General features: G+C 73.0%; 52 protein-coding genes and 3 tRNA genes (1 of these 55 running past the window's edge). 40 read left to right on the top strand and 15 right to left on the bottom strand.

Translation table 11 applies throughout. The features are described from left to right. Window positions 1-97 precede the first annotated feature (97 nt). Window positions 98-475 carry a DUF1844 domain-containing protein gene (locus tag AB0D94_RS26310; RefSeq protein ID WP_031143757.1) on the bottom strand — a complete coding sequence of 126 codons (378 nt, stop codon included), beginning with the start codon at window positions 473-475 and terminating at the stop codon, window positions 98-100. A gap of 323 nt (window positions 476-798) precedes the next feature. Here AB0D94_RS26310 and infC point away from each other — a divergent pair, with 323 nt between their 5' ends. The 10 genes from infC (at window position 799) to AB0D94_RS26360 (ending at window position 12,086) form a co-directional block, all read left to right on the top strand. Further along, window positions 799-1,521 (top strand): translation initiation factor IF-3, encoded by a 723-nt coding sequence (infC, locus tag AB0D94_RS26315; RefSeq protein ID WP_362056229.1) that lies wholly within the window; start codon window positions 799-801, stop codon window positions 1,519-1,521. A gap of 104 nt (window positions 1,522-1,625) precedes the next feature. Continuing rightward, the gene (gene rpmI / locus AB0D94_RS26320; protein WP_030387121.1) at window positions 1,626-1,820 is read left to right on the top strand and encodes a 50S ribosomal protein L35; all 195 of its coding nucleotides are present in this window, start codon (window positions 1,626-1,628) and stop codon (window positions 1,818-1,820) included. Between the two features lie 101 nt (window positions 1,821-1,921). Beyond that, window positions 1,922-2,308 (top strand): 50S ribosomal protein L20, encoded by a 387-nt coding sequence (gene rplT, locus AB0D94_RS26325; RefSeq protein WP_007263143.1) that lies wholly within the window; start codon window positions 1,922-1,924, stop codon window positions 2,306-2,308. 201 nt (window positions 2,309-2,509) lie between these two features. After that, window positions 2,510-3,370 carry an RNA methyltransferase gene (locus AB0D94_RS26330; protein ID WP_362056334.1) on the top strand — a complete coding sequence of 287 codons (861 nt, stop codon included), beginning with the start codon at window positions 2,510-2,512 and terminating at the stop codon, window positions 3,368-3,370. 55 nt (window positions 3,371-3,425) lie between these two features. Next, entirely contained in the window at window positions 3,426-4,640 is a 1,215-nt protein-coding gene (locus AB0D94_RS26335) for an ATP-binding protein (RefSeq protein ID WP_362056232.1), read from the top strand. A gap of 151 nt (window positions 4,641-4,791) precedes the next feature. Continuing rightward, complete coding sequence (gene pheS, locus AB0D94_RS26340) at window positions 4,792-5,919, top strand: phenylalanine--tRNA ligase subunit alpha (RefSeq protein ID WP_362056234.1); 1,128 nt, start codon at window positions 4,792-4,794, stop codon at window positions 5,917-5,919. Further along, the gene (gene pheT / locus AB0D94_RS26345) at window positions 5,919-8,447 is read left to right on the top strand and encodes a phenylalanine--tRNA ligase subunit beta (RefSeq protein ID WP_362056236.1); all 2,529 of its coding nucleotides are present in this window, start codon (window positions 5,919-5,921) and stop codon (window positions 8,445-8,447) included. Before pheS ends, pheT begins: the two co-directional genes overlap by 1 nt. 182 nt (window positions 8,448-8,629) lie before the next feature. Continuing rightward, the gene (locus AB0D94_RS26350) at window positions 8,630-9,805 is read left to right on the top strand and encodes a PP2C family protein-serine/threonine phosphatase (RefSeq protein WP_362056238.1); all 1,176 of its coding nucleotides are present in this window, start codon (window positions 8,630-8,632) and stop codon (window positions 9,803-9,805) included. Window positions 9,806-10,161: 356 nt separating this feature from the next. Next, on the top strand, window positions 10,162-11,502 hold the full coding sequence (locus AB0D94_RS26355) for a transcriptional regulator (RefSeq protein WP_362056240.1): 1,341 nt from the start codon (window positions 10,162-10,164) through the stop codon (window positions 11,500-11,502). Window positions 11,503-11,555: 53 nt separating this feature from the next. Beyond that, complete coding sequence (locus AB0D94_RS26360) at window positions 11,556-12,086, top strand: NUDIX hydrolase (protein WP_362056242.1); 531 nt, start codon at window positions 11,556-11,558, stop codon at window positions 12,084-12,086. Window positions 12,087-12,096: 10 nt separating this feature from the next. Here the strand turns inward: AB0D94_RS26360 and AB0D94_RS26365 are convergent, their stop codons facing one another. After that, the gene (locus tag AB0D94_RS26365; RefSeq protein ID WP_051859833.1) at window positions 12,097-12,999 is read right to left on the bottom strand and encodes a 3-hydroxybutyryl-CoA dehydrogenase; all 903 of its coding nucleotides are present in this window, start codon (window positions 12,997-12,999) and stop codon (window positions 12,097-12,099) included. A gap of 153 nt (window positions 13,000-13,152) precedes the next feature. Between AB0D94_RS26365 and AB0D94_RS26370 the strand changes: the two genes are divergently transcribed. Continuing rightward, window positions 13,153-14,454, top strand: a complete 1,302-nt coding sequence (locus tag AB0D94_RS26370; protein WP_362056244.1) for a family 10 glycosylhydrolase — start codon at window positions 13,153-13,155, stop codon at window positions 14,452-14,454. Between the two features lies 1 nt (window position 14,455). Here AB0D94_RS26370 and AB0D94_RS26375 read toward each other — a convergent pair whose 3' ends face one another. Next, window positions 14,456-14,653, bottom strand: a complete 198-nt coding sequence (locus tag AB0D94_RS26375; protein WP_362056246.1) for a DUF1918 domain-containing protein — start codon at window positions 14,651-14,653, stop codon at window positions 14,456-14,458. 57 nt (window positions 14,654-14,710) lie between these two features. Continuing rightward, the gene (locus AB0D94_RS26380) at window positions 14,711-15,640 is read right to left on the bottom strand and encodes a DMT family transporter (protein WP_362056248.1); all 930 of its coding nucleotides are present in this window, start codon (window positions 15,638-15,640) and stop codon (window positions 14,711-14,713) included. On the opposite strand from AB0D94_RS26380, the gene AB0D94_RS26385 reads away from it, so the two are divergent. The 8 genes from AB0D94_RS26385 to AB0D94_RS26420 are packed head-to-tail and all read left to right on the top strand — an operon-like array spanning window position 15,639 to window position 23,362. After that, entirely contained in the window at window positions 15,639-17,084 is a 1,446-nt protein-coding gene (locus AB0D94_RS26385; RefSeq protein WP_362056250.1) for a PLP-dependent aminotransferase family protein, read from the top strand. The two genes, AB0D94_RS26380 and AB0D94_RS26385, sit on opposite strands and share 2 nt — an antisense overlap. A 31-nt stretch (window positions 17,085-17,115) precedes the next feature. Further along, window positions 17,116-17,697 carry a histidine phosphatase family protein gene (locus tag AB0D94_RS26390; protein WP_362056252.1) on the top strand — a complete coding sequence of 194 codons (582 nt, stop codon included), beginning with the start codon at window positions 17,116-17,118 and terminating at the stop codon, window positions 17,695-17,697. A gap of 32 nt (window positions 17,698-17,729) precedes the next feature. Next, window positions 17,730-18,479: an N-acetyltransferase gene (locus AB0D94_RS26395; protein WP_362056254.1), complete on the top strand. Its 750-nt coding sequence runs from the start codon at window positions 17,730-17,732 to the stop codon at window positions 18,477-18,479. A 58-nt stretch (window positions 18,480-18,537) separates the two neighbouring features. Beyond that, the gene (gene argC, locus AB0D94_RS26400; RefSeq protein WP_362056256.1) at window positions 18,538-19,566 is read left to right on the top strand and encodes an N-acetyl-gamma-glutamyl-phosphate reductase; all 1,029 of its coding nucleotides are present in this window, start codon (window positions 18,538-18,540) and stop codon (window positions 19,564-19,566) included. Beyond that, window positions 19,563-20,720 (top strand): bifunctional glutamate N-acetyltransferase/amino-acid acetyltransferase ArgJ, encoded by a 1,158-nt coding sequence (gene argJ, locus AB0D94_RS26405; RefSeq protein ID WP_362056258.1) that lies wholly within the window; start codon window positions 19,563-19,565, stop codon window positions 20,718-20,720. The genes argC and argJ overlap by 4 nt, the downstream gene beginning before the upstream one ends. Continuing rightward, window positions 20,717-21,625, top strand: coding sequence for an acetylglutamate kinase (gene argB / locus AB0D94_RS26410; protein WP_362056260.1), 909 nt, complete (start codon window positions 20,717-20,719; stop codon window positions 21,623-21,625). The genes argJ and argB overlap by 4 nt, the downstream gene beginning before the upstream one ends. Next, window positions 21,622-22,818: an acetylornithine transaminase gene (locus tag AB0D94_RS26415; RefSeq protein WP_362056262.1), complete on the top strand. Its 1,197-nt coding sequence runs from the start codon at window positions 21,622-21,624 to the stop codon at window positions 22,816-22,818. Before argB ends, AB0D94_RS26415 begins: the two co-directional genes overlap by 4 nt. 7 nt (window positions 22,819-22,825) lie before the next feature. After that, window positions 22,826-23,362, top strand: coding sequence for an arginine repressor (locus tag AB0D94_RS26420; protein ID WP_266937803.1), 537 nt, complete (start codon window positions 22,826-22,828; stop codon window positions 23,360-23,362). A 34-nt stretch (window positions 23,363-23,396) separates the two neighbouring features. Here the strand turns inward: AB0D94_RS26420 and AB0D94_RS26425 are convergent, their stop codons facing one another. The 3 genes from AB0D94_RS26425 to AB0D94_RS26435 are packed head-to-tail and all read right to left on the bottom strand — an operon-like array spanning window position 23,397 to window position 27,642. After that, window positions 23,397-24,065 carry a L,D-transpeptidase family protein gene (locus AB0D94_RS26425; RefSeq protein WP_362056336.1) on the bottom strand — a complete coding sequence of 223 codons (669 nt, stop codon included), beginning with the start codon at window positions 24,063-24,065 and terminating at the stop codon, window positions 23,397-23,399. A 33-nt stretch (window positions 24,066-24,098) separates the two neighbouring features. Beyond that, window positions 24,099-24,680 (bottom strand): pyridoxamine 5'-phosphate oxidase family protein, encoded by a 582-nt coding sequence (locus AB0D94_RS26430; RefSeq protein ID WP_362056265.1) that lies wholly within the window; start codon window positions 24,678-24,680, stop codon window positions 24,099-24,101. 40 nt (window positions 24,681-24,720) lie between these two features. Continuing rightward, entirely contained in the window at window positions 24,721-27,642 is a 2,922-nt protein-coding gene (locus AB0D94_RS26435) for a hypothetical protein (RefSeq protein WP_362056267.1), read from the bottom strand. Between the two features lie 117 nt (window positions 27,643-27,759). On the opposite strand from AB0D94_RS26435, the gene AB0D94_RS26440 reads away from it, so the two are divergent. The 3 genes from AB0D94_RS26440 (at window position 27,760) to bla (ending at window position 31,485) form a co-directional block, all read left to right on the top strand. After that, window positions 27,760-28,953 (top strand): argininosuccinate synthase, encoded by a 1,194-nt coding sequence (locus AB0D94_RS26440; RefSeq protein WP_362056269.1) that lies wholly within the window; start codon window positions 27,760-27,762, stop codon window positions 28,951-28,953. Window positions 28,954-29,040: 87 nt separating this feature from the next. Next, a complete protein-coding gene (argH, locus tag AB0D94_RS26445; protein WP_362056271.1) occupies window positions 29,041-30,468 on the top strand; it encodes an argininosuccinate lyase in 1,428 nt (475 codons plus the stop codon). 87 nt (window positions 30,469-30,555) lie between these two features. Further along, the gene (gene bla, locus AB0D94_RS26450) at window positions 30,556-31,485 is read left to right on the top strand and encodes a class A beta-lactamase (RefSeq protein ID WP_362056338.1); all 930 of its coding nucleotides are present in this window, start codon (window positions 30,556-30,558) and stop codon (window positions 31,483-31,485) included. Window positions 31,486-31,533: 48 nt separating this feature from the next. On the opposite strand, the gene AB0D94_RS26455 is transcribed toward bla, so the two are convergent. Further along, a complete protein-coding gene (locus AB0D94_RS26455; RefSeq protein WP_362056340.1) occupies window positions 31,534-32,043 on the bottom strand; it encodes an HAD domain-containing protein in 510 nt (169 codons plus the stop codon). 110 nt (window positions 32,044-32,153) lie between these two features. Here AB0D94_RS26455 and AB0D94_RS26460 point away from each other — a divergent pair, with 110 nt between their 5' ends. The 3 genes from AB0D94_RS26460 (at window position 32,154) to AB0D94_RS26470 (ending at window position 35,788) form a co-directional block, all read left to right on the top strand. Next, window positions 32,154-32,702, top strand: a complete 549-nt coding sequence (locus tag AB0D94_RS26460; RefSeq protein WP_362056273.1) for a helix-turn-helix domain-containing protein — start codon at window positions 32,154-32,156, stop codon at window positions 32,700-32,702. Next, the gene (locus AB0D94_RS26465; RefSeq protein WP_362056275.1) at window positions 32,702-34,246 is read left to right on the top strand and encodes an MFS transporter; all 1,545 of its coding nucleotides are present in this window, start codon (window positions 32,702-32,704) and stop codon (window positions 34,244-34,246) included. Before AB0D94_RS26460 ends, AB0D94_RS26465 begins: the two co-directional genes overlap by 1 nt. A gap of 69 nt (window positions 34,247-34,315) precedes the next feature. Further along, window positions 34,316-35,788: a membrane-associated oxidoreductase gene (locus AB0D94_RS26470; RefSeq protein ID WP_362056342.1), complete on the top strand. Its 1,473-nt coding sequence runs from the start codon at window positions 34,316-34,318 to the stop codon at window positions 35,786-35,788. Window positions 35,789-35,792: 4 nt separating this feature from the next. Here the strand turns inward: AB0D94_RS26470 and AB0D94_RS26475 are convergent, their stop codons facing one another. Continuing rightward, complete coding sequence (locus AB0D94_RS26475) at window positions 35,793-36,422, bottom strand: lysophospholipid acyltransferase family protein (protein WP_362056277.1); 630 nt, start codon at window positions 36,420-36,422, stop codon at window positions 35,793-35,795. A gap of 307 nt (window positions 36,423-36,729) precedes the next feature. On the opposite strand from AB0D94_RS26475, the gene AB0D94_RS26480 reads away from it, so the two are divergent. From AB0D94_RS26480 to AB0D94_RS26490, 3 genes are all read left to right on the top strand, one after another. Next, on the top strand, window positions 36,730-37,905 hold the full coding sequence (locus tag AB0D94_RS26480) for a glycerophosphodiester phosphodiesterase (protein ID WP_362056279.1): 1,176 nt from the start codon (window positions 36,730-36,732) through the stop codon (window positions 37,903-37,905). A gap of 104 nt (window positions 37,906-38,009) precedes the next feature. Continuing rightward, complete coding sequence (locus AB0D94_RS26485) at window positions 38,010-38,582, top strand: sigma-70 family RNA polymerase sigma factor (RefSeq protein WP_362056281.1); 573 nt, start codon at window positions 38,010-38,012, stop codon at window positions 38,580-38,582. 37 nt (window positions 38,583-38,619) lie between these two features. Further along, window positions 38,620-39,126: a GNAT family N-acetyltransferase gene (locus tag AB0D94_RS26490; protein ID WP_362056283.1), complete on the top strand. Its 507-nt coding sequence runs from the start codon at window positions 38,620-38,622 to the stop codon at window positions 39,124-39,126. 72 nt (window positions 39,127-39,198) lie between these two features. Here the strand turns inward: AB0D94_RS26490 and AB0D94_RS26495 are convergent, their stop codons facing one another. Continuing rightward, a complete protein-coding gene (locus AB0D94_RS26495) occupies window positions 39,199-39,615 on the bottom strand; it encodes a hypothetical protein (RefSeq protein WP_362056285.1) in 417 nt (138 codons plus the stop codon). After that, window positions 39,608-39,976, bottom strand: coding sequence for a hypothetical protein (locus AB0D94_RS26500; protein WP_266937825.1), 369 nt, complete (start codon window positions 39,974-39,976; stop codon window positions 39,608-39,610). Before AB0D94_RS26500 ends, AB0D94_RS26495 begins: the two co-directional genes overlap by 8 nt. A gap of 68 nt (window positions 39,977-40,044) precedes the next feature. Between AB0D94_RS26500 and AB0D94_RS26505 the strand changes: the two genes are divergently transcribed. From AB0D94_RS26505 to AB0D94_RS26545, 9 genes are all read left to right on the top strand, one after another. Next, window positions 40,045-40,692, top strand: coding sequence for an HAD-IA family hydrolase (locus tag AB0D94_RS26505; protein ID WP_362056287.1), 648 nt, complete (start codon window positions 40,045-40,047; stop codon window positions 40,690-40,692). Between the two features lie 404 nt (window positions 40,693-41,096). Then, entirely contained in the window at window positions 41,097-42,179 is a 1,083-nt protein-coding gene (locus AB0D94_RS26510) for an ATP-binding cassette domain-containing protein (RefSeq protein ID WP_362056289.1), read from the top strand. Continuing rightward, on the top strand, window positions 42,176-42,844 hold the full coding sequence (locus AB0D94_RS26515) for a methionine ABC transporter permease (RefSeq protein WP_362056291.1): 669 nt from the start codon (window positions 42,176-42,178) through the stop codon (window positions 42,842-42,844). The genes AB0D94_RS26510 and AB0D94_RS26515 overlap by 4 nt, the downstream gene beginning before the upstream one ends. A 112-nt stretch (window positions 42,845-42,956) precedes the next feature. After that, the gene (locus AB0D94_RS26520) at window positions 42,957-43,820 is read left to right on the top strand and encodes a MetQ/NlpA family ABC transporter substrate-binding protein (protein ID WP_362056293.1); all 864 of its coding nucleotides are present in this window, start codon (window positions 42,957-42,959) and stop codon (window positions 43,818-43,820) included. 241 nt (window positions 43,821-44,061) lie between these two features. After that, window positions 44,062-44,742, top strand: coding sequence for a GNAT family N-acetyltransferase (locus AB0D94_RS26525; RefSeq protein ID WP_362056295.1), 681 nt, complete (start codon window positions 44,062-44,064; stop codon window positions 44,740-44,742). 79 nt (window positions 44,743-44,821) lie between these two features. After that, window positions 44,822-46,027 (top strand): precorrin-6y C5,15-methyltransferase (decarboxylating) subunit CbiE, encoded by a 1,206-nt coding sequence (cbiE, locus tag AB0D94_RS26530; RefSeq protein WP_362056297.1) that lies wholly within the window; start codon window positions 44,822-44,824, stop codon window positions 46,025-46,027. Between the two features lie 274 nt (window positions 46,028-46,301). Next, window positions 46,302-49,451: a nicotinate-nucleotide--dimethylbenzimidazole phosphoribosyltransferase gene (gene cobT / locus AB0D94_RS26535; RefSeq protein ID WP_362056299.1), complete on the top strand. Its 3,150-nt coding sequence runs from the start codon at window positions 46,302-46,304 to the stop codon at window positions 49,449-49,451. A gap of 323 nt (window positions 49,452-49,774) precedes the next feature. After that, window positions 49,775-51,007 carry a uroporphyrinogen-III C-methyltransferase gene (gene cobA, locus AB0D94_RS26540; protein WP_362056301.1) on the top strand — a complete coding sequence of 411 codons (1,233 nt, stop codon included), beginning with the start codon at window positions 49,775-49,777 and terminating at the stop codon, window positions 51,005-51,007. A gap of 42 nt (window positions 51,008-51,049) precedes the next feature. Further along, window positions 51,050-51,868 carry an RNA methyltransferase gene (locus AB0D94_RS26545; protein WP_362056303.1) on the top strand — a complete coding sequence of 273 codons (819 nt, stop codon included), beginning with the start codon at window positions 51,050-51,052 and terminating at the stop codon, window positions 51,866-51,868. Between the two features lie 37 nt (window positions 51,869-51,905). Here the strand turns inward: AB0D94_RS26545 and AB0D94_RS26550 are convergent, their stop codons facing one another. Continuing rightward, entirely contained in the window at window positions 51,906-53,096 is a 1,191-nt protein-coding gene (locus tag AB0D94_RS26550) for a serine/threonine-protein kinase (protein ID WP_362056305.1), read from the bottom strand. A gap of 552 nt (window positions 53,097-53,648) precedes the next feature. On the opposite strand from AB0D94_RS26550, the gene AB0D94_RS26555 reads away from it, so the two are divergent. From AB0D94_RS26555 to AB0D94_RS26565, 3 genes are all read left to right on the top strand, one after another. Continuing rightward, window positions 53,649-53,834, top strand: a complete 186-nt coding sequence (locus AB0D94_RS26555; RefSeq protein WP_266937839.1) for a hypothetical protein — start codon at window positions 53,649-53,651, stop codon at window positions 53,832-53,834. A 213-nt stretch (window positions 53,835-54,047) separates the two neighbouring features. After that, a complete protein-coding gene (locus AB0D94_RS26560; RefSeq protein WP_362056307.1) occupies window positions 54,048-55,109 on the top strand; it encodes a phosphotransferase in 1,062 nt (353 codons plus the stop codon). A 65-nt stretch (window positions 55,110-55,174) separates the two neighbouring features. Further along, a complete protein-coding gene (locus tag AB0D94_RS26565; protein ID WP_272256337.1) occupies window positions 55,175-55,477 on the top strand; it encodes a zf-TFIIB domain-containing protein in 303 nt (100 codons plus the stop codon). A gap of 77 nt (window positions 55,478-55,554) precedes the next feature. On the opposite strand, the gene AB0D94_RS26570 is transcribed toward AB0D94_RS26565, so the two are convergent. From AB0D94_RS26570 to AB0D94_RS26580, 3 genes are all read right to left on the bottom strand, one after another. Continuing rightward, a tRNA-Val gene (locus tag AB0D94_RS26570) sits at window positions 55,555-55,629 on the bottom strand. 52 nt (window positions 55,630-55,681) lie between these two features. Then, a tRNA-Val gene (locus AB0D94_RS26575) sits at window positions 55,682-55,753 on the bottom strand. 19 nt (window positions 55,754-55,772) lie between these two features. Beyond that, window positions 55,773-55,790, bottom strand: a tRNA-Val gene (locus AB0D94_RS26580) (it continues 54 nt past the right edge of the window).

The following is a 55,790-nucleotide window of genomic DNA, read 5'->3' on the forward strand; positions in this document are numbered from 1 at the left end:
TTTTTTCGGTGGTGTTCACCCCCTCCGGCTATCGGGTCGGGCCCCGCCCCCGGGGGATCGCTCCCGGGCGGCAGGCCCCTTCTCCGTTCGCGTGCGATCAGCCGAAGACCGGGCCGGTGAACTTCTCGCCCGGGCCCTGGCCCGGCTCGTCCGGGACGATCGAGGCCTCGCGGAAGGCCAGCTGGAGCGACTTCAGGCCGTCCCGCAGCGGGGCGGCGTGGAAGGAGCTGATCTCGGTGGCGCTCGCCGTGACCAGGCCGGCCAGGGCCGTGATCAGCTTGCGGGCCTCGTCGAGGTCCTTGTGCTCGGAGTCCGGCTTGTCCAGGCCCAGGTTGACCGCCGCGGCGCTCAGCAGGTGCACGGCCACCGTGGTGATCACCTCGACGGCGGGGACGTCCGCGATGTCGCGGGTCATGGCGTCGTAGTCGGGTGCGGCGTCGGCAGCGGGGTCGGCGGAAGGGGTCGCGTCAGTCATGAGCCCCACGATATGCCGTGCGGCGGGCTTGCAACGCGGGTGCTAGTATGTACTTCGACCGGCCGGACACCTGTGTGCCCGGCCCACAAGTGGAGGCTCCGATCTCCCACCCGACCACCCTCCGGGGCGGCGGGTCACCGGTCAGGCGGCATCCATCGTTCCGTACGGACGATGGAAAGCTGCCCGAGTTGCGCCCCGCGATCGCATGCGGCGGTGCTCCGGTCCCTTTGGAGCCCCTGCCTGTGCCCGGCGGGGCTTTTTTCATTCTCCCGCCGCGGTAGGTCTGACGGAAATACACGTCAGCGGCTGTCTGCCAGGCAGCCGTGTGGTGCTACCGAGGAGGATCCATCAGCACCGAGCCCCGCATCAACGACCGGATTCGCGTTCCCGAGGTACGGCTTGTCGGTCCCAGCGGCGAGCAGGTCGGCATCGTGCCGCTTGCCAAGGCGCTTGAGCTCGCGCAGGAGTACGACCTCGACCTGGTCGAGGTCGCGGCGTCCGCACGCCCGCCGGTCTGCAAGCTCATGGACTACGGCAAGTTCAAGTACGAGTCGGCCATGAAGGCCCGTGAGGCGCGCAAGAACCAGGCGCACACGGTCATCAAGGAAATGAAGCTCCGGCCGAAGATCGACCCGCACGACTATGACACCAAGAAGGGTCACGTCGTTCGGTTCCTCAAGCAGGGCGACAAGGTCAAGATCACGATCATGTTCCGTGGTCGCGAGCAGTCCCGGCCGGAACTCGGCTACCGACTGCTGCAGCGTCTGGCTTCGGACGTCGAGGACCTCGGGTTCATCGAGTCGAACCCGAAGCAGGACGGCCGAAACATGATCATGGTCCTCGGTCCGCACAAGAAGAAGACCGAGGCGATGGCCGAAGCCCGCGAGGCGCAGGCCGCCCGCAAGGCCGAGCGCCAGGGTGTTGCCGTCACCGAGGGCGAGGCTCCGCAGGACGCCGACGCCGAGGTGGAGGCACCCGCCGCGGTCGAGGCCACCGAGGCTGCCGCCGACGAGGCGTCCGCCGAGGAGCCGAACACCGAGGCCTGATTCCGAGGCAGCCCGTCTCGGATCACCGACACAACATGACGCTCCCCGGAGCCGGTCCGGTATCGGACCGGTGGGGGCGCCACCGACGAGGAGATAACGGCGCTATGCCGAAGAACAAGACGCACAGCGGTTCCAAGAAGCGCTTCAAGATCACCGGCTCCGGCAAGGTGCTCCGTGAGCGCGCCGGCAAGCGCCACCTGCTCGAGCACAAGTCGTCCCGTGTCACCCGCCGCCTGACCGGCACCGCGGAGATGGCCCCCGGCGACGCCGCGAAGATCAAGAAGCTTCTCGGCAAGTGACGTCCTCCGCTCCCCTGCCGGGAGCGGGACGTCAAGACCGGGACCCCATCGAATTCGGGCCGTGTGAAGACAACCACGGCCCCGCTACAAGGAGTTAAAAAGTGGCACGCGTCAAGCGGGCAGTAAACGCCCACAAGAAGCGCCGGGCGATCCTCGAGGCGGCCTCCGGCTACCGCGGTCAGCGTTCGCGCCTGTACCGCAAGGCCAAGGAGCAGGTCACCCACTCGCTGGTCTACAACTTCAACGACCGCAAGAAGCGCAAGGGCGACTTCCGTCAGCTGTGGATCCAGCGCATCAACGCCGCTGCCCGCCAGAACGGCATGACGTACAACCGCCTCATCCAGGGTCTGAAGGCCGCCAACATCGAGGTGGACCGCAAGATCCTCGCGGAGCTGGCCGTCAACGACGCCAACGCGTTCGCCGCGCTCGTCGAGGTCGCGCAGAAGGCGCTTCCGGCCGACGTCAACGCCCCCAAGGCCGCTGCGTAAGGCCTGGCCGGCCGCGTAAGCAGTCGGCACCCTCGGACCCGCAGGCTCCTCGCCTGCGGGTCCGAGTGCTTTCCCCGCACCGCGGGTGCGCGCCGTCCATGCCGCCCGCCCGCCCGCGCCCTGCGCGCCCGCGCGCTCCGTACCGCCGCGCCCGAGGCGCCCCCGCACCCCTGAGAGAGAACCGCAGAGACCATGGCTGACCTGGGTCACCCCGCCGAGCTGATCTCCCCCCGATCCCCGCGGGTGGCCGCCGCCAGGCGCCTGGCGCGGCGCAACTTCCGCACCAAGGAGCGCCGGTTCATCGCCGAGGGCCCGCAGGCGGTCCGCGAGGCGGTCGAGCACCGCGGGGCCGGCGGCGCCCCGACCCTGATCGAGCTGTTCGCGACCGTCGAGGCCGCCGAGCGCTACGCCGACATCATCGACGCCGCGCTGGCCTCCGGCGCCCGGGTGCACTACGCGGGCGACGAGGTGCTCGCCGAGGTCTCGCAGACCGTCACCCCGCAGGGCCTCGTCGGCGTCTGCCACTTCCTGGACTCGCCCTTCGAGGACATCCTCACGGCGCGGCCCAAGCTCGTCGCCGTTCTCGCCCACGTCCGCGACCCCGGCAACGCCGGTACGGTGCTGCGCTGCGCGGACGCCGCCGGCGCGGACGCGGTGGTGCTCACCGACGCCTCCGTGGACCTCTACAACCCCAAGTCGGTACGGGCCTCCGTGGGCTCCCTCTTCCACCTGCCGGTCGCGGTCGGCGTCCCGGTGGAGCAGGCCGTCGAGGGGCTGCGGGCCGCCGGCGTACGGATCCTCGCCGCCGACGGGGCGGGCGAGGACGACCTGGACGCCGAGCTGGACGCGGGCACCATGGGCGGTCCCACCGCATGGGTCTTCGGCAACGAGGCGTGGGGCCTGCCGGAGGAGACCCGGGCGCTGGCGGACGCCGTCGTACGGGTCCCGATCCACGGCAAGGCGGAGAGCCTGAACCTCGCCACGGCCGCCGCGGTCTGCCTCTACGCCTCGGCTCGTGCACAGCGGGCGTCCGGAGGGTGCCGCTCCGTGACCCCCAGCTAGTAATGTGGCGGCCCGGGGGCCCACTGCGCTACTCGGAGATGTGGGGTACGGGGAGATGACCGTCGGTACGAACAGCTCACCGGGGACCGCGGGAGCCGCGGACGCGGCCGAGCGGCGGTTCCAGGACGCCCCCGGCCCCCCCGCGCCCTCCGGCGCGCCGCGCACCGTACCCCCGCAGGGGACCGGGCCGCGCGACGGCGCCGCCGTGCAGCCCCCCGGCCAGGGGGCCGGCTTCGGGATCGACCCCGACGACCTGCCCGACGGGCTCGTCGTCGCCGACGGCAGCGGGCACGTCATCTGCTTCAACCGGGCCGCCGCCCGGATGACCGCTACCGAACCCGGCCAGGCCCTCGGCACGCGCATCGACCGGGCCCTGCCGCTGGAGGACCTGGACGGCCGCCGCTGGTGGGCGCTGACCGACCCCTACGGGGGCCTCGCCACCCGGCGCGGACAGCCCGAGCGGAACCTGCTGCTCCCCGGCGGCCGCGAGGTGCTGGTCTCCGCCCAGTACGTCCGCACGCACCCCACCGGCCCGCTGAGCCGCCTCGTCGTCACCCTGCGCGGCACCGAGGCCCGCCGCCGCACCGAGCGCAGCCACGCCGAGCTCATCGCCACGGTCGCGCACGAGCTGCGCTCCCCGCTGACCTCCGTCAAGGGGTTCACCGCGACCCTGCTCGCCAAGTGGGAGCGGTTCACCGACGACCAGAAGAGGCTGATGCTGGAGACCGTCGACGCCGACGCCAACCGCGTCACCCGGCTGATCGCCGAACTCCTCGACATCTCCCGCATCGACTCCGGGCGCCTGGAGGTGCGGCGCCAGCCGGTGGACATCGCCACCGCCGTCGGCCGCCACGTCCAGGCCCTCACCGCGAACGGCCAGGCCCCCGAACGGTTCCTCGTCAGTGTCAGCCGCCCGCTGCCCGACCTGTGGGCCGATCCGGACAAGATCGACCAGATCCTCGGCAACCTCCTCGAAAATGCGGTGCGCCACGGTGAAGGAACGGTCACCATCGACGTATCGCCGCATGAGAAGGGAACAGCCGTCACCGTGACCGACGAGGGCCCCGGGATCCCCGAGGAGTCGATGGGCCGCGTCTTCACCCGCTTCTGGCGGGGGAGCAAGCGCGGCGGCACCGGCCTGGGCCTGTACATCGTCAAAGGCATCGTGGAGGCCCACGGCGGCACCATCACGGTCGGCCGCGGCCCCGGCGGCGGCGCCGAGTTCCGATTTATCCTGCCCGTGAGCGCGCCGGCGTACCTCACGCAGTAACCCTGCGGAACGTCTCGCCAGACGGCCCACGGGCTCCTTCACCCCCAGCGACCTTTAGACTCGTCCTTTGGCACCTTTGTGTCTCTGGGTCGATCGGTCTGATCGCGCTGTACGGGGACCCACCAGCCAGCCATCGGAAGTACGGGAAGAGATGTCGGCACCGAACAAGTCGTACGACCCTGTCGAGGTCGAGGCACTGAAACCGGAAGAGATCGAGCGCATGCGGGACGAGGCGCTCGCCGCCTTCGCGTCCGCCGGCGACCTCGACGCGCTCCGTGAGGCGAAGACCGCGCACATGGGCGACCGCTCGCCCCTGGCGCTCGCCAACCGGGAGATCGGCGCCCTGCCGCCCCAGGCCAAGGCCGAGGCGGGCAAGCGCGTGGGCCAGGCCCGCGGAGCCGTGAACAAGGCCTTCGGGGCCCGCACGGTCGAGCTCGAGGCCGAGCGCGACGAGCGGGTGCTGGTCGAGGAGGCCGTGGACGTCACGCTGCCCTACGACCGCGTCACCGCCGGCGCCCGGCACCCCCTGACCACGCTGATGGACCGCATCGCGGACATCTTCGTGGCCATGGGGTACGAGGTCGCCGAGGGCCCCGAGGTCGAGGCGGAGTGGTTCAACTTCGACGCCCTCAACTTCACGCCCGACCACCCGGCGCGCCAGATGCAGGACACCTTCTTCGTCCAGGGGCCCAAGGGCACCGAGGGCGACGAGTCCGGTGTCGTGCTGCGCACCCACACCTCCCCGGTGCAGGCGCGCTCGCTGCTGGAGCGCAAGCCCCCCGTCTACATCGTCTGCCCGGGCCGCGTGTACCGCACCGACGAGCTCGACGCGACGCACACCCCGGTCTTCCACCAGGTCGAGCTGCTCGCCGTGGACGAGGGCCTGACCATGGCGGACCTCAAGGGCACCATGGACCACATGGTCCAGGAGCTGTTCGGCGAGGGCACCACCACGCGCCTGCGCCCGCACTTCTTCCCCTTCACCGAGCCGTCCGCCGAGATGGACATGCAGTGCTACGTGTGCCGCGGCGAATCGGTGGGCAACCCCGACCGCCCGTGCCGTACCTGCTCCAGCGAGGGCTGGATCGAGCTGGGCGGCTGCGGAATGGTTAACCCCAAGGTGCTGACCGCCTGCGGTGTGGACCCCGAGAAGTACAGCGGGTTCGCCTTCGGGTTCGGCATCGATCGGATGCTGATGTTCCGTCACAACGTAGAAGACATGCGAGACATGGTCGAGGGTGACGTGCGCTTCACCCGGCCGTTCGGGAGTGAGATCTGATGCGCGTCCCGCTTTCCTGGCTGCGGGAGTACGTCGACCTCCCCGCGGGTGAGACCGGCCGTGACGTGGCCGCCAAGCTGGTCGACGCCGGCCTCGAGGTCGAGACCGTCGAGCAGCTCGGCGGCGGGCTCAAGGGCCCGCTCGTCGTCGGCCAGGTGCTGACCATCGAGGAGCTCGAGGGCTTCCGCAAGCCGATCCGCTTCTGCACGGTCGACGTCGGCTCCGCCAACGGCACCGGCGAACCGCAGGAGATCGTCTGCGGCGCCCGGAACTTCGCCGTAGGCGACAAGGTCGTCGTGGTCCTGCCCGGCGCCGTGCTCCCCGGCGACTTCGCCATCGCCGCGCGCAAGACCTACGGCCGCACCTCGCACGGCATGATCTGCTCCGGCGACGAGCTGGGCATGGGCGACGACGGCACGCACGGCATCATCGTGCTGCCGCCCGAGTACGAGGTCGGCACCGACGCGATCGAGCTGCTCCAGCTCATCGACGAGGTCCTCGACATCGACATCACCCCGGACCGCGGCTACTGCATGTCGATGCGCGGTGTCGCCCGCGAGGCGGCGACCGCGTACGGCCTGCCGCTGCGCGACCCGGCGCTGCTCGACGTCCCCGCGCCGAACTCGTACGGCTACCCGGTCAAGGTCGACGACCCGGCCGGCTGCGACCGCTTCACCGCCCGCACGGTGACCGGCCTCGACCCCGACGCGCGCTCCCCGATCTGGCTCACCCGCCGCCTCCAGAAGGCCGGCATGCGCCCGATCTCGCTCGCCGTCGACATCACCAACTACGTGATGCTCGAGCTCGGCCAGCCGCTGCACGCCTACGACCGCTCCAGCATCGACGGCGCCATCGGTGTCCGCCGGGCCGAGCAGGGCGAGAAGTTCACCACCCTCGACGGGGTCAAGCGCACGCTCGACGCCGAGGACCTGGTGATCACCGACAACAGCGGGCCGATCGGCCTCGCCGGTGTCATGGGCGGCGCCGACACCGAGATCGCCGACCCGGTCACGGACCCCGAGACCGGCCAGGTCACGGGGACCAAGGACGTCGTCATCGAGGCCGCGCACTTCGACTCCGTGTCGATCTCGCGCACCGCCCGCCGCCTGAAGCTCTCCTCCGAGGCCTCCAAGCGCTTCGAGCGGGGCGTCGACCCGATGGCCGCCGCCGCGGCCGCGCAGCGGACCGTCGACCTGCTCGTGCTGCTCGCGGGCGGCACCGCCGAGGCCGGAGTCACCGAGTTCCTCGCCCCGGGCGCCCCGCGCACGGTCGCGATGAGCGCGGACCACCCCGACCGGGTCGCGGGCATGGACTACGGCCGCGAGACCGTCGTACGCCGCCTCCAGGAGATCGGCTGCGACGTCTACGGTCAGGACGAGCTCGTCGTCACCGTCCCCTCGTGGCGGCCCGACCTCGCCGAGCCCAACGACCTCGCCGAAGAGGTCATCCGGCTGGAGGGCTACGGGAACCTCCCGTCGACCCTTCCCCAGGTGCCCTCCGGCCGCGGCCTGACCGCGCGCCAGCAGCTGCACCGCCGGGTCGGCCGCGCGCTGGCCGGCGCGGGCTACGTCGAGGCGCTCAGCTACCCGTTCATCGGTGAGGGCGTCTTCGACCAGCTCCAGCTCCCGGCGCACGACGCCACCCGCCAGGTCGTCAAGCTGGTCAACCCGCTCTCCGACGAGGAGCCGGCGCTGCGCACCACGCTGCTGCCGGGTCTGCTGGGCGCGCTGCGCCGCAACGACAGCCGCGGCAGCCACGACCTCGCGCTCTTCGAGACCGGTTCGGTCTTCCTGGCCGGCCCGCAGCCGGGCGTCGCCGTACGGCTGCCCGTCGACCGGCGTCCCACGGACGAGGAGATCGCCACCCTGGACGCGGCCCTGCCCGCGCAGCCGCGGTACGCCGCGGTCGTGCTGGCCGGTGCCCGCGAGCAGGCCGGCTGGTGGGGCAAGGGCCGCCCGGCCGACTGGGCGGACGCCGTCCAGGCCGCGCGCTCGCTGGCCGTCGAGGCCGGCGCGGAGCTCGTCGTCCGCCAGGGCCAGTACGGCCCCTGGCACCCGGGCCGCTGCGCCGAGCTGGTCGTCACCCTCGACGGGGTGGAGCAGGTCATCGGCCACGCCGGTGAGCTGCACCCGCGGGTGGTCAAGGCGATGGGCCTGCCGGCCCGCACCAGCGCGATGGAGATCGACCTCGACCGCCTCGCGGCGGCCGGCGGCGAGGCGCTCCAGGCGCCCCGGATCTCCTCCTTCCCGGTGGCGACCCAGGACGTGGCGCTGATCGTGGACGCGTCGGTCCCGGCCTCGGATGTGGAGGCCGCGCTGCGCCAGGGCGCGGGCGAACTCCTCGAATCGCTGCGGCTGTTCGACGTGTTCACCGGTGAGCAGGTCGGCGAGGGCAAGAAGTCCCTGGCGTACGCGCTGCGCTTCCGCGCGGCCGACCGCACGCTGACCGCCGAGGAGTCCACGGCCGCGCGCGACGCGGCGGTGGCCCTCGCTGGCGAGCGGACCGGGGCGGTGCTGCGCGGCGCGTAGCCGCACGGAGCAAGGCCTGTTCCAGGGCCGCTGAGGGGGCGTATCCGGACCACCGGGTGCGCCCCCTGCGCCTTGGCGGGCGTGGGGAACCCCCACCTCACTCGTTCGGGTGAGAACGCCGATGACCCGTGCCCTGCGCACCGGGTGGTCGGCACAATCATTGCGGCCGAGGGGAGGCCGCGATGATCGGGGAGATGCCCCAGGTGCGCCGGGTGTGCGTTGCCGCCTGGGGAGGCGCCGCGGTGTCCTGGGAGCTGTCCACCCCGGGGCGGCTGGCGCCCAGCCTCGCCACCTGCGCGGCCTTCCTGATCCTGGCCACCGGCTGCGCCCTGCACATCCGGCACCTGCTGCTGGCCGAGCTGCGGCGCTCCCAGGAGATCGCGGGCGCGGCACAACGAGCCCTGCTGCGGCCGCTGCCGGGGCGGATCGAGGGCCTGACGCTGGCCGCGGCCCAGCTCTCGGCGAGCCGGGGCGCCGCGGTGGGCGGCGACCTGTACGAGGCCGTGCCGACGGGGTACGGGGTGCGGGTGGTCATCGGCGACGTACGGGGCCACGGCCTGCCGGCGCTCGGCGCGGCCACGGCGGTCCTCGGGGCGTTCCGCGAGGCCGCGTACGACGAGCCCTCGCTGGGCGGTGTGCTGCTGCGGATGGAGCGGGCCCTGGGCCGCCACGTACGCGACCGGGCCCGGGCGGAGCATCCTGCCGCTTGTTCCGGCGAGCCGCAGTCCCCGTCGGCGGAGGAGTTCGTGACGGTGCTGCTCCTCCAGATCGCCCCGGACGGCACCCTGCTGGCCCTCAACTGCGGCCACCCCTGGCCCTACCTGCTCCGCAGCCGGGCCTCCGCCCCGGACCCCGCGCCTCAAACGCCGGCGGGGCTCGAAGATCCGGGGCTCCGCCCCTCGCCCCGCGCCTCGATCGCCGGCGGGGCCGAGGTTGCCCTGCGGGCGATCCAGCCCGCGCTGGGCGGACGGCATCAGCCACATCCGGCCCTGCCGGAGTTTGAGGCGCGGGTCCGGGCAGAGCCCGGGAAGGGCTCCGCGCAGCGGCTCACGGACGTGCGGGCGCTGGACGGCGAGACGCTGCCGCCGCTCGGGGTGGTCCCCGTACCGGCGGAGGTGGCAGGGGAGACATGTGGGCAACTCCGGCCCGGGGATACGCTGTTCCTGCACACCGACGGGGCCGAGGACGCGCGGGACGCGGCCGGGCGGTTCTTCCCCCTCAGGCACGTCCTGGCGGAGGAGGCGGCGGTCACGCCCGCGCGGCTGGTCGCGGCCGTGCACGCCGCACTGCTCCGGCACACCGGCGGGCGACTCGCCGACGACGTCGCCCTGCTGGTGCTCCGCGACGACCGGTCCTGACCGGCCTGGCATCGCCGGACCGCGCACCGGGCCCGGTGGATGGGCCCGGCGCGGGGTCCGGCCCGGCCCCTGCCGGGGCCCGGCGACCAACCGGGCGCCGACGGGGGCCGGAACACGCCGCCCGCCTGCCGTGGAGTGTCGGGCAGACAACAGGACGGGCGGCGCGGTGGCGGGTCGTCGCACTGTACGAGGGGGAGCCGACGACCCGAGCCGCCTCTTGGCGAGGCCCTTAAGTGAACCGCCGAACGGCCCTTCCGCGGCAGGGTGCGTATCGCATTTATGCGCGTACGCGGTTCGCACCCCGTGTGAACCGCGCACCCACTAGCCTGAGAACGACGAGCCCTGGGGAGCGGCCCATGCAGCCCAATGTCCTGCTCGATTCCCTCCTCGCGGAGGCGGGCATGTCCCATGCCGGACTCGCCGCGTACGTGAACCAGGCGGGCCGGACCCGCGGGCTCGCGCTGCGCTACGAACACACCGCCGTGGCCCGCTGGTTGAAGGGCCAGCGGCCCCGCGGCCAGGTGCCCGACCTGATCTGCGAGGTGCTCGGCGGCCGGTTGCGCCGGCCCCTCGGGCTGGACGACATCGGGCTCGGGGTGCCGGACGGGCCGGGCGCCGCGCACGCCTCCCCGCTGAGCGGGTTCGTCGACCGGGCCGCCGCCCTGTGGCGTTCCGACGAGCAGGGCCGGACCCAACTGCTCACCGCCGGGGCCGTCACGGGCACGCCCGCCGTCATCCCGGTCTGGGAGTGGGAGAACCCGCCCGAGGACGCCGACGTCTCCCGTGAGGGCCCGAACCGGATCGGGCCCGAGCACATCGAGATCCTGCGGGCCGCCCGCGCGCACTACGAGCTGATGTACCGCCGGGCCGGCGGGGTGGCCACCCGGGCCCGGATCGTCCGCTTCCTCGGCAGCGAGACCGCGCCCATGCTGCGCGGCAGCTACCCCGACGGGCTCGGCCGCCAGCTGCACCGCGCCACCGGGTCCCTCGTGGCGGTGGCGGGCATCTGCGCGTACGACTCGGACGCGCACGGCCTGGCCCAGCGCTACTTCCACCAGGCCCTTCGCCTGGCCAAGGCCAGCGGCGACCGCGGCCTCGGGGCCTATGTGATCGCGCTGCTCGTCAACCAGTCCCTGCACCTGCGGGGGTACCGCCAGGCCGTCGCCTTCGCCGAGGCCGCCCTGCGCGCCGCGGGCCGGCACACCACCCCGGCGCTGGCCGCCGACCTGTACGCCATGCAGGCCAAGGCGTACGCCCAGCTCGGCGACACCCGGGCCGCACTGGCCTGCATCCGCAGCGCCGAGGCGGCCGCCGACCGGATCCGGCCCGGGAGCGAACCCGACGAGACCGGCTACGTCCAGCCGGGGCTCGTCAACGTCCAGGTGGCGCAGGCGCTGCTGAGCCTGGGGGATCTCGACGCGGCCCACGAGCAGGCGACCGCCGCGGTCGGCACCCCGGCGCACGACCGGGGCCGGGTGCACCGGCTGGCGATGCTGTGCGAGATCCAGCTGCGGCAGGGCGAGGCGGACCGGGCCGTGGCCGCCGCGGCCGAAATGGCCGAGCGGGCCAAGGGGATGGAGTCGCTGCGGTTGCGCGACCGGCTCAGGGCGGTCCGCGAACAGCTGCTGACCAGCGGTTGTTCGGGCGCGGAGGAGACCGCGCAGCTCATCGACGGGGCGCTGCGCGTTCCCCTGTGAGGGCGTGAACTGCTGCCATGTTGCCACCAACTCGATCGGAAGGTGGCACAGCCGTGCAGTGGACGAATCTCAGTGAGCAGACTGTGTACAAGAACCGCTGGTTCGACGTGAATCTCGCCGACGTGGAACTCCCCGACGGGCGGCACCTGGACCACTTCGTGATCCGGCTGCGTCCGGTCGCCGTCGCCACGGCCGTCAACGCGGCCAACGAGGTGCTGCTGCTGTGGCGGCACCGCTTCATCACGGACAGCTGGGGCTGGGAACTGCCCGCCGGGGTGGTCGAGGACGGCGAGGACATCGCCACCGCCGCCGCCCGGGAGATGGAGGAGGAGTCGGGCTGGCGGCCCGGCCCGCTCCACCACCTGATGACGGTCGAGCCGTCCAACGGGCTGACCGATGCCCGCCACCACCTCTACTGGGCGGACGGGGCCACGTACACCGGGCATCCCGAGGACGACTTCGAGTCCTCACGCCGTGAATGGGTTCCGCTCGAACTCGTACCCGACATGATCGCGCGCGGCGAGATCCCGGCCGCCAACATGGCGGCCGGGCTGCTGCTCCTGCACCATCTGCGGCTCGGCTAGCCGCGGGCCGTCATCCGTACGGGTAGAAGCCCGAGCCGGTCTTGCGGCCGAGGCGGCCCGCGTCGACCATCCGCTGGAGCAGCGGGGGAGCGGCGTACAGCGGCTCCTTGAACTCCGCGTACATGGAGTCGGCCACCGAGGCCACCGTGTCCAGGCCGATCAGGTCCGCCAGCTTCAGCGGGCCCATCGGGTGGGCGCAGCCCAGCTCCATGCCGTTGTCGATGTCCTCGCGGCTCGCGATGCCCGACTCGAACATCCGGATCGCGGACAGCAGGTACGGGATGAGCAGCGCGTTGACCACGAAACCGGACCGGTCCTGGGCGCGGATCGCGTGCTTGCCCAGCACGTCCCGCACCAGGGCCTCGGCCCGCTTGACCGTCTCGTCGCCCGTGGTCAGCGCGGGGATCAGCTCCACGAGCTGCTGCACCGGCGCCGGGTTGAAGAAGTGGATGCCGATGACCTGGTCGGGGCGCGAGGTGGAGACGGCCAGCTTGACCAGCGGAATCGAGGAGGTGTTGGAGGCCAGGATCGCGTCCGGGCGGGTGACCACCTGGTCGAGGACCTGGAAGATCTCCGTCTTGACCTGTTCGTTCTCGACGACCGCCTCGATGACGAGGTCACGGTCGGCGAACTCGCCGAGGTCGGTGGTGAAGGTGAGCCGGGCCAGGGTGGCGTCCCGCTCCTCCTCGCTGATCTTGCCGCGTTCGGCGGCCTTCATCAGGGAGTTGTGCAGCCGGGTGCGCCCGATCTCCAGGGCCTCGCCGGTGGTCTCGGCGACCTTCACCTCAAGACCGCTGCGGGCGCACACCTCGGCGATGCCCGCGCCCATCTGGCCGCAGCCCACTACGCCGACCCGTGCGATGTCGGTCGGGAGGGTAGAGAGGTCCGTCACATCGTGCCTTTCGCTGCTCATCCATCGCGGGTCCCCCGTGGTTGTCAGTGGTAACTGCATTCCGGCGCCCGCCACGCCCCCCGACGTTACCCCCGACCTTGCCCCGGGTGACGGGCCGGGGCGGGCATGCTGGGCGCACGAGATCAACATCACGCAACGGAACGGAGTCGTCACATGGCGTACATCGGGCGGCGGGGGCTGCTGGCGGGGGCGGCGGGCGTGCTGGCCACGGCCGCCACGGGGCAGGCGGCGGTGGCGGGCGCGGCCGCCGGGACAGGGTCGCCCGGCCCGGCGCACCAGCCGGTTCAGGCTGGGAATCCGGCGGGACCGAGGCCGTCCCGGAGGGCTCCGGCCACGGAGTTCCGCGGGATGTGGATCGCATCGGTGACCAATGTGGACTGGCCCTCCAGGAGCGGGCTCACCGCCGCGCAGCAGAAGCGGGAACTGCTCGCCCTCCTGGACGCCGCGGTCGCGCGGAAGCTCAACGCGGTGATCCTCCAGGTCCGTCCGGCGGCCGACGCGCTGTGGCCCTCGCCGCTGGAGCCCTGGTCCCAGTGGCTGACCGGCAAGCAGGGCGTGGATCCCGGCTGGGACCCGCTCGGTACGGCCGTCACCGAGGCCCATGCCCGCGGGCTGGAGCTGCACGCCTGGTTCAACCCGTACCGCGTGGCCCACCACACGGACCCGGAGCGGCTGGCGTCCGGGCACCCGGCCCGGCGCAACCCCGAGTGGACGGTCGCCTACGGAGGGAAGCTCCACTACAACCCCGGCATGCCAGAGGTGCGCCAGTTCGTGCAGGAGGCCATGCTCGACGCCGTCCGCCGCTATCCCGTGGACGCGGTGCACTGGGACGACTACTTCTACCCGTACCCGGTGGAGGGCGAGTACTTCGACGACGACGCCGCCTACGAGGAGCACGGCGGCGACTTCGCCTCGCGCGCCGCCTGGCGCCGCCACAACACCGACACCCTGGTCAGCGAGATGTCCGCGCGCGTACGGGAGGTCCGGCCGCAGGCGCGGTTCGGCATCAGCCCCTTCGCGGTCTGGCGCAACGCCGGGCGGGACCCGCTCGGCTCGCCGACGGACGGCAGCCTCGCCACGTACGACGACCTGTTCGCCGACACCCGCAAGTGGGTCACCGAGGGCTGGATCGACTACGTCGTGCCCCAGGCCTACTGGCACATCGGGCACCCGGTCGCCGACTACGCCGACATCGTCCCGTGGTGGGCCGAGACCGTCGAGGGCACCGGCGTGGAGCTCTACGTGGGGGAGGCGCTGTACCGCTGCGACGCGGACAGCCCCACCGAGGCCTGGCGCGATCCCGCCGAACTGTCCCGGCACGTCACCTTCGCCCGGGACTACGCGCAGGTCCGCGGCCACGTCTACTTCTCCGCGAAGCAGGTGGCCGCGGACCCCAACGGGGCGATGGCCAGGGTCGTCGCCGACCACTACGGCTCGGCCGTGCCCCCGCGCTGAGTCAGTGCTTGGCCTCTCCGGGGTGCCGGACCGTGCAGTCGGGTCCGGGAGCCATCAGAGCCTCGTGCCCGTCCTCGAAGCGGACCCGGTACGGGGGAGTTCCGTTCTCGCCCAGCACCTGGGTGATCTCGCCCACCTTGTCGTGCTGTCCGACGATCCTGCCGTGCTGCACCAGCTGGTCGCCCTCGGTCGCGCGCATAACTGACCTCCTCCGTGGCGGTCCGATCCGGTGCTAGCAGTTTAGGTCGTATTGCTGCTATTTGACCCGTTGGGTGACCACAATGCAGAGCAGGACCGCGCAGGCAGCGGCCGGTACCACGGGGGAGAGGTGCTCGCCCAGCAGCGCGACCGACCACACCAGGGTCAGCAGCGGCTGGGCGAGCTGGAGCTGGCTGGCCCGGGGTGCGCCGATCTCCGCCATGCCGCGGTACCAGACGTACAGGCCGAGGAAGGTGGAGCCGGCCGCGGCCCAGATCAGCCCGGCCAGGCCGTGGCCGGTGAGGTGCACCGGCTCGTACGCGAGCCCGAGCACCGAGCCGGCCACGCTGAGCGGCAGGCACAGCACCAGTGCCCAGCCGACCACCTGCCAGCCGGGCAGCGCCTTGGCGAGGCGTCCGCCCTCGGTGTACCCGGCGGCGCACACCAGCAGGGCCGCGAAGAGGTAGGCGTCGCCCGCCGAGAGGGCGCCGCCGCTCTGCGCCACGGTGAAGCCGAGGACCACCGCGGCGCCGGCGCCCGCTGCGGCCCAGAAGGCGCGCGAGGGGCGGGCGCCGGTGCGCAGCGCGGAGAGCGCGGCCGTGGTCAGCGGGAGCAGGCCCACCACGACGGCGGCGTGCGAGGTGGTGGAGGTCTGCAGCGCGAGGGTGGTGAGCAGGGGGAAGCCGACGACCACCCCGGCGGCGACCACGGCCAGGCCCGCCCAGTGCTCGCGGGCGGGCAGCGGGGCCCGCAGGGCCAGCAGGAATCCGCCGGCGATGACGGCGGCGAGGACGCTGCGCAGGGCCACGAGGGACCAGGGGCCGAAGCTCTCCAGACCCCAGGCGGTGGCGGGGAAGGTCAGCGAGAAGGCGATGACTCCGAGCGAGGCGAGGAGGGTGCCCCGGGTGGCGGCCGGGCTCGCACCTCGGCTCGGGGAATCCCCGACCGCTATCGTCGACGGGAGAGTAGCGCTATTCTGTGCTGTCATGTACGAGCGTAGCAGTGTCGCCGAACTGGCAGAATCCCTGAGATCCGAGCTCGTCCGCTACTCGGTAGGTGGAAAGCTCCCGTCGAGTCGGGCTCTGGTCGAGCGCTTCCGGGTCAGCCCCGTCACGGTCTCCCGGGCCCTGGCGCAGCTCGCCGCCGAGGGTCTCGTGGTCACCCGGCCGGGCGCGGGCGTGTTCCGGGCCCGCCCGCGTACGGCGACCCCCGCGTCCGGGGACACCTCCTGGCAGGAGGTCGCCCTCAGCGCGGAGGGGGCCGGTGAGGTCATCCCGCGCTCCGTCGACGCCACCGGCGTACTGAGCTCGCTCGCCGCGCCGCCGGACGGGGTGATCGAGCTCAACAGCGGGTACCTGCACCCCTCGCTCCAGCCCGAGCGGGCCATGGCGGCCGCCCTGGCCAGGGCCGGGCGGCGGCCCGGAGCCTGGGGGCGGCCGCCCGTCGAGGGGCTGCCCGAGCTGCGCGACTGGTTCGCCCGGGAGATCGGCGGGGCCGTCGCGGCCTCCGACGTACTGGTCACCGCGGGCGGGCAGAGCGCGCTGAACACGGCCGTGCGGGCCCTCGCCCCGCCCGGGGCGCCGATCCTCGTGGAATCCCCGACCTACCCCGGCCTGCTGGCGATCGCCCGCGCCTCAGGATGCCGCCCCGTGCCCGTCCCGGTGGACGCCGAAGGGGTCCGGCCGGAGCTGCTGGCCGCCGCCTTCGAAGCGACCGGGGCGCGGGTCCTCGTATGCCAGCCGCTGTTCCAGAACCCGACCGGGGCGGTGCTGGCCCCCGGGCGGCGGGCCGAGGTGCTGCGGATCGCCCGGGCCGCCGGGGCCTTCGTGATCGAGGACGACTACGCCCGGGCCCTGGCCCACGAGGACGCGGGCCCGCTGCCCGTGACGCTGGCCGCCGAGGACGCGGACGGGGTGGTGGTGCACGTCAGGTCGCTGACCAAGGCCACCTCCCCCAGCCTGCGCGTGGGCGCGCTCGCGGCCCGCGGCCCGGTGGTGGACCGGCTGCGCGCGATCCAGGTCGTGGACAGCTTCTTCGTGCCCCGCCCGCTCCAGGAGGCGGCCCTGGAACTGGTCGGCGCGCCCGCCTGGCCGCGTCACCTGCGGGCCGTGTCCGCCGAGCTCAGGCACCGGCGGGAGGTGCTCGCCGGGGCCCTGCGGCGGGAGCTGCCCGGGCTGGCGCTGCCCCATCTGCCTTCCGGTGGCTACCAGTTGTGGGTGCGCGCCGCGGAGGGCAGCGACGAGGCGGCCCTGGTGGCGGCCGCCCTGCGCGCCGGGGTCGCGGTCGCGCCCGGCCGTCCGTACTTCTGCGCGGAACCGCCGGGTGCGTACGTCCGGCTGAGTTTCGCCGGGGTCTCGGGCCCCGGGGAGCTGGTCGAGGCGGTCCGGCGGCTGAGGACCGCGCTCCCCGGAGCCGTCGGTCAAGACGCTTGACCCCGTGCGGCCGACGGCCCACCATCGCCGCATGCACGTTCGGGTCTCGCTCGTCGCCGCAGCCCGCAGCTGCTCGCTGCTCGCCGAGCGCTTCGACGACGACCGCCCGCTGGACGGGACCGGCCGGCGGGCGCTGGAGCTGGCCGCCCGGGGGCTGGTACCGCTGGGCGCGGCCGGGCTGCGCTACTGCTCCCCGACCCCGCGCAGCCGGGCCACCGGCGAGGCCCTCGGTTACGCGCCGCTGGCGCAGCCGGCGCTGCGCGAGTGCGACATGGGGCGCTGGCGGGGACTGACCCTGGCCGAGGTGACCGCCCGGGAACCCGGGTCCGTGGACCTCTGGCTCGCCGATCCGCGGTCCGCCCCGCACGGCGGCGAATCCCTGCTCTCCTTCATCTCCCGGATCGGCGGCTGGCTGGACACCCGGCCCGCGGACGACGGGGGCGCGATCGTGGCGGTGGCGGAGCCCTCGGTGGTCCGGGCGGCCGTGGTCTACGCGCTGAACGCGCCTCCGCGGACGTACTGGAACCTCGACGTCCGGCCGCTGTCGACGGTGACCCTGACCGGCTGGTCGGGCCGCTGGCACCTCTCCTTGCAGGCGGCGCAAACCGGTTGAGCCGCCCCGGCCCTCCTGCCTAGCCTGCGCTCATGACCGGGATGATGATCACCACCCTCGCCGAGCGGCCCGAACTGGCCGGACGCCTCTGGGACATGACGGACTCGTGGCCGGAGTTCGCGGCCCACGACCCGCTGGCCTGGCTGCTCTACCCGCGGATGGTGGCCGAGCTGCCGGACTACGTCCTGGTCGCCACGGACGGCGACGCGGTCGTGGCGCGCGCGTTCAGCGTGCCCTTCGCGCTGCACGCGCCGGGGCGGGACGGGGCGCTGCCCGCGCGGGGCTGGGACCAGGTCCTCATGTGGACCTTCTCCGACCTGCGGCGCGGGATCCGGCCCGACACGGTGAGCGCCATCGAGATCAGCGTGGCCACCGGCCGGCAGGGCGAGGGTCTGTCCGGGCGGATGCTGGCGGCGATGCGCGAGAACGCCCGGGCCCGCGGGTTCGCCGAGGTCGTCGCCCCCGTCCGGCCCAACGCAAAGCCCGCCGAGCCGGAGGCCTCGATCCACGAGTACGCGTACCGTACCCGTGAGGACGGTCTGCCGTACGACCCCTGGCTGCGCGTCCACGTCCGCGCGGGCGGGGTGATCGACTCGGTGGCCCCGCTGTCGATGACCATCACCGGTTCCCTCGCCGAATGGCGGGAATGGACCGGCCTGCCCTTCGACGCACCGGGCCCGGTCCACGTCCCGGGCGCGCTGGCCCCGGTCCACTGCGAACCGGACCAGGGCCACGCCGTCTACGTGGAACCCAACGTCTGGGTCCGGCATCCGCTGAGGTAGGGCCTTTGCATAAACGTGCGTAGATACGTATAGTCATGCCATCGACGAGGAGGGTCCGATGGCAGTACGTGTAGCGGTGGCCGGAGCGAGCGGATACGCGGGCGGCGAAGTCCTGCGCCTGCTGCTCTCCCACCCCGAAGTGGAGATCGGCGCGCTGACCGCCAACTCCAACGCCGGACAGCTCCTCGGCTCCCTGCAGCCGCACCTGGTGCCGCTCGCGGGACGGACCCTGGAGGCGACCACGCCCGAGGTCCTCGCCGGACACGACGTCGTCTTCCTCGCGCTGCCCCACGGCCAGTCCGCCGCCGTCGCCGCCCAGCTCGGCGAGCACGTGCTCGTCGTCGACATGGGCGCCGACCACCGGCTCAAGGACTCGGCCGACTGGGACAGGTTCTACGGCGCCCCGCACGCCGGGACCTGGCCCTACGGCCTCCCCGAGCTGCCCGGCGCCCGCGCCGCGCTGGCGGGCAGCAAGCGCGTCGCGGTACCCGGCTGCTTCCCCACCGCCGTCTCCCTCGCCCTGTTCCCGGCCTACCAGGCCCAGCTCGCCGAGCCGGAGGCCGTGATCGTCGCCGCCACCGGCACCTCCGGCGCGGGCAAGGCCCTCAAGCCGCACCTGCTCGGCTCCGAGGTGATGGGCTCCGTCACCCCGTACGGCGTCGGCGGCGTGCACCGGCACACCCCCGAGATGGTGCAGAACCTGTCCCCGCTGGCCGGGCAGCGCGTCTCCGTGTCCTTCACGGCGAACCTCGTGCCCATGCCCCGAGGCATCCTCGCCAACTGCTCGGCCAAGGCCCTGCCCGGCGTCACCGCCGAGACGGTCCGCGCCGCCTACGAGAAGGCGTACGCCGACGAACCCTTCGTCCGCCTGCTCCCCGAGGGCCGGTGGCCGACCACCCAGTCCGTCTACGGCTCCAACGCCGTCCACCTCCAAGTGGCCTACGACGAGTCCGCACAGCGGATCATCGCCATCAGCGCCATCGACAATCTGACCAAGGGCACCGCCGGCGGCGCGGTCCAGAGCATGAACATCGCCCTGGGGCTCCCCGAGGAGCTCGGGCTTTCCACGATCGGAGTCGCACCGTGAGCGTCACGGCAGCACAGGGATTCACGGCGGCGGGCATCGCCGCCGGGATCAAGGCGAACGGCAACCCCGACCTGGCCCTGGTGGTCAACCACGGGCCGCGTCTGGCCGCCGCGGGCGTCTTCACCTCCAACCGCGTCAAGGCCGCGCCCGTGCACTGGTCCGAGCAGGTCCTGCGCGGCGGCGCGGTCGGCGCGGTCGTCCTGAACTCCGGCGGCGCCAACGCCTGCACCGGGCCCAAGGGCTTCCAGGACACCCACGCCACCGCCGAGAAGGTCGCCGACGTCCTCGGCGCCGACTTCAACGCCGGCGAGATCGCGGTCGCGTCCACCGGCCTGATCGGCGTCCTGCTCCCCATGGACAAGCTGCTGCCGGGCATCGAGACCGCGGCCGCGGCCCTGTCCGCGGACGGCGGCGAGGCCGCCGCCATCGCGATCAAGACCACCGACACCGTGCACAAGACGGCCACGGCCTCCGTGGGCGGCTGGACCGTCGGCGGCATGGCCAAGGGCGCGGGCATGCTCGCCCCGGGCCTGGCCACCATGCTGGTGGTCCTCACCACCGACGCCGACGTGGACGGCGCCACCCTCGACAAGGCGCTGCGCTCCGCCACCCGCACCACCTTCGACCGGGTCGACTCCGACGGCTGCATGTCCACCAACGACACGGTGCTGCTGCTCGCCTCCGGGGCGTCCGGCGTGGTGCCGGCGTACGCGGAGTTCGCCGAGGCCGTACGGAGCGTCTGCGACGACCTGGCCCGCCAGCTGATCGGCGATGCCGAGGGCGCCAGCAAGGACATCCGGATCGAGGTCGTCGGCGCGGCCAGCGAGGACGACGCGGTCGAGGTCGGCCGGTCCATCGCCCGCAACAACCTGCTCAAGTGCGCCATCCACGGCGAGGACCCGAACTGGGGCCGGGTGCTCTCCGCGATCGGCACCACCCGGGCCGCCTTCGACCCGGACCGGCTGAACGTGGCCATCAACGGGGTCTGGGTCTGCAAGAACGGCTCCGTCGGCGAGGACCGCGACCTGGTGTCGATGAAGGACCGCGAGGTCCGCATCACCGCCGACCTGGCCACCGGCACCGAGTCGGCGGTCATCTGGGCCAACGACCTGACCGCCGAGTACGTCCACGAGAACAGCGCGTACAGCTCATGAGCACGGCCCGCAAGCACACCGCGCTCCCCAAGGCCGAGATCCTCATCGAGGCCCTGCCCTGGCTGACGCGCCACAACGGCAAGATCGTCGTCATCAAGTTCGGCGGCAACGCCATGATCGACGAGGACCTCAAGGCCGCCTTCGCCCAGGACGTGGTCTTCCTGCGCCAGGCCGGCCTCAAGCCGGTCGTGGTGCACGGCGGCGGCCCCCAGATCAACGCCCAGCTCGACAAGCAGGGCCTGGTCAGCGAGTTCAAGGCCGGGCTGCGCGTCACCACCCCCGAGGCCATGGACGTCGTCCGGATGGTGCTGGCGGGCCAGGTCCAGCGCGAGCTGGTCGGGCTGCTCAACCAGCACGGGCCGCTCGCCGTCGGCATGACCGGCGAGGACGCCCACACCATCACCGCCACCAAGCACAGCCCCGAGATCGACGGCGAGCGCGTCGACATCGGCCGGGTCGGCGAGATCACCGCCATCGACACCGGCGCGATCGAGGCACTGCTGGCGGACGGCCGGATCCCGGTCATCTCCTCCATCGCCCGCAGCGCCGACGACCACCACGTGTACAACGTGAACGCCGACACGGCAGCCGCGGCGCTCGCCGCCGCCCTCGGCGCCGAGACGCTGATGGTCCTCACCGACGTCGAGGGCCTCTACGCGGACTGGCCCAGCAGCGACGAGGTCATCAGCCGGCTCACCGTCAGCGAGCTGGAGAAGCTGCTGCCCGAGCTGTCCAGCGGCATGGTGCCCAAGATGGAGGGCTGCCTGCACGCCGTGCGGGGCGGCGTCAGCACCGCCCGCGTGATCGACGGGCGGGTCCAGCACTCGATCCTGCTGGAGATCTTCACCGACGAGGGAATCGGCACGATGGTCGTGCCCGACGCACAGGGAGGGGACCCCGAGTGAACGGCAACCAGGAGTACGCCGCCCGCTGGCAGGGCGCGCTGACCAACAACTACGGCACCCCCGCGCTGGCCCTCGTACGCGGCGAGGGCGCGCAGGTCTGGGACGCGGACGGCAACCAGTACACCGACTTCGTCGGCGGCATCGCGGTCAACGCCCTCGGCCACGCCCACCCGGCGGTCGTCTCCGCCGTGACGGAGCAGATCTCGACCCTGGGCCACGTGTCCAACCTCTACGCCTCCGGACCGGTCCTCGCGCTCGGCGAGCGGCTGCTCCAGCTCTTCGGCCGCCCCGGCCGGGTCTTCTTCTGCAACTCCGGTGCCGAGGCCGTCGAGGCCGCCTTCAAGATCGGCCGGCTGACCGGGCGGACCCACATGGTCGCCACCGACGGCGGCTTCCACGGCCGGACCATGGGCGCCCTCGCGCTCACCGGCCAGCCGAAGAAGCAGGGCCCCTTCCTGCCGCTGCCCGGCGACGTCACGCACGTCCCCTACGGCGACGCCGAGGCCCTGCGGGCCGCCGTCACCGAGGAGACGGCGCTCGTCGTGATCGAACCCATCCAGGGCGAGAACGGCGTCGTCGTACCCCCCGCCGGATACCTGACGGCCGCCCGCGAGATCACCCGGGCCACCGGCACCCTCCTCGTCCTCGACGAGGTGCAGACCGGCATCGGGCGCTGCGGCCAGTGGTTCGAGCACCAGGCCCACGAGGGCGTGGAGCCCGACCTCGTCACGCTCGCGAAGGGGCTGGGCGGCGGTCTGCCCATCGGCGCCGTGGTTGCCTTCGGGGCCGCAGCGGACCTGCTTCAGCCCGGGCAGCACGGCACCACCTTCGGCGGGAACCCGGTCGCCTGCGCCGCCGGCCTCGCGGTGATCGACACGATCGCCGCCGACGGCCTGCTCGACCAGGTCAAGGCACGGGGAGAGCGGCTGCGCTCCGGAATCGAAGCGTCCGGCCATCCGCTCGTCTCCCACGTCCGTGGTGCGGGCCTCCTGCTGGGTATCGTGCTGACCGAGCCCCTCGCACCCCAGGTGCAGCAGGCGGCTCAGGACGCCGGCTTCCTGGTCAACGCGCCCGCCCCCGATGTCGTACGGCTCATGCCCCCGTACGTGCTCTCCGAGGCCGAGGTGGACGCGTTCGTCCAGGCGCTGCCCGGCGTCCTCGACGCAGCCAGCGGGGACGGATCCGGAGAATGAGACGACGATGAGTCAGGCGCAGGACAACGAGCACGGGGGCCAGGCCGTCCCGCAGACCCGCACCGCGCGTCACCGCCGGATCGTGGACATCCTCAACCGGCAGCCGGTCCGCTCGCAGAGCCAGCTGGCCAAGCTGCTCGCCGACGACGGGCTGAGCGTCACCCAGGCGACGCTCTCGCGCGACCTCGACGAGCTGGGCGCGGTGAAGATCCGCAACACCGGCGGCGAGCTGATCTACGCGGTGCCCAGCGAGGGCGGCTTCCGCACCCCGCAGGCCCCGCTCGGCGAGTCGGCGAAGGAGGAGCGCATGCGGCGCCTCTCCGGCGAACTGCTGATCTCGGCGGAGGCCTCCGCGAACCTCGTGGTCCTGCGCACCCCGCCGGGTGCCGCGCAGTTCCTCGCCTCGGCCATCGACCAGGCCGAACTCCAGGCGATCCTCGGCACGATCGCGGGTGACGACACCCTGATGCTGATCAGCCGCGACCCGGCGGGCGGCCAGGCCCTCGCCGACCACCTGCTGCGGCTGGCGCAGAAGGAGGGCTGAGCCGGCCCCGGCGGGTCGCCGCCGGGCGACCGCGTCAGTAGCGGGTCACGGCCAGGTCCCCGGACTCCGTGCCGATCGCGATGTGCGGGGCCCGCCGCGGGTCCGCCCAGCGCAGGATCTGCCGCATGGCCCGCTCCGGTACGGACACGCAACCGGCCGTCGCCCCCTTGCCGTTGACGTGCAGGAAGATGCCCGCTCCCCGGCCGCGCACCGGCCGGTCGTAGTTGAAGGCGATGAGCAGGGCGTGCGCGTACTGCCGCTCGTACGTGACCAGGTGCTCGGCCTCGCCCGGCGCGCAGTCCGCGGGCAGCGGCTCGACCCAGCGGTTGTAGCTGGCCGAGGCGTTGTCCTGGCACCACCACGAGCCCTCGGTCACCGGCCGGTACCGGTACGCCGTGCCGGCCGGCGCCCGGCGGATCCCGAAGGCGTACGGGAGCTCGTACAGGCCCGTCGGCGTGGTGCTGGTGCCCTGGGTGCGGGCCGTGCCCTCGGTGAGCCCCTTCGCCCCGAACCGGGCGTCCGCGCTGCCGGCCTCGTACCAGCGCCCCGCCCGCCGGTCCCACCAGGTCAGCCGCCCGGTCGTGGAACCGGGCGCGGGCGCGACGGCGGTGATGAGCTGGCTTCCGCCGCCGGTGTCGGCGAGCCGGGCGGGCAGCGGGGCGTGGCTCTGGAAGCCCTGCGGGAGCAGGCTGGTGACGATCAGTGAGCCGGTGACGAGAGCAGTACGCAGCACATGTCAGACGGTACGGGGCGGAAGGGGCAGAGGCAGCGCAGGCAGGCCGTCAAGGCTCGTCCCGATGTGGTCCTTCTTCTCGCAGTACGCGGCGAACTCCTCGTCGCTCTTGCGGCCGAAGTACTCCGCGTGGAGGGTGCGCTCGCCCTCGTACTCCATGAACGGGACGGCGTACCCGCACGTGTCGGCGATCCGCCGGGCGTGGACGAGGATGATCGCCCGCGCGGACGGCCCGTCGGCGTCGCCGAACAGGCCGATCAGCTCGCCCCAGCGGGGGTCGTCGCGGAACACCGCCTCGCCCTCGCCGTGGATGCGCACGATGTTGGGCGGCCCGGAGAACGCGCACCACATCAGGGTGATCCGGCCGTTCTCCCGGACGTGGGCGATGGTCTCGGCGCCGCTGCCGCCGAAGTCCAGGTAGGCGAGGGTCTGCTCGTCGATGACGACGAGGGTCCCGGCGCGGCCCTTGGGGGACAGGTTGACGTGGCCGTCGCCCGCGAGCGGGGCGGTGCCGGTGAAGAAGACCGGCTGCTCCTCGATGAACGTGCGCAGCCGGCCGTCTATACGTGCGTAGAGCTTTCCCATGATGTGATTATCGGACAGGAGGTGGCTGGGGGCTGTGTTTTCACAGGTCGAGACGCGTCGCGCGCATCTCGCCCCAACTGAGTTCCCGCTTGTACCTCCAGAACAGCGCCCGCATCTCCGTCGGTTCGAAGCCGCCCCCGCGCGCCGTCGCCTGCCAGTCCCACCGCCGCAGCAGGGCCAGGGCGAGCGTCTTCAGCGCCGGGTCGGGGTCCTCCAGCACGGCGGTCAGAGGCGGCAGCCCCTCGTCCGCCCCCTGGGCGGCCAGCAGTCGTACGGCGGCCCGGCGGGTGTGCGCCGGGTGCTCCGGCCGGGTCCGGACCGTCAGCCGGCCGGCCGGCAGCCGGCCGGCCACCGGCAGCAGCGACCGGGCCGCCTCGCGGGCCACGGCCGGTGACGGGTCGTCCAGCAGCGGGAGCAGCGCCTCCGGGCCGGGCTCGGGTACGCCGAGCATCCGCAGCCCCGCCACGGCCGCCGCCCGGACCGGCCCGTCACGGTGGCCGAGCAGGCCGCGGAGCACGGCGGCGTCCGCCCGGTCGGCGCACTCCGCGAGGCCGAGGGCGGCCCCGGGCGAGGGGGAGTCCGCGCACAGCCGCAGGTAGTGGGCGCGGGAGTCGCCGCCCTGCTGCCGGACCAGCCACCGGGCGCAGGCCCGGACCGCCCCCGAGCGGTCGGCGAGGTGGCCGGGGGCCTCCCCGGCCCGGCCCGCCGCGCGCAGGGCCGTGACGCCAGCCGCCCGGACGGAACCGGAGCGGGAGGCCAGCAGCGCGTCGACGGCCGGGTCATCGGAGCCGTGCGCCGCCATGACGGCCAGCGCGGCCCCGGTCCACAGGTCCCGCAGCACCGCGTCCGGTTCCGCGGCGGCGCGCCGGGCCAGCGCGAGCCCTTCCCCGGAGCCCGCGCCCTCCAGGCTGATCCGTACGGCCGCCCGCCGGGTCCGCAGGTCGCTGTGGGAGCACAGCTCCGCCCGGACCGCCGCGTACCGGGGCTCGCGCAGCGCCGACTCGAACGCCTCGACGGCCCAGCGGCCTTCGTTGCGCTCGCGCAGGTGCATCACCATCGGGGTCGCGGCGCGCAGCGTCCGCTCCCCGGAGTCCCGCAGCGCGTCGGCGACGACGCGCCGGGCGGCCTCCCGGACCTGCGGGACCCAGTCCGCGCAGCGCAGGACGACCAGCGGCAGCAGTTCCGGGTCGCCCGCGGCCGCGACGACCGCGCCCTCGCGGATCCGCCCGTTCCAGTGGCACAGGGCGGTCGCGGCCCGGGAGCCGAAGGCCTTGGCCTCGTAGGGGGCCATGTACCGCACGCCGATGTCCAGTGCGGTCCAGGCGGCGGGGTCCTCGGTGTCGACCACCTCGTCGAGCGGCGCGCCCGTACCGTCGGCGAGCTTCAGTGCCGCGTCCCGGCCCGCGTACAGCTCCCACTTCAGGCGCTGCTGGAGCAGCTCCCGGGCCCAGCCGCGCACGGCGGGGTCGCCGTGCGAGGTCAGGGAGCGGGCGATCCGGCGCCGGGTCAGCAGCGGCCGCAGCTCCAGCAGGGCCAGGCCCGCGACCCGGACGGCGTCCGGCCGGCCGGGCGCGAACAGCTTCAGCAGCCAGGACTCCGGCCGGGTGCGCGCGTACGGGACCACCAGCGAGCGGACCGCCCCGACCACCGGCGCGTGCGGGTCGGCCAGGTACGGCAGCAGCTCTTCCGGCGTCGCCGCGCCGTGCCGGCGCAGCCCCGAGAGGGCCGCGGCCCGCACGCGGCCCTCCGGGTGCCCCGCGAGGCGCCGCAGCAGCGGCAGGTCCGACGCGTCCCCGGCCTCGGCCAGCCCGAACACGGCCCCGGGCACGGGGGAGTCCGCGCACCGCGCGCGGTAGTGGGCGAGGGGGTCCTGCCCGGCGGCGCGCAGCTCCCGGCGGGCGGCCTCCCGTACCGTCGCCGCCGGGTCCGCCAGGCGGGCGGTCAGCTCCCCGGCCCGCCCGGCGCGGCGCAGGGCGCCGACGGCGACCACCCGCAGGGACGCGCGGTGGTGGACGAGCAGCGAGTCGAGCAGGGGACCGGAGAGGCTGTCGAGGGCAGGGCGGGCCAACTCCTCGCAGCGCCGCCGCACCACGCGGTCACGGCTCGCGGCGGCGGTCTCCAGCAGCCGTTCGGGCGTCAGTGTCCCGGCCTCCAGGGCCAGTTCGAGGGCCGCCCGCCGGATCTCGGGGCACTTCCCGGTGAGGACGAGCCCGGCCGTCCGCTCCGCCGGGAGCAGGCCCGAGCGCAGCGCCGCGAAGCGGATCCGCGCCTCCGGGTCGTCGGCGAGGTCCGCGACGCCGTCCGCCGGGAGCAGCCGGTGGGCCAGCGCGGCCGGTACGGCGCCGAGGCGCACCTCCGCGTCCGCGTGTCCGGCCAGCTCGGCGATCCGGTCGGCCGGCGGGGAGCCGAGCCGCTCCAGGACCAGGTCCCAGGCCCGGGCCCCGTGCCGGCGCGTGCTCACCAGCAGGGCCAGGGGCACCAGGGCCCGTACGGCCTCCTCCCCGGCCGCGTCCAGTTCCGCGGCCAGCACCGCCCGCGCCGCCTCCCGTACCGGCTCCTGGAAGTCGGCGCACCGGATCAGCACCAGCGGCAGCACGCCCGGCCGCCCCGCGGCGTGCCCGAGGGCGGCCTCCCGCACCCGGGGGTCGCCGTGGCACAGGCACAGCGCGAGTTCGGGCTCGGCCGGGGGAGTGGAGGCCCAGGTGACCCCGTGCCCGTCGTGCCAGTGCGGGGCGGTGCCCCAGTCGGTGATCTCCCGGTCGTCGAACCAGTGCGGGCCCACCCGGACGCGGCCGGAGGAGCGCCCGCCGCGGGAGTGGGTGGCGTAGTAGACCTGCGCGTCGAGCTCCGTCCAGGCCCGCGGGCCGTCGCCGTCGAGGGAGCGCACCGGGTCCTTGCCGTGGAGCAGCCGCTCGCCGGGCGAGTACAAGGCGGTCCGGGACAGCGGCGGGAGTATCTGCATGGCCGCAGAGTAGGTGAGCGACACGCCCGCTGACCTCCCCTTATCGCGTCGATTGACGAAACATACGGAGTAGTGCATAGTTATGCCTGTCGTTGAATGCACCGTAAGGAGAAACCCGTGACCGAGCGCGTCGTACTCGCCTACTCGGGCGGCCTGGACACCTCCGTCGCCATCGGCTGGATCGCCGAGGAGACGGGCGCCGAGGTCATCGCCGTTGCCGTGGACGTCGGCCAGGGCGGCGAGGACCTGGACGTCATCCGCAAGCGCGCGCTCGACTGCGGTGCGGTCGAGGCCGAGGTCGCCGACGCCTCGGACGAGTTCGCCAACGAGTACTGCCTCCCGGCGATCAAGGCGAACGCCCTCTACATGGACCGGTACCCGCTGGTCTCGGCGCTCTCCCGGCCGGCCATCGTCAAGCACCTGGTCGCCGCCGCCAAGAAGCACGGCGCCACGACCGTCGCCCACGGCTGCACCGGCAAGGGCAACGACCAGGTCCGCTTCGAGGCGGGCATCGTCGCCCTCGCCCCGGACCTGAAGTGCATCGCCCCGGTCCGCGACTACGCGATGACCCGGGACAAGGCGATCGCCTTCTGCGAGGAGAAGAACCTCCCGATCGCGACCACCAAGAAGTCCCCGTACTCCATCGACCAGAACGTCTTCGGGCGCGCCGTCGAGACGGGCTTCCTGGAGGACATCTGGAACGCCCCGATCGAGGACATCTACGAGTACACCTCGAACCCGGCCCTGCCGCGCGAGGCCGACGAGGTCGTCATCTCCTTCAAGGAGGGCGTCCCGGTCGCCATCGACGGCAAGCCCGTCACCGTGCTCCAGGCGATCCAGCAGCTCAACGACCGCGCCGGGGCCCAGGGCGTCGGCCGGATCGACATGGTCGAGGACCGGCTCGTGGGCATCAAGTCCCGCGAGGTGTACGAGGCCCCGGGCGCGATCGCGCTGATCACCGCCCACCAGGAGCTGGAGAACGTCACCGTCGAGCGCGAGCTGGCCCGCTACAAGCGGCAGGTCGAGCAGCGCTGGGGCGAGATGGTCTACGACGGCCTGTGGTTCTCCCCGCTCAAGCGGGCCCTGGACGGCTTCATCAACGAGGCCAACCAGCACGTCACCGGTGACATCCGGATGACCCTGCACGGTGGCCGCGCCGTCGTCACCGGCCGGAAGTCCGACGAGTCGCTGTACGACTTCAACCTCGCGACCTACGACTCGGGCGACACCTTCGACCAGTCCAAGGCCCAGGGCTTCATCGAGATCTTCGGTCTGTCCTCCAAGATCGCCGCGCGTCGCGACCTCGCCTGAGTCGTTACGCAGTACCAAGGCCGGCTCCCCGTTACCTCCGCGGCGGGGAGCCGGTGTCGTAGATCCACCTCTTGAGGAGCAGTAGCTGTGAGCAGCAACAACGGTGACGTCCGGCTCTGGGGCGGCCGCTTCGCCGACGGCCCCGCCGAGGCCCTCGCGAAGCTCTCCGCGTCGGTCCACTTCGACTGGCGCCTCGCCCCGTACGACATCGCCGGCTCGCGCGCCCACGCCCGCGTGCTCCACAAGGCGGGCCTGCTCACGGCCGGGGAACTCGACCGCATGCTCGCCGGCCTGGACCAGCTGGAGGCCGACGTGGCCGACGGCTCCTTCACCGGCACCATCGCCGACGAGGACGTGCACACCGCCCTGGAGCGCGGCCTGCTGGAGCGGCTCGGCGCCGACCTCGGCGGCAAGCTGCGGGCCGGCCGGTCCCGCAACGACCAGGTGGCCACCCTCTTCCGGATGTACCTGCGCGACCACGCCCGGATCATCGGCGGCCTGATCGCGGACCTCCAGGACGCGCTGGTCGGCCTCGCCGAGACGCACCACGACGTGGCCATGCCGGGCCGGACCCACCTCCAGCACGCACAGCCGGTGCTCTTCGCGCACCACGTCCTGGCCCACGTGCAGTCCCTCTCCCGGGACGCGGAGCGGCTGCGCCAGTGGGACACCCGGACCGCGGTCTCCCCGTACGGTTCGGGGGCCCTGGCCGGTTCCTCGCTGGGCCTGGACCCGGAGGCGGTCGCCTCCGACCTGGGCTTCGAGCGGGGCTCGGTCGGCAACTCGATCGACGGCACGGCCTCGCGCGACTTCGTCGCCGAGTTCGCCTTCGTCACCGCGATGATCGGGATCAACCTGTCCCGGATCGCGGAGGAGATCATCATCTGGAACACGAAGGAGTTCTCCTTCGTGACCCTGCACGACGCCTTCTCCACCGGGTCGTCGATCATGCCGCAGAAGAAGAACCCGGACATCGCGGAACTGGCGCGCGGCAAGTCGGGCCGGCTCATCGGCAACCTGACGGGCCTGCTGGCCACGCTCAAGGCGCTGCCGCTGGCGTACAACCGGGACCTCCAGGAGGACAAGGAGCCGGTCTTCGACTCCTGCGACACCCTTGAGGTCCTGCTGCCCGCCTTCACCGGGATGATGGCCACGCTCACGGTCAACCGGGAGCGGATGGAGGAGCTCGCTCCGGCCGGCTTCTCGCTCGCCACCGACATCGCGGAGTGGCTGGTCAAGCAGGGCGTGCCGTTCCGCGTCGCGCACGAGGTGGCCGGCGAGTGCGTCAAGGAGTGCGAAGCCTTCGGCATCGAACTCGACGAGCTGACGGACGAACAGTTCGCGAAGATCTCCGAGCACCTGACCCCCGAGGTCCGCACCGTCCTCAACGTCAAGGGCGCAGTGGCCTCCCGCAACGGCCGCGGCGGCACCGCCCCCTCGGCGGTCGCGGTCCAACTCACCGAGCTGAAGGCCGACCTGGTGATCCAGCACGCCTGGGCCGCCCACAAGCAGTAGACGGCTCCGCAGTCCCCGCCGCAGGGAACCGTCCGGCCCGCGAGGAGCGTGTTGGACGGTGACCTGATCGACGGAGGCGAGGAGACGATGGTGGATACCGCAGGAACCGGTCCGTCCCGGCGCGCGTTACTGGCACTCGGCACGGGGACCGTGCTGTTCACCGGCCTGGCCACGGCCGCCGGTGGCCGCGCACACGCGGCGGACCCCGAGGCCGCCGTGACCCGGCGGCTGAGGGAGCTGGAGCGGGAGCACTCTGCCCGGCTGGGCGTGTTCGCCCGCCACACGGGCACGGGCCGGACGGTGGTGTACCGCGCGGACGAGCGTTTCCCGATCTGCTCGGTGTTCAAGGGGCTCGCCGCCGCGGCCGTGCTGCGCGACCTCGACGAGGACGGCGAGTTCCTCGCCAAGCGGATCCGGTACACGCAGGAGTACGTCGACAAGTCGGAGTACGGACCGGAAACCGGCAAGCCCGCGAACGTGGCCGACGGCATGACGGTCGAGGCCCTGTGCGCCGCCTCCGTCAGCCTGAGCGACAACGCCGCCGCCAACCTGCTCCTGGAGGAACTGGGCGGCCCCACCGCGATCACCCGCTTCAGCCGCTCGCTCGGGGACCGCACCACCCGGCTGGACCGCTACGAACCCGAACTGAACTCGGCGGAACCCGGTCGGGTCACCGACACCACCAGCCCCCGGGCCATCGGCAGGACCTACGCGCGCCTGCTCCTCGGCGACGCGCTGTCGCCGCGGGACCGCCGGATGCTGACCGGCTGGCTGATCGCCAACACGACGAACACCGAACGGTTCAAGGCCGGCCTTCCCGCGGACTGGATCCTGGCGGACAAGACCGGTGGCGGGCACCAGTACGGGGTGGCCAACGACGTGGGCGTGGTGTGGCCGCCGGACGGCACTCCGATCGTGATGGCGGTCCTGACGACGAAACCGGGCGCACCGACCGGCCCCAGGGACAGCGCGCTGGTCGAGAAGACCGCTCGGCTGCTGGCCTCGGCCCTCACCTGATCCCGGCCCGAGGGCAACGGGCCCCGCCACGCCGTGGAGGGGCCCGCCCTACGCCGCCCAGTCGCGCAGCGCGCCGAAGTCCTCCCCGGTCAGCCCGATCCGCTCGTCGACGTACCTCAGCAGGGCGTGCGCGGGGTGGCGCTGCTCGACGTACTCCCGGTCCATGGCGGTGATGTCGTCGTCGATCCAGGCGAAGGGCCGGCCGGCCGCGTACTCCACGATGTACTGGGTCTTCCAGAAGGTCCCGCGCGGCGCGCGCCCGTGCATCACCGGCCAGTCGATGTACGGCAGTCTCGGCAGGCCCAGCTGCGGGCCTATCCAGTCGTTGGCCTCGTCCTTCCACGTGGTGGCCCAGACCAGCTCGTACGCGTCCGCCAGCGCGAGCAGCTCCGCTCCGTGGCCGGGGTTCAGCCAGACCCGCAGGGGCTTGGAGCTCTGGGCCTGCGTCCAGCCCGTCGGGCGCATCCGGTGGGTGGTGTAGCCCTCGGGGCGGCGCTGGGGCTTGGCCGCGTAGGGGTTCAGCGGTCCGTCGACGTCGATCAGCAGCAGCGGCTTCATCGGCTTCCTCTCGTCGTGCATCTCGGCAGGATTCCTCTCCGGGTGCCCCTCGGCAGCCCATTTTTGGATCGAATGAGACGTCGTAGTCTCATTCGGGGTATGCTTGTCTCATGGCCATGGATCGTGACCAGGTGCTCCGCGACGCGGCGGCCCTGCTCTCCCGCAAATCGACCGCCACGATGGACGAGGTCGCCCGCGCCGCCGGAATCGGCCGCGCGACCCTGCACCGGCACTTCGCCGGGCGCGACGCCCTCGTACGGGCCCTCGAAGAACTCGGCATCCGCGAGTTCGAGGTGGCCTTCGACAACGCCCGGCTCGAAGAGGGCACGGCGGTCGAGGCGCTGAAGCGGCTCGTCGCCGAGGCGGAGCCGAACGGCCAGCTGCTGGCCTTCCTCGTCACCGAGAACCAGCTCTTCGAGGGCGACCAGGTCCACGAGGGCTGGGCCCGGCTCGACGCCCGGGTCGGCGCGCTCTTCCGGCGCGGCCAGCACGAGGGCGACATCCGGATCGACCTGAGCCCCGCGTGGCTCACCGAGGCCCTCTACGGCCTCATCGGCACCTGCGCCTGGGCCGTCATGGACGGCCGGGTCGCCGCCAAGGACTTCCAGTACATGATCACCGAGCTGCTGCTCGGTGGCGCAAGACGGAGCGTGGAGTGATGAGCCGTACCGAAGAGCTGAACCGGCTGGAGGGGGCCGAGGTCAAGAGCCCCGGGCGCTGGCTGGCGCTCTCCGTGCTCGTCCTGGCCGTTCTGCTGGTCGCGGTGGACGCCACCGTACTCGGACTCGCCACCCCGTCCCTCAGCGAGGACCTCAAGCCGTCCGGCACCCAGCTGCTCTGGATCGGCGACATCTACTCCTTCGTCATCGCCGGCCTGCTCGTCTCCATGGGCTCCCTCGGCGACCGCATAGGCCGCAAGAAGCTGCTCCTCGTCGGCGCCACCGCCTTCGGCGCCGTCTCGGTCCTGAACGCCTACGCGACCAGCCCCGAGATGATGATCGTCGCCCGGGCCCTGCTCGGCGTGGCCGGCGCGACCCTGATGCCGTCCACCCTCGCGCTGATCCGCAACATCTTCCACGACGCCAAGGAGCGCAGCCTCGCCATCGGCATCTGGGGCGCCACCGCCTCGGCCGGCGCGGCCGTCGGACCCGTCGTCGGCGGAGCCCTGCTCCAGCACTTCTGGTGGGGCTCGGTCTTCCTCATCAACCTGCCCGTCATGGTCGCGCTGGTCCTCGTCGGCATCAAGCTGCTGCCCGAGTCCAAGAACCCGGTCGCCGGCCCCTGGGACCTGTTCAGTGTCGCCCTGTCCCTCGTCGGCGTCATCGGTGTGGTCTACGCCGTCAAGGAAGTCGCCACCCACGGCCTGACCTGGGGCGTCTGGGCCGCCGCCGTACTCGGCGCGGGATGCCTGTACGCCTTCGTCCGCCGCCAGTTCAGCCTGCCGTCCCCGCTGCTCGACATGCGGCTCTTCAAGCACCGCGGTTTCTCCGGTGCGGTCCTCGCCGACCTGCTCACCGTCTTCGGCCTCTCCGGGCTGGTCTTCTTCCTCTCCCAGTTCCTCCAGCTCGTCCAGGGCCGCGATCCCCTGGAGGCCGGCCTGGCCGAACTGCCCGCCGCCATCGGCGCGGTGGTCACCGGACTCGTCGCGGGCCGGTACGCCCGCAGGTACTCCGTACGGTCGGTCGTCGCCGGCGGCCTCGCCGGCATCGGCCTGGCCCTGGCCGTGCTCACCCTGATCCACCGGGAGGCCGCCTACCCGCTGCTCGGCGCCTCGCTGCTCATCGTCGGCCTCGGCGCAGGATTCTCCTTCACCGTCACCGCCGACGTGATCCTCTCCAGCGTGCCCAAGGAGCAGGCCGGTTCGGCCTCGGCCGTCTCCGAGACGGCGTACGAACTCGGCGCCGCCCTCGGCATCGCCCTGCTCGGCTCCATCGTCACCGGCGTCTACCAGGGCTTCACCGCCCCGGCCTCCGTCGCGGGCCCCGTCGCCGACGCCGCGCACGAATCCCTCGGCGGGGCCGTGGAGGCCGCCAAGGCGCTGGATCCGCACACCGCCGGGCAGATGGTGGGAGCGGCCCAGGAGGCCTTCGTGGACGGGCTGCGGCTGGCCTCCGGCGTCGGCGCGGCCGTCCTGCTGGCCACCGCCGCGGCCGCCTGGTTCCTGCTCAAGGGGCAGAGGCTCCAGGACGGCATCGAACACTGACCCCCCGCCAGGAGGTGCTGTCCCGCCAGGAGTTGACAGCTCGTGGAGCCACGGGACACCATCCCGGCGATGGAGATCAACGATCTTACCCCGGCGGAACGCCGCGTATGGGAGGCCTTCCCGCGCGGGGAAGGCGTCGACTTCCGGGAAAGTCCCGACGAGGACGCGACCGACGGAGCCTCCTGGGGACCGGAACGCACCGTGCGCGCCGAGGTGCTCATGGCGCTGCTGCTCAGTGAACCCAGCGTGGCCGGCCAAGTCGCCGGCCTCAAGATCAAGGGCGCAAAGGTCACCGGGAAACTGGACCTCAAGTACGCCGCGATCGACGTCCCGATGCGGATGCGCGGTTGCTGGTTCGAACGCAAACCGGGGCTCTACGGGGCACGGCTGCGCGCACTCGTCCTCACCGAGTCGTGCTTGCCGGGCCTGACCGCGTCCACCGTCCGCGTCGAAGTCGTGCTGCGGCTGTCCTGCTGCCGGATCAGCGGCCCGGTGCGCCTCGCAGGGGCCCAGATATCCGGTGGTCTCTTCCTCCAGGGTGCCGTGATCGGCCCGGTCGAGGGCGAACTGGCCGGAGAGGCACCGCTCCAGCTCAACCACGCCACCATCGGCACCGACATCATCGCCTTCGACCTGACCGTACACGGCCAGACGCGGGTCAACGGCGCGGTCGTCGGAGGCCAGATCAACCTGGACGACGCCCGCCTCCACGAGCCCGGCGGTACGGCCCTGCACGCGGAGACCGTGACCGTCGGCACCGACCTGCGGGCGATGCGCGCTGAGCTGCGCGGCCGGGTCAACCTCACCGGATCCCGTATCCCCGGCCAGCTCAACTTCGCCTACGCCCGCTTCGTCACTCCCGGCGGCGTCGCCCTGCGGGCCAGCAGCTGCACCGTCGGCGAGTTCTGGCTGCGGGACTGCGACACCATCCAGGGCACGGTCAACCTGCGCCGTTCCCAGATCGACCTGCTGCACATAGAGCCCGAGACCTGGCCGGGTACGGTGCGACTGGCCGGGCTCAGCTACCGGGCGATGAGCCCGCACCTGCCCGCCGAGCGGCGACTGCCCGCCTTGGAGCGCGAGGAGTCGGGCTACCTGCCGTACGCGTACGAACAGCTCGCCGCGGCCTACCGTACGGCGGGCGACGAGGCTGCTGCCCGCACAGTTCAACTCGCCAAGCTGCGCAGGCACCGCCGCACCCTGCCCCGGCCCGCCCGGCTGTGGGGAAAGCTCCAGGACGTCACCGTCGGGTACGGCTTCCGGCCGCTGCGGGCGGTGGGCTGGCTGCTGGCCCTGCTACTGACCGGAGCGATCGCGTACGGGATGGATCCGCCGCGGCCCCTGAAGACGGGCGAGGCCCCGGACTTCAATCCGGTGTTCTACACGCTCGACCTGCTGGTGCCGATCATCAGCTTCGGCCAGGAGTCGGCCTACGCGCCGAGCGGCTGGCACCAGTGGCTCTCGTACCTGCTGATCGTGACCGGCTGGATCCTCGCGACCACGACGGCGGCGGGTGTCAGCCGGTCCCTCCAGCGGCAGTAGCGGGTCAGGCCGCCTTGGCCTTGGTGGCGTACATGTCGACGTACTCCTGGCCGGAGAGGCGCATGACCTCGGCCATCACCGAGTCGGTGACGGCGCGCAGCACGTAGCGGTCGCGGTCCATGCCCTCGTAGCGGGAGAACTCCATCGGCTCGCCGAAGCGGACCGTGACCCGGCCCGGGCGCGGCATGCCGGCGCCGCCCGGCTGGAGCTTGTCGGTGCCGATCACCGCGAACGGGACCACGGGCGCGCCCGTCATCAGGGTGAGGCGCGCGATGCCGGTGCGGCCGCGGTAGAGCCGGCCGTCGGGGGAGCGGGTGCCCTCGGGGTAGATGCCGAAGATCTTGCCCTCTTCGAGGATCCGGCGGCCGGTCATCAGGGCCGCGACCCCGCCGTTGGCCCCGTCCCGGTCCACGGGGATCATTCCCGCACCCGTGAAGAACCACGCCATCAGGCGACCCTTGAGCCCCTTGCCCGTCACGTACTCGTCCTTGCCGATGAAGTGGACCGTACGGTCGCAGACCAGCGGGAGGATCATGGAGTCGATGAACGTGAGGTGGTTGCCCGCCAGAATCACCGGCCCGGTGCCCGGAATGTTCTCGATGCCCTCGACGCGGGTGCGGAACATCATGCGCATGACGGGTCCGACAGTGGCTTTGATGAGCGCGGTACGGAACAACGTGAGCCCTCCGGCATCGAAAAGCGGGTTTCGCACTACACCGGTAGTGCAGGTGAGGACGATACTCGCGGGTCAGGTCTGATCGCACATCGGGTTCACGTGTCGGATACGCAGTGTTGACGTGTGTTTCCGCCATGTTCCCCGTCGTCTCACACACCGGACACGGGCAGGTGCCTACGATCACGACGCCGAATCGGGGCCGCGAGACGCCGGGACATCCGAGATCCCGGGGTCCCTGACCCCTTCAGGACGAGGAGTGGCACTCATGACGCAGGGTGGGGCAGCGCGGCGCACGGTCCTGGGAGCGGCCGCCTTGGCGGCGGGCGCGGGCATCGCCGGACTCTCGGCGGGAACCGCCTCGGCGGCGGAGAGCGGTCGCGGGGGAGGAGGCGGGGGCGGCGGCTTCCGGGAACTCCCCGTCCCGACGGTGATCGGCCACCGCGGCGCCAGCGGATACCGGCCGGAGCACACCCTCGGCTCCTACCAGCTCGCGCTCGACCTGGGCGCCGACGTCGTGGAGCAGGACCTGGTCCCGACCCGGGACGGCCACCTGGTGTGCCGTCACGAGAACGAGATCAGCGGAACGACGGACGTCGCCGACCACCCCGAGTTCGCCTCCCGCCGCACCACCAAGTCCGTCGACGGCGTCCCGGTCACCGGCTGGTTCACCGAGGACTTCACCCTCGCCGAGCTCAAGACCCTGCGCGCGAAGGAACGTATCCCCGCCGTCCGTCAGCGCAACACCCTGTACGACGGCCGGTGGGCCGTGCCGACCTTCGAGGAGGTGCTCCGCTGGGCCGACAGCGAGGGCAGGCGGCGCGGCAAGCGGGTCTGGCTGCACGTCGAGACCAAGCACCCCACGTACTTCCGCTCCCTCGGCCTCGGACTGGAGGAGCCCCTCGCGCGGCTCCTGCGCCGCTACGGGCGCGACGGCCGCAGCGCCGCCGTCTTCCTCCAGTCGTTCGAACCCTCCAGCATGCAGCGGCTCGCCCGGCTGGTCTCGGCGCCGCGCGTGGTCCTGCTCTCCGCCGCGAACACCCGCCCCTGGGACTTCGAACAGGCCAAGGACCCGCGTACGGTCGCGGACCTGGTCACGCCCGAGGGCCTGAAGTGGATCGCCGGCTTCGCCCAGGGCATCGGCCCGACGTTGGACCTGGTCATCCCGCGCGACGCGGCGGGCCGGCTCGGTACGCCGACCACGCTGGTGAAGGACGCCCACGCCCGCGGGCTGGTGCTGCACCCCTACACCGCGCGCAACGAGAACAGCTTCCTGCCGGCCGACTTCCGCAAGGGCACGGATCCGGCCGCGTACGGCGACGCCTTCGCCGCCTTCCGTACCTACTTCGAACAGGGCATCGACGGCATCTTCACCGACAACCCGGACACCGGACTGCTCGCGGCGGAGGCCTTCCGGCCGGGCCGTCGCCCCGTCAATCCGTAGCGGGCGCCCCGTCACCCGGTGAATCGGCAGCGGGTGGCCCGTCGCACGGGTGTCCGGAGCCCGGCGGGGAAACCGCCGGGCCCGGCCCCCGCGTCCCGCCCGGCATGGACCTGCTGAAGGACCCCGACCTCGTGAACGAACTGGGCCCGCTGCTCTCCGCCGAGGCGGCCGCGGAGGCCCCGGGCACCGGAGTGGACGCGGCCGACCTGGAACAAGCCGTCTGGGTCAGGCTGCTGGAAGGCGACGGGCGCACCCCCGACGCCGCCGACCCGGCGGAGCCCGCCCGCTGGCTGCGGCGGGCGGTGCGCGCCGAGGCCCGGCGCGCCCGGCGCCGCGCCCGCCGGGAGGTGGCCTACGACCACCGCCACCCCGTCGCGGACGGCCACCGGCGGCCCGGCGCCGCCCACGGAGGCGGCGCCGCCGAACCGGAAGACGCCCTCCTGCACGGCGAGGAGAAGCGGGCGCTCCGGTCGGCGGTCGCCCGATTGCCGGGACGCTGCCCGGAGCTGATGAAGGCACTTCTTTCGCCCAGAGACCTCACTTACCGTGAAATCGCAGGAGAGTTGGGTATCTCACAAGGAAGTTTGGGGCCCGTCCGTTCCCGTTGCCTGGGATGTCTGCGCAGAATGCTGGCTGCAGAGGTTGCAGCTCCTGCCCCGCGGGGAAAGGAGCGGTAGACCAACGGGCCACCAGGTGAGCGGGAGGCATGCGCACATGGGCATGAGCGTGACCATTTCGGCGGCGGCTGCCGAGGACGCTGAGCAGATCTTCAAACTGCAGTACCTGGCCTTCCAGCGCGAGGCCGAGCTGTACGGCAACTACCTGATCCAGCCGCTCACCCAGTCCCTGGACTCCCTCAAGGAGGAGCTCGCGACGGACACCGTGCTCGTGGCCCGCCTCGGCGACGAGGTCGTGGGCACCGTGCGCGGCAGCGTCGACGAGGACGGCACCGGCAAGATCGCCAAGCTCTGCGTCCACCCGCGCCTCCAGGGTCACGGACTCGGTGCCCGGCTGCTGCGCGCCGTCGAGGAAGCCCTCGCGGGGCACGCCGAGACCACCCGCTTCCGCCTGCACACCGGGCACAAGAGCGAGTCCAACCTGCGGCTGTACCGGAAGGCCGGCTACACGAAGGTCGGCGGCCGCACGGCCTCGGACGGCGTGCAGCTGGTGATCCTGGAGAAGGACGCCAAGGACCCGACCGAGTTCGCCGTCAGCGCCTGACGCCTGACGCCCGGCGCGCAAGGCCCGGTGCGTGACGTCCGGTGCATGATGCCCGGCGCGTGATGCCGGCGTTCAGCGCTTGGCGCGCAGCCACATCATCCCGGTGATCGGCAGGATCACCGGGATGAACAGGTAGCCCATTCCGAACTCGGACCACACGGTCGCGTCGGGGAAGGCCTCCGGGCGCAGCAGGGTCCAGGTGCCCACCACCAGTACGCCGGCCAGCTCGGCGGCGCAGCACAGCAGCGCCGCCTTGCGGGCCCGTTCCCCGCCGCGCACCAGCGAGTACGTGATGAAGGCGTAGGCCAGCGCGGCCGCCGCGGACAGCGCGTACGCCAGCGGCGCCCGGTCGAACTCGGTGGAGATCTGGTAGGCGGAGCGCGACACCGCACCCACCACCATCACCCCGTACAGCCAGACCAGCAGCAGCCCGGGCCCCGAGACCAGGCGCTTGCGTCCGGCGGGGGCGTCGGTCGTCGTGTCAGGCACCGGTCGTTCCCCAGATGTCGTAGAGCCGCACTTCGAGGACGGCGAGGACGACCGCGGCCGCGGCCACCGTCGCGGAGCCCCACTTGGTCCGCTCGGTCAGCGAGAGCAGCGCGGCACCCGGGATCGCCACGAGGGCGCCCAGCAGGTAGGCCACGAAGATCACCGTGCCCTCGTCGGGCTTCCCGCCCTGGGCCAGCTTGACCACCCCGACCACCAGCTGGGCCAGCACCAGCAGGGTCACCACGGCCATGCCGATGAAGTGCCAGTCCTTGGTCGGCTGGTCCCGCCAGGTGGCATGGCCGCACCAGGCGGCGAGGGCGAGTGCGGCCACGCCGATGGCGACCGTCAGGGCATCGAGCATGCTGCGAGGGTATTACGGGCCGAAAGACCCGATGCGCGCACCCCTGGCCCCGGGCTTTCCTGGAGCGCATGAACCTGCATGCCGAAGCCCTGCTGTTCGACAACGACGGCACGCTCGTCTCCTCCATGGGATCGGTGCACCGCTGCTGGACCCGATGGGCCCGGGAGTACGGGATCACCGATGAGGAGTTCGCCCGCGTCGAGCTGCACGGCCGTCCCGCTGCGGAGATCATCGCCGAGCTGCTCCCCGGCCCCGTACGGGCCGCGGCGCTGGCCCGCATCGAGACCCTGGAGGTCGAGGACGTGGCCGGCGGGGTCCTGCTGCTCCCCGGCACCAAGGACCTGCTCTCCGCCCTGCCCGCCGGCCGCTGGGCGGTGGTCACCTCCGCCACCCGCCCGCTCGCCGAGGCCCGGCTGCGCGAGGTCGGCATCGACTTCCCCGAACTGGTCGCCGCCGCCGACGTCACCCGCGGCAAGCCCGACCCCGAGCCCTTCCTGCTGGCGGCCGCCCGGCTGGGCGTGGACCCGGCCCGCTGCGTGGTCTTCGAGGACGCCCCGGCGGGCCTGGCCGCGGGCCGGGCGGCCGGCATGCGAACCGTGGCCTTGACCACAACGCACCCCTCGGCCGAGCTGGACGCGGACGTGGTCGTACGGGACCTCTCGGCCGTGTCCGTGCAGGTCACCGACGTCGGGCTGGTGATCCGTACGGACGGCTGACGGGCAACCGGTGATGTCCGGAATGCGGTCCACATGCGTCCGCTATACGGACGGTGTTGATCGGTGAGGGAGCGGGTCTGCTTTACTTGGGCCCATGACCACGACGAGCAGCCGCACCCTTGCGACCGAGGCGACGATGACGCCCGGTGCTCGTTGTATGTGTCGAATGTGCGCCTTCTGAGGGCCCCTTTCCATGCGCCTCGCGCCCCGAAGCGAGACCTTGCCGAGCCTCTCCGTCACCAGCTGCCCAGCAGTGCGGACCTGCTCCTGCCCCGCGCACGCGTCGCCATCGTCACCCCACCCGTTCCGCACGGCGTGACGGCTGTGGCCCGTACCGCGTCCCCAGATGTTTGCCCCGTGCCCGGCACCCGCTGCGCCGTGCACTCGACAGCGACGGAAATCCTGTGATCACCACATCGGGCCTCACGAAGGTCTACCAGTCCCGTGGCCGCGAGGTCACCGCCCTGGACGGCGTCGATCTCCACGTCCGCGAGGGCGAGGTCTACGGAGTCATCGGCCAGAGCGGCGCCGGCAAGTCCTCCCTGATCCGCTGCGTGAACCTGCTGGAGCGCCCCACCACCGGCACCGTGACCGTCGACGGAGTCGACCTCACCGCGCTCGCCGGCCGGGGCCGGCGCGCCGGCAAGGAGCTCCGCGAGGCCCGCAGCCGCATCGGCATGGTCTTCCAGCACTTCAACCTGCTGTCCTCGCGCACCGTCCAGAGCAACATCGAGCTGCCCCTGGAGATCCTCGGGGTCTCCGGACGCGAACGCTCCCGCAAGGCCCTGGAACTCCTGGACCTCGTAGGCCTCGCCGACAAGGCCAAGGCCTACCCCGCCCAGCTCTCCGGCGGTCAGAAGCAGCGCGTCGGCATCGCCCGCGCCCTGGCCGGCGACCCCAAGGTGCTGCTCTCCGACGAGGCCACCAGCGCCCTGGACCCCGAGACCACCCGCTCCATCCTCCAGCTGCTGCGCGACCTGAACCAGCAGCTCGGCCTGACCGTCCTGCTCATCACGCACGAGATGGACGTGGTCAAGTCCGTCTGCGACTCGGCCGCGCTGATGAAGAACGGCCGGATCATCGAGTCCGGCACGGTCGCCGAACTGCTCGCCACCCCCGGCTCGGAGCTCGCCGGCGAGCTCTTCCCGGTCAGCGGCTCCGCCACCGGCCCCGACCGCACGGTCCTCGACGTCACCTTCCACGGGGACGCCGCCACCCAGCCGGTCATCTCCCAGCTGTCGCGGACGTACAACATCGACATCTCGATCCTCGGCGCCGCGATGGACACCGTCGCGGGCAAGCAGATCGGCCGGATGCGCATCGAGCTTCCCGGCCGCTACGAGGAGAACGTGGTCCCCGTCGGCTTCCTGCGCGAGCAGGGCCTCCAGGTCGACATCGTCGACGGCGCGGACCCCGTCGACGACACCGGTCTCGTCGACGACATCGACACCGAAATCGCCGCACTGGTCAAGGATGGTGCCAAGTGACCTGGTCCGAGATGCAGCCCCTGCTCAGCCAGGGCACCTTCGACACCCTCTACATGGTGTTGTGGTCCACCCTGGTGACCGTCCTCGGCGGACTGCCCATCGGCATCCTGCTGGTCCTCACCGACAAGGGCGGCCTGCTGCAGAACCAGCCGCTCAACAGGGTCCTCGGCGTGATCGTGAACATAGGCCGCTCGCTGCCGTTCATCATCCTGCTGATCTTCCTGATCCCGGTCACCACCGCGATCGTCGGCACCTTCATCGGCCCCACCGCCATGATCGTCCCGCTCGCGATCGGCGCCGTCCCCTTCTTCGCCCGGCTGGTCGAGACCGCCGTCCGCGAGGTGGACCACGGCCTGGTCGAGGCCGTCGAGTCCATGGGCGGCTCCGTCCCCACCCTGGTCGGCAAGGTGCTCCTCCCGCAGGCCCTTCCGTCCCTGGTCGCCGGCGTGACCACCACCGTCATCACCCTGGTCGGCTACTCCGCCATGGCCGGCGCCGTCGGCGGCGAAGGACTCGGCTCCAAGGCCATCACCTACGGCTTCCAGCGCTTCGAGACCGGCTTCATGGTCGCCACCGTCGTGGTCCTCGTCGTGATCGTCACGGTGATCCAGCTGATCGGCGACGGCGTGGTCCGCCTCCTCGCCCGCCGCGGCCGGACAGCCTGAACGGGCCCGGCCGGCCTCCCCCAGATTTCCCCCTCAGCAGAGCCCGCACTTGTCGTGCTTGGGCCACCACCAGCAAGTCTCAGGTACTTGTTCAGCAAGAAAGGCACTCTTCGTGCGTAAGAACATCAAGCTCACCGCCCTCGCCGCCACCGCGTCCGCGCTCGTCCTCGGCCTCAGCGCCTGCGGCAGCTCCTCGGACCCGTCCTCCACCAAGGCCGACGGCGGCAAGACCGACGAGAGCAAGCCGCTGGTCGTCGCGGCCTCCCCGAGCCCCCACGCCGACATCCTGAACTTCGTCAAGGACAAGCTCGCGGCGAAGGAGGGCCTCAAGCTGGAGGTCAGGGAGTTCACGGACTACGTCCTGCCGAACACCGCGACCCAGCAGGGCCAGGTCGACGCCAACTACTTCCAGCACAAGCCGTACCTCGACGACTTCAACAAGAAGAACGGCACGACCATCGTGCCCGTCGTGAACGTGCACCTGGAGCCCCTCGGCCTCTACTCCAAGAAGGTCAAGGCCCTCACCGACATCAAGGCCGGCCAGACCATCGCCGTCCCCAACGACACCACCAACGAGGGCCGCGCGCTCCAGCTGCTCGCCGCGAACAACCTGATCACCCTCAAGGAAGGCGTCGGCACCAGCGCCAAGCTGTCCGACATCACCGACAAGAAGGGCCTGGAGTTCAAGGAGCTGGAGGCCGCCACGGTCCCGCGCGCCCTGAACGACGTGGACGCCGCCGTCATCAACGGCAACTACGCCATCGAGGCCAAGCTCTCGCCCGCCAAGGACGCGCTGATCCTGGAGAAGTCCGAGGGCAACCCGTACGCCAACTTCCTCGCGGTGAAGGAAGGCAACCAGGACGACCCGCGGATCCAGAAGCTCGCCAAGCTCCTGAACTCCGACGACGTCAAGAAGTTCATCGAGGAGAAGTACCAGGGCTCGGTCACCCCGGCCTTCGGCACCCCCGCCTCCTGAGCCACCGGGCCCGCCCCCGCGGGTCCACCGGCCTTCGCAGGGCCCCCGTACGGCCCCGCACGCCCCCGTCGGCGCGCGGGGCCGCGCTCTGCCCGCTTCCGGGCAACCCGGCCATGCACATCCCGCGGCCGATGCTGCATGCTGTGGCCTACGACCCGCAGGGACGGTCCCGCACGAACGGTCCCGCACCGCGGTCGCCTCGCACCACGGTCGCACCACGGTCCCAGGCTTGGAGCTGCGCATGACTACCACCTTCCCGGACGTCACCATCAGCACGGACCGGCTGGTGCTGCGCCCCTTCGAGGAGGAGGACGTCACCGCGCTCACCGAGATGATGAACGACGAGCACGTCACCGCCTGGACCAGCGCGCCCCACCCCTACACCCACGCCCACGCCCACCGCTGGGCCACCCGCGGGGCCCACGCCGAACGCACCGAGGGCCGCGGCCTCGTCCTCGCCGTCAACGAGTTCCTCACCCAGCGCCTCGTCGGCGTCGTCCACCTCCAGAACACCAACTGGCGCACCCGCTCCGCCGAGGCGGCCTACGTCACCGCCCCCTGGGCCCGCGGCGAGGGCTACGCCAGCGAGTCCGTACTCGCCGTGGCCCGCTGGCTCTTCCGCGACCAGGGCTTCGAACGCCTCGAACTGCGCACCGCCGCCGACAACACCGCCTCCCAGCAGGTGGCCCAGAAGATCGGCTGCATCAGCGAGGGCGTGCTGCGCAACGCGTGGATAGTGCGCACCCAGACGGCCGACGGCACCTGGACCGACACCCGTACCGACCTGATCGTTTGGAGCCTCGTCCCCGAGGACCTCGAAGACGGCCCCGGCTACGACGGCTACAACGGTTTCGAGGACGAGTACTCCTACGCACAGCGGGCCGACGCGAACGGCTACGCCGTCGGCGCCGACCGGAACTGAACCGATGACCAGGTAGTCTCACCGTGCCCGACCCCCCTGACGAAGCTTCGCCTGCCCCCACCCCAGGAGACTGACGACGATGGCCGACCGGGTCACGGTGATCGGCTGGGACGGCTCACCCCTGACCGCGGCCGCCCGGTCCGCGCTCTCCGCCGCCACCCTGGTGGCCGGCGCGGCCCACCACCTCGCGCTCCCCGAAGTCCCGCCCACCGCCGAACGCATCCGCCTCGGCAGCCTGGGCCTCGCCGCCCGCCGCATCGCCGCTCACCGCGGCACCGCCGTCGTCCTCGCCGACGGGGACCCCGGCTTCTTCGGCGTCGTACGCACCCTGCGCGCCCCCGAACACGGCCTCGAGGTCGAAGTCGTCCCCGCCGTCTCCTCCGTGGCCGCCGCCTTCGCCCGTGCCGGCATGCCCTGGGACGACGCCCAGGTCGTCGTCGCCCACCCCCGCACCCTGCGCCGCGCCGTCAACGTCTGCCGCGCCCACAGCAAGGTCGCCGTCCTCACCTCGCCCGGAGCCGGCCCCGCCGAACTCGCCCTGCTCCTCGACGGAGTCCACCGCACCTTCGTCATCTGCGAGGAGCTCGGCACCGACCGGGAACAGGTGAGCGTCCTCACCTCGGACAAGGCCGCCGACCACAGCTGGCGCGACCCGAACGTCGTCATCGTCATCGGCGGCGGCGGACAGACCGCCACCGCCGACCCGGGCTGGCTGCTCGGACAGGGCCCGGCCCACGCGGCCGGCCGCGGCTGGGCCAGGCCCCGGCCCGACCCGGGCGGCGAGGGCGAGTCCGCGCACCTGCGCGCCGCACAGCTCGCCCGGCTCGGCCCGCGCACCGGCGACCTCGTCTGGGACATCGGCTCCGGCTCCGGCGCGTTCGCCGTCGACGCCGCGGCCTTCGGAGCCGCCGTCATCGCGGTGGACGCCGACCCGCACGCCTGCGAACGGGTAACGGCCGCCGCCCGCAAGCGAGGAGTGCAGCTCCAGGTCGTCGCCGGCCGCGCCCCGCACGTACTGGAGAACCTGCCCGAGCCGGACGTCGTACGCGTCGCCGGCGGGGGAGCCGAGGTCGTCGCGGCCGTTGCCGACCGCCGCCCCGAACGGATCGTCAGCCACGCCTCCACGCGCGACGAGGCGGAGGCCATCGGCCGCGCCCTCACAGAACACGGGTACGCCGTCGAGTGCGCCCTGCTCCAGTCCGTGGGCCTCGACACCCGTACCTGGGCCGAACAGGACCGTTCCGTGGTGTTCCTGCTGTCCGCCGAACGCCCCCTGACCCGCTGATACGAGGGCCGGGGTAGGCTGGCCGATCGTCGTACTGCCGCGGACGATTCGGGCATCGCGACACCGCCGGGCCGTGCGACGTGGCGCAGTCCACAGCAGACCGTGTCGGTAATGGCCGCCACGGTGGCTGACGGGCGCGACAATGCTTAGTGGTTGTCGTGCGGGCGCTTGAGAGGCGAACGCGCTTCACGGCAACCCCGCACGGCAACTCCGCTCGGCGGCCTCGTGGGCGCCGGGCGATCGAAGAGGCAAAACCGATGGGCGAGGGGTACGCATGACTGACACCGGCCAGGTCCCGGGCGAGGGTCACCCGGACAACGCGGGCATGGTGGCTCAGCAGGGCATCCCCGCTCCCGTCCAGCTCCCGCCGCCGCTCCCGGCCGGCTACGCCTTCCAGGACCTCGTGGACGACCCGGCCGAGCCCGAGGACGAGGAACTGCTGCTGATGCCGAGCAGCCAGGGCGCCTGGAGCGACCCGCAGATCGTCCCGCCCGCCCCCGCCTTCCCGGTCGAGCCCCCGCTGGGCGAGCTCCCGAACTACGCGGACGCGCCCTACGCCGACGCGCCCTACGGGGCCGGGTCCGCGTACCCCGAGGCCCCGGCGGCGTACGCCGAGCCCGCCGCGTACCCCGACTTCCCCCAGCAGTCCTTCCCCGACGCCTCCTACACGGCCGGCGCCCACGAGGCGGGCGGCCGTGACTCCGGCGTGCTCGACCTCGGCGGGCTGGTCGTCCCGCCGCAGGCGGCCCCCGCCGCGCCGGCGGGCCCCGCGCCCGTCCCGGCCCGCCGCCCGCTGCACATGGGTCCGACCGTGCCCGAGGCCACCGGCGGAGTCGTACGCTCCCTCGCGGACCGCGGTCCGGCCGCGGCGCCCGCCGCGGCTCCGGTCATGGCTCCGGCTCAGGGCGCCTCCGCCGCCTCGGCGTTGAGCACCCCGGCCGCGCCGGTCCCCCTCCGCCAGGCGGGGCCGCCGACCACCGGTCCCGAATACCTCGACATCCCGCGGGCCGAGGCCGCCGCGCCCCAGCCGGGCGAGGTCCCGCCGCAGGCCGGGGAACCGTGGGCGCCGGAGCCGTTCTCCGCCCCGGAGACCGGGCTCGAAGCCGGGCCCGTGGCCCCGGGGGCAACCGGGCCCGCGCCGTTCGCGGCCGGGCCGGAGCCGCTCCCGGTGCAGCCCGAGCCGGTCCCCGCGGAGGCCGTGGCCCAGCCCGCGCAGCCGGAGCCGGTCCAGCCCGAGGCCGTCCAGCCCGAGCCCCTTCAGGCCGAGCCAGTCCTGGCCGAGCCCGTGCCCGTGGTGGCCGAAGCCGTGCAGCAGGCACCCGAGGCGGCCGAGCCCTTCGAGCCGGTTCCCGCGGAGCCGGTGTTCGCGCAGCAGCCGCAGCCCGTGGCGGCCGAACCGGCCGAGGCCGCTCCCGCCGACCCGGCGCAGCCCGTGGCGGCCGAAGCCGCCGAGCCGGTGCCCGCGCAGCCGGAGCAGCAGCCCGGGCAGCAGCCCGAGCCCCTCGTGGCCGAGCCCGCCGCACCGGCCGCAGCCGAAGCCGCCCCCGACGCCGCCGAGCCGCTCCTCGCCGAGGCGGAGCCCGCGGCCGAGCCCGCGGCCGAGCCCGTCGCGGCCGAGGTGCCCGCCGAAGCCCTCCCGGAGGCGGCCGAGCAGGCCGAGCAGCCCGAGCCCGCCGCCGAGCCCGCCGCAGGCGACCCGGCCCCCGCGTACGCCGACGCCGAGCGCGAGGCCGTCCTGCGCGTCATGCGCGAGCGCCGTGACATCCGCAAGGGCTTCCGTACCGACCCCATCCCGCACGAGGTGCTGCTCCGCGTTCTGGAGGCGGCCCACACCGCCCCCAGCGTCGGCCACTCGCAGCCCTGGGACTTCGTCGTCATCCGGTCGGCCGAGACCCGCCGCACGATGCACGAGCTCGCCCAGCGCCAGCGCGAGGCCTACGCCAAGTCGCTGCCCAAGGGGCGGGCGAAGCAGTTCAAGGAACTCAAGATCGAGGCCATCCTCGACACCCCGGTGAACATCGTCGTCACCGCCGACCCCACCCGGGGCGGGCGCCACACCCTCGGCCGCCACACCCAGCCGCAGATGGCCCCGTACTCCTCGGCCCTCGCCGTCGAGAACCTCTGGCTCGCCGCCCGCGCCGAGGGCCTCGGCGTCGGCTGGGTCAGCTTCTTCGACGAGCGCGAGATGGTCCGCGAACTCGGCCTGCCGGAGCACCTGGAGGTCGTCGCGTACCTGTGCGTCGGGTACGTGGACGAGTTCCCGGAGGAGCCCGAGCTCGCCCAGGCCGGCTGGTCGCAGCGCCGTCCGCTCTCCTGGGTGGTCCACGAGGAGACCTACGGCCGCCGCGCGCTGCCCGGCGAGGAGCCGCACGACCTGCTCTCCGAGACGGTCGCCAGCATCCGCCCGCTCGACGCGAAGGCGCTCGGCGAGGCCTGGGAGCGGCAGAAGCGCATGACCAAGCCCGCCGGGGCCCTGGGCATGCTCGAAATCATCTCGGCCCAGCTCAGCGGCCTCTCCCGGGTCTGCCCGCCGCCGATCCCGGAGCCCGCCGCCGTCGCGATCTTCGCCGGTGACCACGGGGTGCACGCCCAGGGCGTCACGCCGTGGCCCCAGGAGGTCACCACCCAGATGGTGGCCAACTTCCTGGGCGGCGGGGCGGTCTGCAACGCCTTCGCCAACCAGGTCGGCGCCGAGGTCTGCGTGATCGACGTGGGCGTCGCGGGCGACCTGCCCGCCACCCCCGGCCTCCTGCCCCGCAAGGTCCGCCCCGGCACGGCGGACCTCTCCACCGGTCCGGCGATGACCCGCGAGGAAGCGGTCGCCGCGATCGAGGTCGGCATCGAGACGGCCCGCGACCTGGTCGCGGCGGGCAACAAGGCCCTGCTCACCGGCGAGATGGGCATCGCGAACACCACGGTCTCCGCGGCCCTCATCTCGGTCTTCACCGGGGTCGACCCGGCGGAGGTCACCGGCCGCGGCACCGGCATCAACGACGAGACCCACGCCCGCAAGGTCGAGGTCGTACGCCGCGCCCTGGAACTCCACCAGCCGGACCCGGCGGACCCCATCGGCGTCCTCGCGGCCATCGGCGGCCTGGAGCACGCGGCGATCGTCGGCCTGCTCCTCGGCGGAGCCTCGCTCCGTACGCCGGTCATCCTGGACGGCGTCAGCGCCGGCGCGGCCGCCCTGGTGGCCCGCGCCATCGCCCCGGAGTCCCTGTCGGCGTGCATCGCGGGCCACCGCAGCGCGGAGCCCGGCCACGTCGCCGCGCTCAACAAGCTGGGCCTGCGCCCGCTGGTCGACCTGGACCTCCGCCTCGGCGAGGGCACGGGCGCACTGCTGGCCCTGCCCCTGGTCCAGAGCGCGGCCCGGGCGATGCACGAGGTCGCCACGTTCGACTCGGCGGGCGTCACCGAGAAGTAGCCCGTGCGGGCCGCCTTCCCGGGGCTCCGCCCCCGACCCGCCGGCGGGGCTGGAATTGCCGCTCCGCGGCAGCCCAGCCCGCGCCTGGCGGCCGGCATCAGCCGAGATCCAGCGCCTCCGGCGTTTGAGGAGCGGGGTCTGGGGCGGAGCCCCAGTTTCGGGAAGGGGCGGGGTGGGGAATGCCGCCCGCAGGGCCCGGCCCGCGCCCCCGTCCACGCCGGGCCGTATCGTGGACCCGCAAGGGAATCCGCACGTCAGCACCCCGCCGCTCCAGAGCCGCAGCGGCAATACAGAACCACCGCCGCATCAGGAGCCGCACCGCAATGGCCGAACACCCCGCGTACCCCGTCGGTCTCCGACTCAGCGGCCGCCGCGTCGTCGTCATCGGCGGTGGCCAGGTCGCCCAGCGGCGTCTGCCCGCCCTCATCGCGGCCGGCGCCGACGTCCTGCTCATCTCGCCCTCGGCCACCCCCTCCGTGGACGCCATGGCCGAGACCGGTGAGATCCGCTGGGAGCGCCGCCGCTACCAGGACGGCGACCTCGCCGGAGCCTGGTACGCGCTGATCGCCACCCAGAACCGCGAGGACAACGAGCGGGCCTCCGCCGAGGCGGAGCGCGAGCGCGTCTGGTGCGTCCGCGCCGACGACGCCTCCGCCGCCACCGCCTGGACCCCCGCGACCGGCCGCAGCGAGGGCGTCACCATCGCCGTGCTCACCGGAAACGACCCGCGCCGGTCCGCCGCCGTCCGCGACGCCGTCGTCGAGGGCCTGCGCGAGGGCACCCTCGCCGCGCCCGCCCACCGCCGCCCCCACACCCCCGGCGTCGCCCTCGTCGGCGGCGGCCCCGGCGACCCCGATCTGATCACCGTGCGCGGCCGCCGGCTGCTCGCCGAGGCCGACGTCGTCATCGCCGACCGGCTCGGCCCCCGCGACCTGCTCGACGAGCTCCCGCCGCACGTGGAGGTCATCGACGCGGCGAAGATCCCGTACGGCCGGTTCATGGCCCAGGAGGCCATCAACAACGCGCTGATCGAGCACGCCAAGGCCGGCAAGGCAGTGGTCCGGCTCAAGGGCGGGGACCCGTACGTCTTCGGGCGCGGCATGGAGGAGCTCCAGGCCCTCGCCGAGGCCGGCATCCCCTGCACGGTCGTCCCCGGCATCTCCAGCTCCATCTCGGTGCCCGGAGCCGTCGGCATCCCCGTCACCCACCGCGGCGTGGCCCACGAGTTCACCGTGGTCAGCGGACACGTCGGTCCCGACGACCCGCGCTCGCTCGTCGACTGGGCCGCGCTGGCCAAGCTCACCGGCACCCTGGTGATCCTCATGGGCGTCGACAAGATCGGCCTGATCGCCGAGGCCCTCGTCCGCCACGGCCGCTCCGCCGACACCCCGGTCGCGGTCGTCCAGGAGGGCACCACCGCCACCCAGCGCCGGGTGGACGCCACCCTGGCCACGGTCGGCGAGACGGTCCGCGCCGAGGAGGTCCGCCCGCCGGCGGTCATCGTCATCGGCGAGGTCGTCACGGTCAACGCGGCTTCCCCCACGACCAGCGCCTGACAGGCCGTTGGCACCACACCCAGGACAAGGCAGTATCACCCTGTGGCTGATCTCATCACCGTCGAGGACCCCGACGACCCGCGCCTGCGCGACTACACGGGTCTGACCGACGTCGAACTGCGGCGCCGGCGCGAGCCCGCCGAAGGCCTGTTCATCGCCGAGGGCGAGAAGGTCATCAGACGCGCCAAGGACGCCGGGTACGAGATGCGCTCCATGCTGCTCTCCGCCAAGTGGGTCGACGTCATGCGCGACGTCATAGACGAACTCCCCGCCCCGGTCTACGCCGTCAGCCCGGAGCTCGCCGAACGCGTCACCGGCTACCACGTGCACCGCGGAGCCCTCGCCTCCATGCAGCGCAAGCCGCTGCCCACGGCCGAGGAACTGCTCGCCACCACCCGGCGCGTGGTCATCATGGAAGCGGTCAACGACCACACCAACATCGGGGCCATCTTCCGCAGCGCCGCCGCCCTCGGCATGGACGCGGTGCTGCTGTCGCCGGACTGCGCGGACCCGCTCTACCGCCGTTCCGTGAAGGTCTCCATGGGCGCGGTCTTCTCCGTCCCCTACGCGCGCCTCGACGCCTGGCCCAAGGGGCTGGACTCGGTCCGCGAGGCGGGCTTCAAGCTGCTCGCCCTCACCCCGCACTCGAAGGCCTCGCCGATCGACGTGGCCGCGCCGCAGTCCCTCGAACGGGTCGCCCTGATGCTCGGGGCCGAGGGCGACGGCCTCTCCACGCAGGCGCTGGTCGCCGCCGACGAGTGGGTACGGATCCCCATGGCGCACGGCGTGGACTCGCTGAACGTGGGCGCGGCCGCGGCCGTCGCCTTCTACGCGGTGGCCCAGGGCCGCGCAAGCAGCTAGTGCTGTGTCCGGCCCAGAAGCTCTGAGCCCGTCCGGCTCAGAGCTTCTGGGCCGCCGCGATGCCCAGCGCCACGATCAGCGTCACCACGACGAACACGATCAGCCGCTGCCGCATCAGCTTCGGGTCCGGCCGTGAGGGCCGCCGCCCCGTCCCCGTCGTACGAGGGGCCGGGCGGCCGCCCGTACGCCCCGCCGTCGGCCTGGAGGACGGGCCGCCCGGGTTGCGCGAGGACGAGGGCCGCGAGTGCGGTCCGCTCTGCGGGCCGCCCTGGGCCCGCGGCGTGGCGGCGGCGCCGGGGCGCCGCTCCGTCTGCTGGTCCGCGTACAGGTCGGCCCCCTCGGGGAGCCGCCCGGTGGGCCGGTCCGAACGGGCGCGCTGCGCCGGCGGGCGTCCGTCGGAGAGCCCCTGGGCCTCGCGGGCCGCGATCTCCTTCAGCCGCATCGACAGCTGGAGCGTGCTGGGCCGCTCCTCGGGGTCCTTGGCCAGGCAGGCGCGCACCAGGGGCGCCAGCGCGTCCGGGACCCCCACCAGGTGCGGCTCCTCGTGCACGACGCGGTACAGCATGACCTCGGAACTGCCGTGCCCGAAGGGGGAGTCGGCGGTCGCCGCGTAGGCGAGGGTGGCGCCGAGGGCGAAGACGTCGGTGGCGGGGGTGACGATGGCGCCGCGCACCTGTTCGGGCGCCAGGAAGCCGGGGGAGCCCACCGCCGTGCCCACGTGCGTCAGCGTGCTGGCCCCGGTGGCCCAGGCGATCCCGAAGTCGATGATGCGCGGGCCCTTGGGGGACAGCAGGATGTTCGAGGGCTTGAGGTCGCGGTGGACGACCCCCGCCTCGTGTACGGCGACCAGCCCCTCGGAGAGCGCGGCGCCGACGGCGGCGATCTGCGCGGCCGTCAGCGGGCCTTCCTCGGCCACCTTGTCGTGCAGGGAGGGCCCGGGCACGTACTGGGTGGCGAACCACGGCCGCTCGGCCTCCAGGTCCGCCGCCACCAGGCGGGCGGTGCACCCGCCCCGGATCCGCCGGGCCGCCGACACCTCGCGCGCGAACCGCGAGCGGAACTCCTGGTCCTCGGCCAGATCCGGCCGGATGACCTTGAGGGCGACCCGCTGCCCGCGCCGGTCCGACCCCAGGTAGACCACGCCCATGCCGCCGGCGCCGAGCCGTCGGTGCAGTCTGAACGAGCCGACGACACGCGGGTCCTCGCGCCGGAGCCGCATCATCGCCATGTCCACCCCGCTGACCGGTCGTCCTGTTGACGTGGCACAGCTTACGGACGATCCGCCATGCGCGCTCAGAGGCCGCGCCCTCGCCGGGGGATTCGATTGTCAGTGCGGGGCAGCCTTCTTGAGGGATGCTCAAGTGCCCGGGCCGATACTGGTGAGGGGTGGGTCGAAGGGCCCAAACACCCCTCGCCGCACGGCCATTGGTACTTCCGGCCGCTCCGTTCGCGGGGTGGGTGGAGGCCGTACGGCCGCAAGGCCCGGATCGATCTTGCGGGTGGACCGCACGAGGACACGCATGAACAGGGAGTGACGGAAGTGAGTGAAGTCACTACCCTCCGGTCATCCCCTCCGGGAAGACCCCGACAGCGGGGGACCGGTCTCCACCCAGGGGAGTACACGGAAGTGGCCCCCTCATCCTCATGGAGGCCCGCCAATGGGTACGAGGGCATGAGGCCAGGGGCCGTCCACGCGCCTAGTGTTGAAGACAAGCGGCGGGTGGAGCACTCGTCCCCCGAGGTCACAAACCCGCCGCTGCCAAACGACAGGGAGAGGACCATGGCGGACATCGCACGGCAGGGACGCAAGGCATTCGCGTTCAACGGCCATGAGTCCGGCACGCGCCACCCGCTGGTGGCCGCGGCCATGGTGCTCCCCCTGGCCGCCGTCCTGCTGTTCCTCTTCGGAGGCTTCGAGCAGGTGGCGGCGCAGGCGTCGTCCGTGGGCGCGATGCTGGGGCGCTGAGCGGCGCTCCGGATCCGGGAGAGCGGCCCGGATCGGGACATCGGCCTGTCAGCCCCGTGGGGACGGGGGTGCGACGGACGGCAGGTGAAGGGTGCTGCCCGTACGACTGGGGAGTCGGACGGGCAGCACCCTTTTTTTCGTGCCCGCAGGCGGCGGCGTACGATCCCCGGACGCCGGGGACGATCCCGTCCCGCCGCCCGAACCGGGGGTTCCATGACCGCCGTCTCCCTGCCCGAGGCCCTCGCCGCCCGCGCGGCCCGCTCGCCCGGGGTGCGGGAGCCGTACACGGTGCTCGCCGACCGGGCGGACGGGACCGTGGTGCGCTGCGGGGAGACCGTGGCCAAGGCCCATGCCGCGGACGCCGACCGCGAGGCCCTGGCCGTGCGGATGCGGATCGCCGGGCACGAGGCGCTGTCCGGGGTGCTCCTGCCGCCCCTGCGCACCGGGGCCGGATGCCTCGGGGGCCGGCCCGTGTCCCTGTGGCCCTACGGAGCCCCGGTCGACCCCGAGCGCCCCGAGGACGCCCCGTGGGAGGCCGTGGCCCGGCTGCTGGCGGCCCTGCACCGGATCCCGCCCGGCCGCCTCCCCGGACCCCTCCCGTCCATGCGCGGCCCGGCGAAGGTGGCGCGCGCCCTGGCCCGCCTGGCACGGGCCGTGCCGGGGCCGGGGTCGCCACCGGAGCCGGCCCCGGCCCCCGGACCGCGCCCTGCACGGACACCGGCACCGCTACCGGCACCCTCACCGGTCCGCGCCTCCGGTGCGGAGCCCGGGAGCCTCCCGGCGCCCCGGGACGCCGAAGCCGTACGGGCCGCCGCGCGGACCCTGCCCGCCTGGGCGCGGGGCGAGGCGGAGCCGCCGCCCGGCGGTGCGCTCTGCCACGGGGACCTGCACCTCGGGCAGCTGGTGCGGTACCCCGCCCCGGACGGGCCCTGGCTGCTCATCGACGTCGACGACCTCGGCCTCGGCGCCCCCGCCTGGGACCTCGCCCGCCCGGCCGCCTGGTACGCCGCAGGGCTGCTCGACACCGGGACCTGGCTGCGCTTCCTGGACGCGTACCGCGCGGCCGGGGGACCGGCGGCCGGTCCGCCCGGCCGCGACCCTTGGCCCGAACTGGACCTCGCCGCCCGCGCGCTCACCGTACAGACGGGGGCCCTGGCGCTGTCCAAGGCGGCGGAGGCGGGCCGCCGACTGGACGACGTGGAACGGCTGGTGGTGGATGCCTGTGCCCGAATTGCGGGCCTCCCGGCCGACTTGAACTCGGGGCCCCCGTCGTAGGGTGAGTCCTCCGCCACCGGGCATGCATCCGATGGCGACGTCCACGGCGAGGAGTTGATCCGGTCATGCAGTGTCCGAAGTGTCATGCCGCGATGCACACGTACAACCGCAACGGTGTCCAGATAGAGCAGTGCAGCGGCTGCCGCGGCATCTTCCTGGACTACGGCGAGCTGGAGGCGCTGACCCGCCTGGAGTCCCAGTACACGGCCCAGCAGTACGGCCAGGTCCCTCCGCCGGCCGCGCCCCCGGCCCCCTACCCGGCCCCGCACGCGGCCCCGGCTCCCGCCTGGGGCGCCCCGCACCACGGCGGCCACGGCCACCACGGTCACCACCGCGGCGGCTTCGGCCGGATGCTCTTCTCCTCCTGACGCGTCCGCCCAGCCGCGCACCGGCGTACCCGCGTACGACAGAAGCCCCGGCCGTCGAGACGGCCGGGGCTTCCGGGTGGTGCGCGATACTGGGATTGAACCAGTGACCTCTTCCGTGTCAGGGAAGCGCTCTCCCGCTGAGCTAATCGCGCGGGCACCACGGCTGTGAAGCCGCAGGTCAAGCAGGTGGTGCAGAGTGTTGCGTGCGCGATACTGGGATTGAACCAGTGACCTCTTCCGTGTCAGGGAAGCGCTCTCCCGCTGAGCTAATCGCGCGGGGGTCCTTGCGGACCAGTGGACGATACTGGGATTG

This window comes from Streptomyces sp. NPDC048255 (assembly GCF_040652415.1).
In the GTDB taxonomy this organism is placed as follows: Bacteria; Actinomycetota; Actinomycetes; order Streptomycetales; family Streptomycetaceae; genus Streptomyces.

Excerpts from the sequence above, each read along its gene's own strand:
- AB0D94_RS26310 (WP_031143757.1), bottom strand. The coding sequence starts at position 475 with ATGACTGACGCGACCCCTTCCGCCGACCCCGCTGCCGACGCCGCACCC.
- rpmI (WP_030387121.1), top strand. The coding sequence starts at position 1,626 with ATGCCGAAGAACAAGACGCACAGCGGTTCCAAGAAGCGCTTCAAGATC.
- AB0D94_RS26335 (WP_362056232.1), top strand. The coding sequence starts at position 3,426 with ATGACCGTCGGTACGAACAGCTCACCGGGGACCGCGGGAGCCGCGGAC.
- pheS (WP_362056234.1), top strand. The coding sequence starts at position 4,792 with ATGTCGGCACCGAACAAGTCGTACGACCCTGTCGAGGTCGAGGCACTG.
- pheT (WP_362056236.1), top strand. The coding sequence starts at position 5,919 with ATGCGCGTCCCGCTTTCCTGGCTGCGGGAGTACGTCGACCTCCCCGCG.
- AB0D94_RS26350 (WP_362056238.1), top strand. The coding sequence starts at position 8,630 with ATGATCGGGGAGATGCCCCAGGTGCGCCGGGTGTGCGTTGCCGCCTGG.
- AB0D94_RS26355 (WP_362056240.1), top strand. The coding sequence starts at position 10,162 with ATGCAGCCCAATGTCCTGCTCGATTCCCTCCTCGCGGAGGCGGGCATG.
- AB0D94_RS26365 (WP_051859833.1), bottom strand. The coding sequence starts at position 12,999 with ATGAGCAGCGAAAGGCACGATGTGACGGACCTCTCTACCCTCCCGACC.
- AB0D94_RS26370 (WP_362056244.1), top strand. The coding sequence starts at position 13,153 with ATGGCGTACATCGGGCGGCGGGGGCTGCTGGCGGGGGCGGCGGGCGTG.
- AB0D94_RS26375 (WP_362056246.1), bottom strand. The coding sequence starts at position 14,653 with ATGCGCGCGACCGAGGGCGACCAGCTGGTGCAGCACGGCAGGATCGTC.
- AB0D94_RS26385 (WP_362056250.1), top strand. The coding sequence starts at position 15,639 with ATGTACGAGCGTAGCAGTGTCGCCGAACTGGCAGAATCCCTGAGATCC.
- AB0D94_RS26380 (WP_362056248.1), bottom strand. The coding sequence starts at position 15,640 with ATGACAGCACAGAATAGCGCTACTCTCCCGTCGACGATAGCGGTCGGG.
- AB0D94_RS26390 (WP_362056252.1), top strand. The coding sequence starts at position 17,116 with ATGCACGTTCGGGTCTCGCTCGTCGCCGCAGCCCGCAGCTGCTCGCTG.
- AB0D94_RS26395 (WP_362056254.1), top strand. The coding sequence starts at position 17,730 with ATGACCGGGATGATGATCACCACCCTCGCCGAGCGGCCCGAACTGGCC.
- argC (WP_362056256.1), top strand. The coding sequence starts at position 18,538 with ATGGCAGTACGTGTAGCGGTGGCCGGAGCGAGCGGATACGCGGGCGGC.
- argB (WP_362056260.1), top strand. The coding sequence starts at position 20,717 with ATGAGCACGGCCCGCAAGCACACCGCGCTCCCCAAGGCCGAGATCCTC.
- AB0D94_RS26420 (WP_266937803.1), top strand. The coding sequence starts at position 22,826 with ATGAGTCAGGCGCAGGACAACGAGCACGGGGGCCAGGCCGTCCCGCAG.
- AB0D94_RS26430 (WP_362056265.1), bottom strand. The coding sequence starts at position 24,680 with ATGGGAAAGCTCTACGCACGTATAGACGGCCGGCTGCGCACGTTCATC.
- AB0D94_RS26435 (WP_362056267.1), bottom strand. The coding sequence starts at position 27,642 with ATGCAGATACTCCCGCCGCTGTCCCGGACCGCCTTGTACTCGCCCGGC.
- bla (WP_362056338.1), top strand. The coding sequence starts at position 30,556 with ATGGTGGATACCGCAGGAACCGGTCCGTCCCGGCGCGCGTTACTGGCA.
- AB0D94_RS26455 (WP_362056340.1), bottom strand. The coding sequence starts at position 32,043 with ATGAAGCCGCTGCTGCTGATCGACGTCGACGGACCGCTGAACCCCTAC.
- AB0D94_RS26460 (WP_362056273.1), top strand. The coding sequence starts at position 32,154 with ATGGCCATGGATCGTGACCAGGTGCTCCGCGACGCGGCGGCCCTGCTC.
- AB0D94_RS26465 (WP_362056275.1), top strand. The coding sequence starts at position 32,702 with ATGAGCCGTACCGAAGAGCTGAACCGGCTGGAGGGGGCCGAGGTCAAG.
- AB0D94_RS26470 (WP_362056342.1), top strand. The coding sequence starts at position 34,316 with ATGGAGATCAACGATCTTACCCCGGCGGAACGCCGCGTATGGGAGGCC.
- AB0D94_RS26475 (WP_362056277.1), bottom strand. The coding sequence starts at position 36,422 with ATGCGCATGATGTTCCGCACCCGCGTCGAGGGCATCGAGAACATTCCG.
- AB0D94_RS26480 (WP_362056279.1), top strand. The coding sequence starts at position 36,730 with ATGACGCAGGGTGGGGCAGCGCGGCGCACGGTCCTGGGAGCGGCCGCC.
- AB0D94_RS26485 (WP_362056281.1), top strand. The coding sequence starts at position 38,010 with ATGGACCTGCTGAAGGACCCCGACCTCGTGAACGAACTGGGCCCGCTG.
- AB0D94_RS26490 (WP_362056283.1), top strand. The coding sequence starts at position 38,620 with ATGGGCATGAGCGTGACCATTTCGGCGGCGGCTGCCGAGGACGCTGAG.
- AB0D94_RS26500 (WP_266937825.1), bottom strand. The coding sequence starts at position 39,976 with ATGCTCGATGCCCTGACGGTCGCCATCGGCGTGGCCGCACTCGCCCTC.
- AB0D94_RS26505 (WP_362056287.1), top strand. The coding sequence starts at position 40,045 with ATGAACCTGCATGCCGAAGCCCTGCTGTTCGACAACGACGGCACGCTC.
- AB0D94_RS26525 (WP_362056295.1), top strand. The coding sequence starts at position 44,062 with ATGACTACCACCTTCCCGGACGTCACCATCAGCACGGACCGGCTGGTG.
- cbiE (WP_362056297.1), top strand. The coding sequence starts at position 44,822 with ATGGCCGACCGGGTCACGGTGATCGGCTGGGACGGCTCACCCCTGACC.
- cobT (WP_362056299.1), top strand. The coding sequence starts at position 46,302 with ATGACTGACACCGGCCAGGTCCCGGGCGAGGGTCACCCGGACAACGCG.
- cobA (WP_362056301.1), top strand. The coding sequence starts at position 49,775 with ATGGCCGAACACCCCGCGTACCCCGTCGGTCTCCGACTCAGCGGCCGC.
- AB0D94_RS26550 (WP_362056305.1), bottom strand. The coding sequence starts at position 53,096 with ATGGCGATGATGCGGCTCCGGCGCGAGGACCCGCGTGTCGTCGGCTCG.
- AB0D94_RS26555 (WP_266937839.1), top strand. The coding sequence starts at position 53,649 with ATGGCGGACATCGCACGGCAGGGACGCAAGGCATTCGCGTTCAACGGC.
- AB0D94_RS26560 (WP_362056307.1), top strand. The coding sequence starts at position 54,048 with ATGACCGCCGTCTCCCTGCCCGAGGCCCTCGCCGCCCGCGCGGCCCGC.
- AB0D94_RS26565 (WP_272256337.1), top strand. The coding sequence starts at position 55,175 with ATGCAGTGTCCGAAGTGTCATGCCGCGATGCACACGTACAACCGCAAC.